Origin of the sequence: Desulfotruncus arcticus DSM 17038, from assembly GCF_900113335.1 — a bacterium.
Classification (GTDB): domain Bacteria; phylum Bacillota; class Desulfotomaculia; order Desulfotomaculales; family Desulfallaceae; genus Desulfotruncus; species Desulfotruncus arcticus.
In genome coordinates this window covers 1-56227 of record NZ_FOOX01000023.1, presented here as the reverse complement: position 1 = coordinate 56227, position 56227 = coordinate 1, and the positions used below count along the sequence as shown (strand labels likewise).

The following is a 56227-nucleotide window of genomic DNA, read 5'->3' as shown; positions in this document are numbered from 1 at the left end:
AAATGCTGGTTTTTTCAGTACATACTGCTGCGGGTTGGCTAAGCGCGGCCTTTAGTAAAAAAGGCCTGGCAGCTTTGACTTTGCCTGCTGAAACAAAGGATGCAAGTATCAAAAATTTAGAAGCAATGGGAATCAGTGCTTACTCCAGCATGGATTCCCTGAAACAGACGAACTATTCCGGGTTTGATCAGCAGCTGCAACGCTATTTTGACGGTGAGCCGGAAAAATTTGAAATTGCTGTTGATTGGTCGGTGTTTACTCCGTTTCGGCAAAAAATTTTAAAGGTGGTCAGGGATATACCATACGGCACAGTGCTTTCGTACGGGCAGGTGGCTAACCTGGCCGGATGTCCCCGCGCCAACAGGGCGGTGGGAGGAGCGCTGGGCTCGAATAAAATTTTGATCATTATCCCCTGTCACAGGGTTATTTACGGTGACGGAACGCCGGGTGGATTCGGCAGCGGTCTGCAGTGGAAATCGCATTTGCTGGCCCTTGAAGGTTTGGCGCCTGGGCCCGGTGGAAAATACCCGCTAGCTGAAATCTAGGCAGGGTCAGTAAAGGAGCAGCAGGCTCATGTCCAAAAATCCTTTAAACAAACAAACGGTGCTGCAGGGCACACTTATACTGACCGTATCCTGGATTATCATCAGAATCCTGGGCGCGATTTACCGTGTGCCGCTGACCCGGATGATCGGTGATGTTGGAATGGGTATTTACGCTGTACCCAATCAATTTTACTTGTTGTTTTTTACAATTTCCTCCGCCGGGATACCGGTTGCGGTGGCGACCATTGTGTCGGAAAAAATGGCTATGGGCCATTACCGGGATGCCCTGCGGGCATTTCGTATGGCCAGAACAGCGATGCTCATTATGGGGTTATTCTTCTCAATATTGTTATTTACCGGTGCGGGGTGGTTGATTAGAAGCGGTCTGGTCCCCAATCCCGATGCCTTCCTGGGAATGCGGGCCATTGCCCCCGTTATTTTTTTTGCCGCTGTTACGGCGGCCTACCGGGGACTGTTTCAAGGCTTGCAAAACATGCGGGCGGTGGCCTACTCCCAATTAGTCGATCAAACGATGCTGGTGGCGGCAACTTTGCTGTTCAGTTATTTGCTATTGCCCAAGGGGTTGGCCATAGCGGCAGCCGGTGCCAACCTGGGCGCTGTGCCGGGCGCCATTGCGGCCACACTGATGCTGGTAATCCTTTATCGCAGTCAAAGGCGGGAACTGCTTGAATTAGTAAAAAAAGATTTTTCGGGTGCCAGGGAAAGCACGCTATCCTTGCTGAAAAGAGTTTTTAGCACTGCACTGCCGATTTCTTTTGCCAGCGTAGCCATGTCCATAACCGCAATTATTGATCACAAATTAATTGTTGACCGGCTGCAGTTGGTGGGCTATACCCACGAGCAGGCCATAGCCCAGTACGGCCAGTTTAACCAAATGGCCATGTCTTTTATCAATATTTCCATTGCTCTTGCTCTTTCTATGGGAGCAAGTATCGTTCCGGCAATTGCGGAAAACTTTGCCGTAAAAAATTTGGAACGAATTAAAAACCAGGTATCCCAGGCTGTTAGAATAGCAGTTGTCTTTGCGCTTCCGGCGGCAGCGGGCTTATACCTGCTGGCCGGCCAACTAACCCTTTTGGTGTTTGCCGAAAAATCTGCCGGTGTGCCACTGGCGGCTTTAGCCGGCGTGGTTGTTTTCTGGTCGGTGCACCTGGTTACTGCGGGAGCGCTCCAGGGCATGGGTAAGGCTATAATCCCGGTGCAAAATTTAATCATTGGTATTATCATTAAACTTGCCATAACTTATTACTTCACCCCAACCCCGCTGGGCATACGGGCTGCAGCATTTGGAACAGTGGTCATATTTATCGTGTCTTCTATTCTTAATGTCGTTGCTATAGCCAGGCTGGTAGGCTTTAGTTTCAATTTCAGCAGAACGGTTTTTCTCCCCGGTCTGGCTACGATTGCTATGTCTGCTGCTGTTCTGGCAGTTTACCAGTCAGCGCTAATACATGTTGGCGGCAACACCTGGCCCACTTTATTTGCAGTCATAACCGGAGCAGTGGTGTATCCGGTAGCGCTTATAGCGCTGGGGGGCGTTATGGCTGACGATGTGCGAAGACTACCGGTTATTGGATCAAAGGTTGCTTCCCTGCTTGAAAAAATGGGAAAAAGTTAAAATTAAATTTACCAAACTTTAGCTATTATATTTGTCATATCTAACGGCAATAATAGAATCAACGGGTTCGTAATAGTCGAACCAAGTTCGCTGCAGGGTCTCAAGTGAGGCTCTGCAGTGGACGGCCAAAGGTCGATATCGGGTTAAAAGCTCGGTATTGGCCGGCGGTAAGATCGATATGTGATCCGGCAGGCTATATTGCAGTCTATTGCGGATTGTAATATGGTCTTAAGGGTTGCTTACCGGTCGAGTTCAGGTCATTTGGGGTATTATAATTGCAATTGTTTGACTGCGCTGGTTCGCGGCAGTCGAGAGATTGTCGCGGGCTTAAAAGATATCCCAAATGGCCGAGCAAAGGTTATTATGGGTTTTCATACTCCGGTCTGCGGTAGCCGAAAGGTTATCTCAGGCTGTGAAGATACTCATAATAGCCGGCGCGAAGATTATTACGGGCTCATTAAAATAAGGAACCTCCTTTCCTAACAGAAGGGAGGTTCTTTATGTGTTTTCATAAAACAATCAGCGGCGGGCGGTTTCCGGTTGATTTATATTGATTCATTGGTGAATATTTTGGCTCGGCGGATCCGCTATCCAGCTTATAAAGCTCTATAAGCAGAAATAATAGCTTGTCCATTTGGCTGATTATTTCATTAAAATAATGAATTACCTTTTCAGGATAATCAACCCGGGAAGCGAGCTGTGCGCATCCGCTGATTACAGTAAGCGAGTTGATTATTTTGTTGAAAAGCATGTCCCTTGAATTGTCATACATTTACATCCTTCCCCCTTCAAACTCTGGTTGCTGTTATTTAATGGCAACTTTTTACACATTATAACAATTAATTAATTATAGATCAAGATATATTTTCAAAAAAATACAAAATATAGCATGATAATTTTGTCACATTAATTTGAGTTAGGTCAGTTAAAATTGGTAGAGGAATTATGGGATGGTAAGACTAATTTTTCTTGATTTGGTGAAAATATATGGCGGAGGTGTCAATTTTAATGGATGACCATAAAAATTATGGAGAGCGGAAAATTTCAGTAGACCGTTATAAACTGTACAATCCACCCTTAGATCCTTCTATTCAACATTTTCCAACAGGTGAAAAAGACAAGCAAAAGAAATAGTTTTTTGCCAATAATTGATGCCTAAGGCCTTCGGAAAAAACTCCGAAGGCCTTTTTAAGGACAGCAAAATTTTAAAATATTGCCGTTACATTTTATCATTTTGGTGGTCTGAACCCGGCAGCCCGGGCTTGCTCCTCGGTTTTAAACCATATTTCAGCTTTAGTGTGATCGTAATACCTTCCTCCGGGCAGATGATAAATTTTTTCACCCTTGGAGTTGATATTCCCTTTTATTAGACCTTTACCATTGGAATCTACATAGATTTTGGGGGAAGGCCGGGTGGCATCACCTGTACTTGATGCGCTAATACTATTATCCGGTGGATTTTTTTCTGTTGCAACATTAATTTTTTCGCCATCGGTGGTAAATGTAATTGTCCCGTTTAAATCAGTTCGAAAAACTTTTATCCCATGTAACTTTTCCAGAGTTTCCTTGTGGGGATGGCCATAATCATTGCCCGCACCGGCGCTGATTACCGCATACCGGGGGGCAACTGCTTTGAGAAAGCCCTCTGATGTCGAATACCGGCTGCCATGGTGACCAACCTTTAAAACGTCGGCTTGGGTACTTATAGCGCTGCTAAGCAGCATTTCAGCTTCTGATTGTTCACCGGCATCTCCTGTTAAAAGGAAACTGATTTGGTTGAATGTTACTTTAATAACAGCGGAGTAGTTGTTCAAGTCTTCGTATTCTGCTTTGTTGGGAGCCAGCATTGTAACATTTAACTTGCCGGAATTTATAATTTGCACCCCGGCCCTGGCAGGGGTTATTTTTAACCCCTTGGCCTGGACCGCCTTTAGTACGTCTTCAAAAGTTTTTGTTGTTGAGGTGACCTGGGGCATGTATAATTTACCTATTTTGAAGCTCTTGATAACTGTATCGAGACCGCCAATGTGGTCTTCATGCGGGTGGGTGCCAATAAGATAATCAATTTGTTTGACCCCGTATTGCCTGAGGTAGTTGACTACAGCAGCCCCGTCATCATTATTGCCGGCGTCTACCAGCATGTTCCGGCCGTTGGGCATCTGGACTAAAATGCTGTCGGCTTGGCCTACATCGAGAAAACAAACCCTCATTTGTCCTGGCTGAAGGGAGGGGGTTTTAGATGTTGTCGTAGTTGAGCTGGAACAGCCGGCAGCAAACAAAAGGAAAATAATCAGGGCTAGCGCCCAAAAGTGTTTTCGTTTAGGCATAAGTAATTACCCTCCCCATTAATTACCCTGGACTAGCTTTCAAACAGCTTATCGGCCTGTTCATTGATTATTCTTTTCCTGGTTTCTGTAGCTTCCCGGTCTACCGTGATTTGTACTTTTATGACATCACCCGGCCTAGCTTCTTTGGGTAACAGAGTTTTGGGAATGTGAAACGTTCTGCGGTTAATTTCAATTATGGCGTACTGGCCTTCAAAACGGTCGATGATTAGCATCTTATAGCCTCCTTGTTACACAGTGCATTTATTATATTACATTGCTGATTTTATTGAAAATAGCTTTTTCTTTTTTTAGTGGACGTTTTCCTGTGATATATATACCCGCTTGGTCTTTTTTTCTAAAAAATTATCTTTTGCTGTAACAAGTGCACTCAGCTAGATACAAGGTATTATAAAAAGCAAAAAAGAAACCGCTGCTTGATACGGATGGGAAACTCCATGTCTATGTAGTATAGAAAACCACATAATGACTGATTGTAATACGTGTGGTGTCTTAAGTATAACCGTGAAAAGTCTTGAAAATAGTTAAAACATTATCATAACCCAGGTAATTTCTATTACTTTACTCAATTTAGCCTTAAAGGGTCTTATTTGGCTGTTGTTAAAATGTCATACTTTACTGTAAAATAATTTCAAGGCAGGATATAGTAATAAAAACTATATAATAAGTTAGTAGACAAAACATAACACAGTATTGCTAATTAGCTTACTAACTAATGCCTGACACCAAAAATAAAAGGAGGCGGTTTTGTGGGTTTATTTAAAAGAATCGGCGATAATTTGAGGGCTAATTTGAACAGTCTGCTGGACAAAGCTGAAGATCCGGTAAAAATGCTGGAACAATACTTGCGGGATATGGAGGACGACATAGCCGACGCGGAAGCGGCGGTGGCCAAACAAATCGCAGTGGTTAAACGGCTGGAAGCATCATGTAAAGATGCCGGTTTGATGGTGGAAAAAAGGGTTGATCAGGCTAAGCAAGCCCTGGCACAAAACCGGGAAGACCTGGCCAGAAAGGCGCTGGAGGACAAGAAAATTCATGCAGCCAAAGCGGAGGATTACCGGGGACAGTGGGAGCGGGCCCGTGCCGTAGCAGATAGCCTGAAAAAACAGCTTCTGGATATGAAAGACGAATTCGAAAAAATGCAGGCCAAAAAAGCTACACTGATTGCCAGGGCCAACGCTGCCCGGGCGCAAATGGAAATTAACAAAACCATGAGCGGGTTTGGCAAAGATACTGCACTAAAAGGGTTCCAGCGCATGGAAGACAAGGTGCTGCAATACGAAGCCGAGTCGGCAGCGGGCCTGGAGCTTCGTAATTACAGCAAGGGTATTGATGAAGAACTGGCCGAATTGGGTAATAACCAGTCTGAAATTGATGAGGAACTGGCCCGGTTAAAAGAGTCATTAAAAGATCAGCAATAACGAAAGGATCAGGATTGCGCGGGGGGTGTTAAAAGGTTAAAAGCATAACAGGGCGAGGGTGATAACCAATGTTGATGAAAATCTTCCAATTGTGTTTCGGCGTGGGAGCCATATTTGCTGCAGCATCATTTGTTCTGGGTCAGTTGCTGGATTTTGCCGATATAGACGGTGATTTTGATACGGCTCCGGAAACGGATGCCGATGGGCCGGGAACGGAGGCTCCCATATCCCCTTTCAAACCCGTAATCATGGCAGCTTTTCTAACAGTTTTCGGGGGGGTAGGAATAATTGGGGCAGGCTACCTGAAAATGCATCTAGCTATCGCCTTGCCCCTGGCGTTGGCCTGCGGACTGCTGATCAGCACTTTAATGTATAAGTTTCTGCTTGTGCCACTTTATAAAGCTCAAACCGGCGCGGTGTCGCAGCGGGATTTAATCGGTCAAATTGCTACGGTTACAATGGGTATTTACGAGGGCAGGTTCGGTAAAATCACTTATGTTGTCAACGGCAATACATATACCGCACCGGCCAGAACTGTGGATGGAGAGGAGATACCAGGCGGGACCAAAGTGGCTATTGTTGACATTAAGAAAAACGTTTATATGGTTACTAAAATCTAAAGGAGGTTATGCGTGTGTATCTAACAGCATTTGTTATTGTTGCAGTAATAATCCTGCTTTCTCTAAGTGTGGCAACTATGTGGAAGAAGGTTCCCCAGGATAAGGCCCTGGTGGTAACCGGTTTGAAAAAAAGGGTGATTTCCGGCGGTGGCGGGTTTGTCATCCCGCTGTTGGAGCGATCTGACAGGATATCACTGGAGAATATGAAAATCAGCGTCGAAACCAGGGGCGCGCTGACTGAGCAGGGTGTCGATATCAAGGCCGACGGTGTGGCAGTGATTAAGGTTAAGTCCGACAAGGAATCCATCCTTTCAGCGCTGGAACAGTTTAATACGGGTAAAGAGGCGGATACCATTGCCGTAATTAAAGATACTGCCAAAGACGTGCTGGAAGGCAAATTGAGGGAGATTATTTCCAAGCTTACTGTTGAAGAAATATACAAAGACCGGGAAAAATTCGCCTCCCAGGTGCAGGAAGTGGCCGCTGTGGACCTGGCTGAAATGGGTTTGGAGATTAAGGCTTTTACTATCCGGGATATTTCAGATGACAATGGTTACCTGGAGGCACTGGGCAAGAAAAGAATCGCAGAAGTAAAACGGGATGCGGACATAGCCGAAGCGGAAGCGATGAAAGAAACCCATATTAAAACTGCTGAAGCCAACAGGTTGGGTGAGGAAGCAAGGCTGATTGCCGAAACGCAAATAGCTGAAGCCACCAAGGAAAAAGAGCTGAAAGTTCACCAGTACAGACAGGAGCAGGAAACTAAAAAGGCCGGTGCAGACCTGGCCTACGATACAGAGGCCAGCAAGGTGCAGCAAAGTGTGGAGCAGGAAAAGATGCAGATCGAGATTGTTAGAAAGAAAAAGGAAATTGAGTTAGCCGAACAAGAGTCACTGCGCAGGGAGAGGGAGCTTCAGGCGACAATGAAATTACAGGCAGATGCTGAAAAGTATAGCCAGGAAAAACAGGCGGAGGCTGTTAAATTCAAGAACATTCAGGATGCGCAGGCAAAGGCGGAAAGTATTAGGCTGCTTGGTGAGGCCAATGCCCAGGCCAAAAAGATTGAAGGTGAGGCAGAGGTTGAAGTAATTCGCAAAAAAGGTGAAGCAGAGGCTCAAATCCTGCTTAAAAAAGCAGAAGCGTTCAAGCAGTACAACGATGCGGCTGTAGCGCAAATGATAATTGACAAACTGCCCGAAATCGCAAAGAGTATTGCCGAACCGCTTTCCAAAGTTGAGAAAATAGTTATCGTTGATTCGGGCAGCGGCCAGGGGCACGGGGCTGCCAAGGTTTCAGGCTATGTAACGGATATTTTATCAACCTTGCCTGAAACTGTAAAGGGTCTTACCGGATATGATTTAATGGACCTCTTTAAAAAAGGTATGTCGGGCCAAACGGTAGAAGGTCAGGCAGTGAAACAAGAAGGAGGCCTGGCACAGGAAACTATGTAATAATAACTAATCAGTTGAACAAAGTTTATAGCTGCGGTGGGAATATTAAACTTCTTTAACCGGTACTTGAAACAAAAAAGCCGCTCCACTTGTGGGCGGCTTAACTATGAGCGCTTATAAATAAAAGGCCTGAACCCTAAAAAAGGGGCAGGTCTGTCGGGAATTATTCGTAAATTTTCTCATCCGCGGCTTCGGCTTCCGCGGCATCTAACTCGTAGTTCCTGGCCTGGCGGGCTTTTAAATTTTGATGGTACTCGCGGTACCACTCGTGGGCGGTGATTAATGACATCACCTCGTTGGTGCCGGTCCAGATTGAGGCCAGACCCAGGTCACGCACAATGCGCTCTACCGGGAACACGTTGGTATAACCGATTCCGCCCATCACCTGCATGGCGTTTTTGGCAACCTTTTGGCAGGATTCGGTTACAAACTTTTTGGTTTCGCTGACCATGCGCCGGATCAGGTTCATCTCCTCTTTGGCATCGACGGCCCGGCTGGTGGTATAAATTATCGAACGGGCGGCGTCCAGCAGTATGGCCGCCTCGGCCACCTGGAAGCTGACTCCCTGGAACTGGTTGATGACCTGGCCAAAGGCCTTGCGCCGGGAAGTGTACTGGGTTGCGATTTCCAGAGCGGGGCGAGCGGCGCCGATGGTCATGGCAGCAGTGCCGAGACGCTCAGGGATCATCATCGTATTAAATACGGCATAGGCGCCGTTAAACCTGCCGACAATATTTTCTTTGGGCACTTTCACATCCTTAAAGACAATACGCCCGGCACCGCCGCCGCGGCACCCCATTAACCCGTAAAGGTATTCCACTTCAACGCCCGGCCCGCGGTCAACGATAAAGCAAGTCAGCGCTTTATGCGGGTGGGCTTTGGGGTCAAAATCCGTGCGGGCGTAAACCAGGAAGAAGTCGGCGCCCTCTGCGCCAACGATGAAACGCTTCTGCCCGTTCAGCACAAAGTAGTCTCCTTTGTCTTCCGCAATAGAGGATGTGCCGAAGAAGTCGGAACCGGCTCGCGGCTCGGTGAGACATTCGGCGGCAAATAAATCACCGGCCAGCAGTGGTTGGACGTACTTTTCTTTTTGCTCGTCGGTTCCGTGCAGGATGATGGCGTCACAAACAAGTTCCGCGCCTACGCCAAAGACGCAGGCAAAGATGTAGCCCAGGGTCCCCACCTCTTCCATTATCATGCAGGTGGTTACCCAGTCCATATCCCGGCCGCCCCACTGTTTGGGGTAGCGACAGCCCAGCAGGTTGCGCCTACCGGCTTCCTGTAAAAACTCCTTGGGAAAACGGATCTTGTCCTGATCCATGTCCATAATCATTTGGCGGGGCACCCATTTAACCAGTTCCCTGACTTCTTCGCGAATTTTTTTCTGTTCTTCAGTAAGTATAAAGTCAAACACAATTATTCTCCTCTCTTAATCCCGGTAAACAAAACAATAATATTTGGTTAAAACTGTTGGCCAAGCTTGCCGGCAGCAGTATTGCCCAGGAAGCTGCCGCCGCGGCTATGGATATTTGTGGTGGGCGGGGCTATCTTAAAGGGTGTCCGGTCGAAAAATACTTGCGAGATGCCAGGGTGATGTCCTTAATCGAAGGTACAAACAATATCCAAAAAACTGTCATGGCCTCCCAGATGTGAAAAAGGACTCATATAGTTGTCTTATCCCGCCGGGAACCGTACGATAAAGGTAGTGCCGCCGGTTCCGGAGGTAACACCTATCCTGGCATTGTGGCGGGCTGCTATCCCGTAGCACACTGCCATCCCCAGTCCCGTACCCTGGTCTTTAGTGGTAAAAAAAGGTGTACCTAACTTCTCGATAACTTCTGGTGACATCCCTTTCCCCTGATCTTGCACCTCCAGGCATACACCTTGTCCGGTTGTGTAGGTGCTTATGGTAACCACTCCGCTTTGGGGCATGGCTTCCAGCCCGTTGCGGGTGAGGTTAAGAATTAACTGCCGGAGCTCTTTGTCATTAAGCATTAAATCGGGTACGGCATTCAATTGGGTTTCAATATACTTGTCCATTCGCATGGCGTCGGCCTGGATTAACGGCAGCAGAGTAGTAATTATGTCATTTAAATTTTGCATTTTCAGCTTTGTTTCTTTATTTCTACCCAGGGAGAGAAATTCGGTGATAATGGAGTTGGCCCGGTCCAATTCTTCAATCATCAGGTTATAATAGCCTTTATAATGAGCACATTCCTCTTTGCCGGACAATAATTGCAAAAAGCCCCGGATGGTGGTCATGGGGTTTCTGACCTCGTGGCTGATGCCCGCGGCCATTTCTCCCACCAGATTGAGACGTTCCAACCTGAGCATTTCCTTTTCCAACTGCTTTCGCTCGGTAACATCGCGGGCCACGGCATATATTAATTCTTGTGTCGGGTCATAAACAGCCACCCATTCCAGCCATTTTGTAGAGCCGTCTCTACAGAAATAACGGTTATTGAGTTTTATGACCGGCTTTCCGGCATTAAGATGCTGGTATAAACCTTTTGTCTTTTCCAGATCCTCCGGATGTACAAAATCTGTTATTTGTCTGGCTATCAAATCGTCTTTGGTGTACCCGAGTATCTTTTCAATTGCGGAATTAATGCGGTGTACATAACCTTTCGTATCAAAAATACAAAGCATGTCCAGCGACAGGTCAAAAAAATTGTCCAGTTCCTTTTCCGCATGTTTTCTTTCGGTAATATTTTCCACCATGCGAATAATAAAAACAGGATCGCCCAGTGAACTGCGTACAACAGAAGCTGATAGTTTCGCCCAGAGCATTTTGCCGTCCTTTCGAATGTATCGCTTTTCCAACTGGTACTGGTCCCATTTACCAGCTATCAGTTTGCTGTAAAGATCCAGGTCTTTTTTTATGTCATCCGGGTGAGTTAACTCCGTAAAAGCGATTCCCCTAAGCTCTTGTTCACTGTAACCCAGTAAACTTTGCAAAGCCGGGTTGCTTTCCAGAATTAGACCTTCTGCATTCAGCACGGCCATTCCGATAATAGCGTGATTAAAAACAGTACTGTAGCGAATCCGGCTGTTTTGTACTTCCTCTTCCATCTGTTTGTACTTGGTAATTTCTTTGGCCAATATTAAAACGCACTTTCTGTCATCCAAATCAATTATGTTAGCCGACACCAGAAGGATGCCCGTTTTAGCAATGTTATTGTATAGGGGCATTTCAAGGTTATGAACTTCTCCCTGTTCCAGGAGCAAATGCCACAGCTTTTGTAGGTCTTCTAATAATGTAGGCATGTTGAATTCATTCCGGGTACGGCCAATAACGCTTTCCCTGCGCAGGCCGGTAACTTTAAGCCAGCTTTCGTTAACCTCAATGATCTTTTGTGTCTCTAAATCAATAATAATCATTAAATCCGGGCTGGCATTAAATATTTTATAAAAACGTTCTTCCGAAGCCTGCAGTTTTTTCCCAACTAACCTGTTTTCCCTGCGGACTTCGGCTTCGCGCAGTTCCCGGTCGATGGCCGGGATGAGCCTGCCCATATTCCCCTTGAAGATGTAATCATGTGCACCTGCCTTCATTGTTTCTACGGCAATTTCTTCGGAAATCTGACCGGATAAAATAATAAAAGGCACTTCATAGCCATGTTCTTTCATCAGCTTTAAAGCAGTCAGCCCGTTAAAGGACGGCATAACATAATCGCTGATGATTAAATCCCATTCGCGCGTTTCCAGTGCCTTTGACATCGCAGGCCCCGTCCATACCTGCTCATAAGCGGGATCATAACCACCACGCCGCAGTTCCCGCAGCAGCAACAGCATGTCGTCTTCTGAATCCTCCACAATTAAGACGCGTAAAAGTTTTTCGGCCATAAAACTTACCTCCGCGGAATCTCATTAAGAACCATCCAGTAGAGTCCCAACTGCCGCACCGCCTCGGTGAATTGATTGAAATCAACCGGCTTGCGGACATAGCTGTTGGCTCCTAAATCATAACTGCTGATAATATCTTGTTCTTCGCTGGAGGAAGTGAGAATTACGACCGAAAGGTATTTGGTCCGCTCGTCGGCGCGAATTCTCCTTAATACTTCCAGACCGTCAATTTTGGGCAGCTTTAGGTCAAGTAAAACCAGTGTCGGCGTAGTATTAATGTCCCGGTCTGTATATGCGCCGGTACCGAACAGATAATCCAGCGCTTCCGCTCCATTCTGAGCTACGATAATTTCATTAATTAAATTGTTTTTCCTGAGCGCCCGCCTGGTCAATTCCACATCATCGGGGTTGTCCTCAACTAATAAGATAATGTTTTTGTCCATGATAGATTACCTCCTGTTGCATATTTTGATTAAGGCGGTTTATTGGCGTTAGACTTTTAACGTAAAGTAAAAAATTGCCCCTTGGTTAACTGTGCCCTTAGCCCAAACCTGTCCCCCGTGGCGGTGGATGATGCGCTGGACGGTGGCCAGCCCAATGCCGTTGCCCGGAAATTCATTCATGTTGTGGAGACGCTGGAAGGCTCCGAACATCTTGCTTGAGTATTCCATTTCAAAGCCTGCGCCGTTATCACTTATGTAATAAACAGTTTTGCCTTTTTGTTCCAGGACGCCGAATTCAATTTTTGAGTTAAGGACCTTGTCGGTAAACTTCCAGGCATTACCCAGCAGGTTTTCCAGTGCAATCTTGATCAGCCTTGCATCGCCTTGAACAGTCATGCCCGGGGTAATAACGCATTCCACTGAGCGCTCGGGCTGTTTATCATGCAAATTGGCGATGATCTGCCAGGCCAGTGCAGTCAGGTCCACGTTACTCAAAGTTAACTCCTGTCTGGTGACCCGCGAAAGTTTTAATAAATCGTCAATCAGTTGTCCCATGCGTTGACTGGCTTGCCGCACACGCCGTAAATAATCCCGGCCCTGGCTATCTAATTTATCGGCATAATCCTCTAATAATACCTGGCTGAAGCCGTCAATGCTCCGCAAAGGGCTTCGTAAATCATGAGAGACGGAATAGCTAAAAGATGCCAGTTCTTTATTGATAACCTCCAATTCCATGGCCCGCCGCTGTAAATTTTGGTTCAGTTGCCATATTTTCTGTTCATCCTGTTTGCGCTGGGTAATGTCACGTATGACCATTGTTGCCCGGGGATAGCCATTTTTATCTATAAATAAAGCAGCTGTTACTTCACCGGGGAAAATTGTACCGTTTTTGCGTTTGTAATCTAATTCTCCTTTAGCGGAACCCTTACATGCCTTTTCTGCCCGGAAAAGCGGCAATCTGGGGTCTGCCAGATCAACAATGCTATCTCTGTTGATTTCGAGCAACTCCTTCTCTGTATAACCAAAAATTTGACAGGCCCCGTGATTGGCGGCATAAATTCTACCGTCATCCGGGTCGGTAAGCAGTATCGCTTCCGGGCAATTATTAAATAACGAGCGGTAGATTTCCCTGCTTTCCCGCAGTTCTGCCTCAATTACTTTGCGCTCGGCGATTTCCTGCACTAATTTTTGGTTAACCCTTTTAAACTCATCTTCCATTTCTTTGCGTTCAACAATGGTGCTAATGAGTATAGCCGAAGTATGTAGTCGCTGCTTGGCAATATCTATAATATAAGGCGGCCGGTGCAGGTACGTAACGGCCAATTGCATCAGTTTATCGGTTGGCACGCGATAAAGCTCTGCAATCTCCTGCAATCTGTTATGATCTGTGGGCGGGCTGCCGTAGGCAAAGTTGATGGCACCGATTGCTTCACCCTTTGCCACTAATGGAACCGCATAAATGCGAATCCCTCCGCGGCACTCAATGTCAACAGGCTTAGCTGTTTCAATAGCAACCTTGGCGGATTCTGTCCAACATGATTCATGGCAGTGCCATTTGCCAGAAGTCAGTGCTTTCTTATTATCAGTCGTGTGGCAAAGATTAAACGAGGCCTGGTTAAGGAAGCGGCACCAACCGGAAGTGAAAGTGTCCATGGCATAGTCCCCGTTTTTTTCGTAAATGGCCGATGCGGTCTCCATTAAGTCCAAATAATCGTGGGCAACCCTGTGTAAGATTTCCTCTCCCACTGCGTTCAAAATACGGCGGCAGGTATTAAGCTCGGCTAGGCTGCCGTAGGGTTGTCCCAAAACTTTAGCCCCATTGTTTTGCCGGGTGTTTGAACGGGTTAACAGCCATTCGATATTTTTTAAATTCTTTTCCGCCTGGGTGAGGCGCAGGGTAACTTGTTTTAACTGCATGCTTCTTTTTATGTGAATTCGCTTTTTAAAAAAGCCGCAATCCAATGCTCTTCCCCCGATCCATTTTTACAAGCAAAAAAAATTCATATTCACCAAATTATCTATTATTTTTGACACCTAACTTGTTAATTCCTTTTTTTGCATATAAAAATACTAGAATACTACTTAAACAGGAATTGGGATTCCTCAGCCTTAATTGGGCCGATGGATATCAGAAATTTAATTAAGGGGATATACAAAGCCTGACGTTTTTATATCGTCAGGCTTTGTAAACTTGTTTAAAAAATCTTTTTCTGGCGGCAATACTCCTCAACTTCCATTAAAGTTTCACCAAACCGCTGGTAGTGTACAATTTCTCTCTCCCTTAAGAATCGCAAAACATCAGTAACCAGGGGGTCGTCAGATAATTTAATCAGGTTTTCATAAACCGCCCTGGCTTTCTGTTCCGCGGCCAGGTTTTCATGCAGGTCGGCAACCGGATCATCCGTAGCTGAAACATACGCTGCAATCCAGGGCACCCCGGCAGCGTTTTCCCAGTATAATGACTTGCCGTGGTCTGCGTAATGGGCGCCTAAATCCGCAGCTTTAATGGCTTCTACCGGGGCACCTTCCAGCAGTTTATAGACAAGCGTTGCTATGATTTCCATATGGGCCATTTCTTCTGTTCCAATGTCGGTTAAAACACCCTTTGCTTTACCTGTTGGCATTGTATAACGCATATTTAAATAGCGAAGTGCAGCCGATGACTCCCCTTCCGGCCCGCCATACTGGGTGATGACATATTTAGCCAGACGCGGGTTAGGAGCACTAACCTTTACTGGATATTGCAGTTTTTTTTCATATAGCCACATTTTTACAATTCCTTTCTTCTTTTTATAACATTAATATTTAATTTCCCAGGGCCACGGGCTATCCACCCATTTCCAATAATTTTGCATGGCGGGGGAGTAACCAAAATTAACTAAAGGGCCATAAATACTTTCATATTTTCTTACACATTGCATCAAGCTCTGGTGTGTACTGTTATATAATGCCAGTGCTTGCTGGTCTTCGGGGTGAGTATCCAAATATAAATTCAATTCAACTGCAACGAATGATAATTGCTGTATTTCCAGTAGCATTTTGGCTTGATTGTAATCGGCCATAAAATCACCTCCCAACCTTAGCAGGCCATGGCCTATACAATTCAGGGAATAATGTTCCTTTTTCTAAAGCCACAGCCGGTGGATATAGTTGCCCACCAAGCCTTTGAATAGGGATATAAGCCCTGGCAAGCTCTAAACCAGGTATATTCGGGCTGCCAGGGTAATAGCCGGCATATTGACTGGTATTTGGGGCATTGGCCGTTTTGGGATTGGTGTCTGGTTGTTGTTTTTCCTTGCTCAAAAGACATACCTCCAAAATATTACATTATGTTTAACAATATATTCAGTTATAGGTGCTTTGTTCCAATATGAAGTAAAAAACATGTTTAATTCATCAAAAAGATGCATGTTTACGGAGTGTGGGTGTGAGGCGGAAAATAAGAGAGTGTGAAATGGTAAAGCAAAAAGGGCCTATAAAAGACCCTTTTTGCTTTTGCACCTATTTAAGAAATATCGAAGCCAAAGTGGGAGCAAAACAAGTTGCTCAGAGTGGGGTCAAACTGTAATCCGCTTTGACTGCGGATTTCCGCCAGAGCCTCATCTTGGCTGATGGCACTGCGATATACACGGTCACTTGTCATCAGATCAAAAGCATCTATAATAGCAAAAATCCTGGAAAGATAAGGTATTTGTTCTCCCTTTAAGCCGTTTGGATAGCCGGTACCGTCCCAACTTTCCCGCAAAGACAGTATCGTTTCGGCCACGCCCGGCTCACCAATTGACTGCGCCATTCTATACCCAATTTCACTGCAATTCTTAACAATTTCCCATTCTCTGGGAGTCAGTGGCCCTGGTTTTTTTAGAATATCTTCAGGGATTGCCAATTTGCCGACATCGTGTAATGTGGCCACCAGCATAAGATTGTTCTTTTCGATGGATTCAGCACCATAGCCTAAAAGGTCAGCAAACTTGCCGGCTATTTCTTTTGCTCTGATAATATGACCTGACGGTATAATAGACCTTGTTTCCAGAACAGTTGCCATTTTTTTGACAATGTTCATTCTTACTGTTTTTTGGCTCAATAGTTTATTTTTATACATTCTGCTCTCTGCTACAGCGAATAAATCAGTAATATTCTGGTTTAAGCCGGCCATCGTAGCGGTTCCAATGGAAAAGCTAATATCTACAACATCACGGCAGGCTTCACGGCATGCGGCATTAATATCTTCCACTATTTTCTGGCAGTCAGATGGCCCGGTAGCAGGAAGGATAATTAAAAATTCATCACCGCCCCAGCGGGCAATAATATCTTTTGCACGGCAGCACGTTCTAAAAATTTTTGCTACACTAACAATTAACTCGTCACCCTTTTGATGCCCAAAAACATCATTAGTTAATTTTAGTCCGTTCATATCAGCTAAAATAATACTTATTGGTAAGTTAGCGGTGGTAATAATCTGGGGAATTTGTTTATCTATATAAAATCTATTATATAAAGAAGTTAAACTGTCGTGTTCGCTTAAATATTTAACCTTAGCTTCAGTTTTAATTTTTTCAGTAATATCCGTTAGAATAATAAGAATTGCATAGTCTTCTTCGAGCCAATCAATTAACTTATATCTAACATCAATATGCCTGTTGTTGATGTTAATTCTGGTTGGCAATAGTTTTAATCGCTCTTCACTTTTCTCCCGGAAAGCAGAGCTAAAAGCATTGGTGTAGTATTGCTGCTGTTCATAGTTATCGCTCAGCAATAATGCTATGTTATCTTTTTTTATTTTTTTATCAAAAATTCTAATGCATTCAACGCTGTACTCCTCGTCAACAAGGAGGTCTTTTCCAAAGGATAAAAAACCCTGGTTTGAATTATCCAGTAAACTTTTTATTTTATATTCCCTATCTTTTAATGTTTTTCCCTGGGCATCGCTTATTTTTACTACTTTCTTGGTAAATTTTAATAATTTTTTATAATTATCAACTAGCTTTTTGTATTTGGGCAGTAATTCACTATTTGAATAATTATTGCTTGCTATATCGTCGGTGCAGGATTCCAAAATGCTCATTTCTTCATTAAACAGCGATCTATCTTGCTGGCTACCCAAAGATGCAACCCGCCTTTCCAGGATATTATATAACCTTAAAAGCCAGTAAGGTTATATCATCTCTTTGAGATTCATCCCCCATATATTCTGAAAGCTCTTTTAAAAATATTTCGCGCTGTTTAAATAGGGGTTCCTGGTAGTGCTTATTAATTAATCCTATAAAGTTCCTTTTGCCAAAACAATAATTTTTTGCACCACCATTTTGATCGATATAACCATCTGAAGTAATATAAAAAAGGTCGTTGTTGTTAAATTTAACAACACTTTCTGTAAAATTATATTCCTCGCTTGTCATAATGTAACCGGCGCTTTTTCTATTTCCTTTCAGCACTTTTAATTCCTGGCCGCTCTTAATATAAAGTGAAAATTTAGCCCCGGCGAAAGTAAGGTTATTATCAATACCAATAAAACAAATTCCGATATCCAACCCATCATCGGTTAATGAGTTCCTGTCCTGTTGTTTTAACGTCTGTTTGATCAAGTAATTTAATTTTTGAATAATCTCAGAAGGCTTTTCTTCTGCGCCGGTTACAATTTGATTCAATAGCGTAATTGACAGCATACTCATAAGAGCTCCCGGAACACCATGCCCGGTGCAGTCTCCAATGGCCACAAAGAAACCTGAACTGAACTTTTTGATCCAGTAAAAATCTCCGCCCACCATATCCCTGGGCTGCCAGATTAAAAAATAATCTTGAAATACTTCAGTTAAAGTTTCACTTGAAGGCAAAACTGATTTTTGGATTCTCCGGGCATAATCAATACTATCAGTTAATTTTTCATTTTTTTCCTTTAGCTCCAGTGTTCTAGCCAAAACCTTTTGCTCGAGTTCCAGGTTTAATTCTACGGCTTTTTTGTAAGGGTTGACCAGTTTATTTGTTACAAAGTAGAAAAAGAAAGTGATAGAAATCAATACAATTAAAGAGGCCAGAAAGGTATTTAGCTTAATGGTATCCAGAAAAGTAATGGATGCGCTCCTTGGTATTTGTGACAGCAGGTACCACTGTGTAGAGTTTAAGGGATAAACGATTAAGTCTGTTAAACCAAATTTACTGTTTTGGTATTCAAAGGTGTAATGGACTGATTGGTTGTCACTCAAACTATGTAATATTTTCTCTTTTACCTCTCGCGGTATAAAATTTTGTATATTTTTCCCGCTATGTTCCACGTTATCAGATAGATAGATATCACCTTGCCGGTCAATTAACCAAACATTGCTATTTTTACTATGTTTGTATTGCTGAAGCTCTTGGGCCATATCTTTAAGCCCTAATCCCACTCCGGTAATGGCGATGGGCTGGTCAGTACCGCCCATTAAAGCGTCTACAAAAACAAAGGTATCTTTTCTTTCCTGGTTGTAATCGTACTGTATGGTGATTGATTCCGGGGAAGCAAGCGTTTTGAAGAACCAATCGTCATCAGGGTCGCTCTGGCTCATCGTATCAATTATTTTGCCGTTTTCGTCCCAGTAGTGGTTTGTTATCGCGCTAACTATAAAAGAATTGGTATAACCAAAATCAGCTACCAGGGTATTTATTTTTTTTAAAGCATAGTCTGTTTGTAGTTTATTTGCCTCACCATTCTTGACCCAATCAATTATTTGTGGATCTTTGGCCAGCAGCAGAGAGATTTCCTTGGCCCGTTCTATACGACTGTCGATTTTATAAGATATAGATTCAGAGATATTTACAAGGTCCTGGTTTTTTAGTTTATGAACAACTTCATTTTTAGTAATGCGATATGTAATCAAGCCAGTTAAGCAGATAGAAAAAATAATAATAATGCTGGCAAATGAAATTATTTTTATAATATCCGAGTCGGGTGCAATTTTACTTTGATTTTTTAGTTCCATCCATCTAAACCTCGTTACTAGCTTTGTTAATTTACTATGTGTTAACCCTCACGCGGTACGATGTTGAATGACAGTTTCGTATCTTCTTTGAATTCTTCGGCACATTCTAATTCACTTTCATTATCAACATCATAATACCAGTTTAGTGCTATATTTTTACCTGATAAAAAGGCGGCATCAAATTTTTCCAGCAGCATCATAATGCATTTTGAACTGCTGGTATTGATATAAGGCAGTTTGAAATCAATCTTAACAGTGGCCTTCGTGTGCAATTCCGCTAGATACCCATCAATCCATTGAAAAACCGGCTCATAAAATTTAAATGCATTTTCAGGATATGACTGCCCGCTTATGGAAAGTATATTGTTATCCGGGTTAAAATTTATTTCCGGTGTGCTTTTGGTTTCACTAATAATTAATTTTTTCAAGGTATATCCCCCCAATGACTCTCTAGACTATTGCTTTTAAGGTAAAAAAAGAAAACTGTTCATCTATATCAACTATGGAGTATTGTAGTGGCTGACTGGCCTTTCTGGCGATGTCAATAAGGCCTATCCCGGCACTTGTGCTGTCAGGGGGAAGCTCCTGCTTTAATTTTTGTTTATATAATTTTTTCAGTTCTTCTTTATTCAGGCTGGTTACTGCGCTTATAGTACTTTGGAGTTTTTCTAAGTCACTATTTACTATTATATTGCCGGAGCAAATATATTTTCCGTTATTAGCTGTATTGCCAATAATAACAATACAGGAGTTGGCAATTTGCTCATAGGCGTCTATAAAATTTCCACTGGCGCAATAATTCTTTATATTTTGTGTTTGCTCAATAAAGATAGAAAAAATATTGAAAATATCAGTTTTAGGTTGATCTTCTGTTTCCAAATATTTTTTAAGTGCTTCGCCCAATTCTTCTATTATTTCCTGCGAAAATTTACCTGAAAAACTAATGAGAACACCGTCTTCTCTCAACTGTTTTTGCAACGCGAGTAACTTGGGATTCATTTACAAACCTCCCTCTGTGCAAACTCCTTTTTATGTACAAATTAGTTGTTATCATTAAAATTTCCTGTTTATTTGATAAAATTTTGAGGTTTATTTGAAAAAATGCCAAAATAACTATGGAAATATAGGTGTGGTATTCGATAAGTAGGGCATGTAAAAAAGCTGAGGTTTTTAGTTTTTTTTGTTTAAAAAAAATAATCGGGGAAATGATAAATGCAAAAGGGGGGTGTTGTAATGAGCAAAACATCTACGGCATTAATAATTAAATTCATTATGACTTTTGTCATGGCGGCCATTGTTTTCGAGTTATTAAACATGGGTAACGCTACTTGGTTTTGGGTATTTGTAGTTAGCCTTGTAGGTACTGCTTTAAATTATCTGTTGGGGGATCTTTATGTTCTTCCCAAATTCGGAAACATAGTGGCTTCTATTGGTGATGGTGTTCTAGCTGCCCTGGTGGCCTTTATAATTGATGCTTTGACCAGATTTTTTGATACAACTTTTGCTTCCCTGGTTTTATTTGCTTTGCTAATTGCCGTAGGAGAATATTTCTTCCACCAGTATCTTAAAGCATCGCCAGAGGTTGAACCGTAAGCTGTAAGAATCAATCTTCGTGCGGGCGGGGATTGGTTCTTTTTTTAGAAAACGGACATAATACACGCAATCCAAAAAGGAGGTTTTAAACGTGGCCAAGTCCAAAAAGAAATACAATAAAGAAAAGAAAACTATTAAAGTCCCAGGTGAAGATATCACATTAGAAAGCAGTAATAAGCAAACTACCGCTTTTAACGATCAGGGTACTAAAAATATTTAAAAGCACTGACACAAGCGCGCTAAAGGAACTGATTTAGCGCGCTTGTCATGTTAGGTAACAGATTATCGTTTAGCCTAATTCTTTGAAAACAATACCGGGGTTTTTTTCCTGGCAGTAGTTTAAGTTCCATTCAGACTGGAACAGCACCACCAGTCTTTCGTCCCGGTCCTGGGCCAGTTTGCTGCTCATGGGCCAGATTATACCGTTTTCTTCCCCGGGGCCACATTCGACCCAGCGGGCACACGAAAAGGGCAGTCTTTCTACCGAGGTATCAACGCCATACTCTGCCTTCAATCGTGCCACCACCACGTCAAATTGAAGTTCTCCCACCGCCGCCAGAATAGGTTCTTTGCGCAAACTGTCACGTAAGAACAGTACCTGGATGGCCCCTTCCTCTTCCAACTGTTCAAGCCCCTTGTTAAATTGCTTATACTTGGCAATCTGCTGATTGTGGAGAATGCAAAAATGTTCAGGCTGAAAACGCGGTATGGAGTCAAATTTGATGAGTTTACCTGAACATAACGTGTCACCTATGTTAAAAAGGCCGGGGTTGGCCAATCCTACCACATCACCCGGGTAAGCCTCCTCAACTATTTCTCGTTCCCGGGCAAAGAAGCGGTATGCACGGGGCATGCGCACTTTGCGCCCCAGCCGGGAATGATGCAGCAGCATATCCTTTTCGAAACGGCCGGAGCACACCCGCAGAAAAGCAACCCGGTCTCTGTGCATCGGGTCCATGTTAGCCTGGATTTTAAAAATTTGTCCGGAAAAATCCTGGTGGTCTGGTTCAATCATACCCTGGTCGCTGGCACGCGGCCCTGGTGCCGGCGCAAAATCAATGAGTGCCCGCAAAAAAGATTCCAGTCCGAAATTATTAATGGCACTGCCGAAAAACACCGGTGTAACCTCACCGGCCAAAAACATTTCCCGGCTGAAAGACGCGCCTGCCGCGTCCAGAAGCTCTGTTTCCTCTACCAGCTGCCTGTATTCAATTTCTCCGAGCAAACCGGCCAGCGCCGAGTCATGGATGTCGTGAACCTGAACGGGCGCTCTGCGCTGGCCGTGTTCGGTCCGCTCAAAAAGCAGCACCTGTTTGTTGATAAGATCATAAACACCCTTAAAAGTAGGCCCGTTGCCGATGGGCCAGTTCATTGGAACCGCTCCGATTCCCAGTGTTTGTTCAATTTCGTCCAGTAGGCCCAGTGGATCCTGTCCCGGGCGGTCCAGCTTATTTATAAAGGTAAGAATTGGTGTGTGGCGCAGCCGGCATACCTGGAACAATTTTTTAGTCTGTGGTTCAATTCCCTTGGCGCTGTCCAGCACCATCACCGCACTGTCCGTAACCATTAGTGTCCGGTAAGTATCCTCGCTGAAGTCCTGGTGTCCAGGGGTGTCCAGCAGGTTGATCCGGTATCCCATATAATCAAACTGCAGGGCGGCGGTAGTTATTGAGATGCCCCGCTGTTGCTCCAATTCCATCCAGTCGGAGGTGGCATGGTGCTGATTTTTACGGGCGCGTACAGCGCCGGCCAGGTCTACGGCGCCTGCATAAAGCAGCAGTTTTTCGGTTAAAGTGGTTTTGCCCGCGTCCGGGTGTGAGATTATCGCAAAGGTACGACGCCGGGATACTTCAAACACAAGTTCGTTTAGGTTTTTTGGGGCAGGTTGCTGTAGCATTAATACCTCCTGATGAAAGTTGTATTTTAACATTTATGAGGCAACTTGATAAAGATATGGCATATTGTGCATTACAACTATACACTATTTGCCCGATTATGATCAAGAATTTGAACTGCGTGACAGGTTCTAATGCTGACAAACACATCCAAGTTATTAACAGAATTTTCTGTTTTGTGGACAAATCTGTTAATAAACCTGAATAATTTAGAACCAGTTGCTGGAATTCATCATATCTTAACACATGAATAAGGAAAATGAATTTATTGGAGGACGTTTAAATGGCAAATCAGGACGAATTATATATAATCCAATCAAAAATCGATCAAGCTTTGAATTTGCTAAAAGATGCAGTAGATATCAGCATACCGCTTCTTGACAATGAGCAAAGAGGAGCAGTTATCGGTCTTTGGGAAGAATTTTTTGCCGAATTTTTAAGTCATATTAATAAAAAGGGGCAAAAAACGGGTTATAACCTAATTTCTTTAATTTCACTAATGCGGTTAATGCAAGGTTAACTGCATAACCATGCTGATTTTGCTCTGTTAGAATCAAATTTTTATTATTGTTTGCTTGAAAATGCACGAAAATCATGCAATATCAAGTGATGTCCAAGCATATAGCGCCGTGAAGGGAATGTTTACATCCGGCTTTATTATGTATAATGGAGTAAAACGGAGTTAATATTTATGACACTTTTACAAGCGGATAGTAGTATGAAGTCGAAGCCGGAATATTTTTTGCCCGGTAGCGCCATATTTTGGCGAGCTACTCTGGCTCTGTTTATCGCATCTTTTTTAACCTTTGCCAATGTTTATATAACACAGCCACTGCTGCCCCTACTGGTTGAAGAGTTTAAAGTGTCACCTGCTGCGTCCAGTCTTACCATTTCCCTAACAATATTCGCACTGGGTTTAACCATGCTTATTTTAGGTCCGGTATCAGACGCCTTGGGACGCCGTCCGGTAATGTTGTGGACTATGGCCCTTGCGGCTGTGCCTGCCCTGCTGGCTCCCCTGGTTACGTCATTTAATATGCTGTTGCTTATTCGAATTGCCCAGGGAATTTTTTTGGCTGGCTTGCCCTCAGTGGCTATGGCTTACCTGGGTGAAGAGTTTTCACCCAGGGCGCTGGGGCTGGCAGTAGGCTTATATATCAGCGGCAATTCAATTGGCGGCATGAGCGGGCGGATAATCAGCGGCATGATGGCGGATGCCTACTCCTGGCGGATGTCCTTCGTGGTTATGGGGGCTATAGGGGTGCTGGGGGTGATTTTTTTTTACTATTTACTACCACCTTCCAAACACTTTTCGCCCCGGCCGGCCGGTCTTAAAAAAAGCGCGGCAGACCTTTTAGGGCATTTAAAAAATCCGGCTCTGTTAAAGGCTTACGGTATAGCTTTTGTGATTATGTTTTCCTTTGTGGGCATCTACAATTACATTACCTTCCGGCTGAGCGGGCCGTTATACAACCTCTCACCGACTGCTTTAGGGTGGATTTTCCTAACTTACCTGTCCGGTACAGTTAGTTCCACCGTCGCGGGGAGGTTTATCGACGTAGTCGGAAACAGGGCGGCGGTTATTCTGGGGGTAAGCATTGCCCTCGCCGGGTTGCTTATCTTGGCTATGCCTTCGTTGTGGGTGATTATTGGGGGGCTTCTGGTTTTTAGCTTTGGATTTTTTGCCACTCATGCTGCGGCCAGTGCCTGGGTTAATGCCAAAGCAGTGGAGGCTAGGGCGGGTGCAATGGGATTATACCTTGTTTTTTATTATACAGGCGGCAGTTTTGGCAGTACCGGGCTGGGTTTTTTATGGCATTACCGGGGGTGGCCGGGTGTTACCGCCGGAGTTGCAGCGGTATTGGCAGTTGGTCTTTTTCTGGGCTTTTGCTTGCGTGAAAACAATAATAAACATACAAATGGAGGCTAATATGTTTTTCAGGTCAATAATTCTTTTTATTCTGGCCGGTTTGGCCGAAATCGCAGGTGGCTATTTAATTTGGATCTGGCTGCGGGAAGGGGCAGGTGTAATCTGGGGCCTAACCGGCGGTGTGGTATTGATAGTCTACGGGGTGATACCCACACTGCAGAATTTTCCCGATTTTGGGCGTATATACGCAGCGTACGGGGGCGTGTTTATAATCATGTCCATTTTATGGGGCTGGTGGGTTGACGGGGTAACTCCCGATTATTATGATTGGCTTGGCACATTTGTGGCTTTAATTGGAACGGCAATAATCTTGTGGTCCCCTCGCAGGGGACAGGAAAGGGAGGCTGCCGGCCAATGATTAAATCAGCGGTGCTCTTTGTCCTGGCCGGTTTGGCCGAAATAGGCGGTGGGTATTTGGTTTGGTTGTGGCTGCGCGAGCAAAAGGGGCTATGGCTGGGTATTATCGGGGCTGTGATCCTGGTAGTATATGGTGTTATACCAACCTTACAGGAATACCCTCATTTCGGCAGGGTATATGCGGCCTACGGCGGCGTTTTTATTGTTTTGTCCTTGTTATGGGGATGGTTCATTGACAAAAAAAAGCCCGACAAATATGACTGGGCCGGTTCTTGCGTTGCTCTTATCGGCGCTGCAATAATTATCTGGACTCCAAGGTAATATAAAAACCCTACGTCATGTTTAATGGCACCTGTGCCTGCATTGCCCATAACAATCTCTTTTCTACCTCATACCAGTTAACTAACTGCCACCAGGCTTTTACATAGTCCCCGCGCCGGTACTGATAATCGAGGTAATAGGCATGCTCCCATACATCCAACACCAGAATGGGTATGCCACCCCACTGGGTCAGATTCTGATGCTTTTCGGCAGTGAGAATCTCCATGTGTCTCCAGGCCGGCTGCCAAATTAGCACCGCCCAGCCGGATGCTTCCACCTGTTCAGCAGCCTTTGTGAACTGCTCCCTGAAATTTAAAAAATTACCGAAATAATAATTTATATTAGCCTGTGTCTGGGAGCCAGGCTGCCCGCCCTGACCGATGGCGGCCATTATCGTCCAGTAGATACTGTGCAGTATATGGCCCGAACCATTGAAAGCCAGCTCTCGTGCCCAATGTTTTACCAGAGAAAAATCCTTGTTCTGCCGTGCTTCTACTAACTTTAATTCAGCCTTATTTAATCCTTCAACGTAAGCTTTATGGTGACGGTTGTGGTGGTAGGTCAATGTTTTGGAACTGATCACCGGCTCAAGAGCGTTATAGGCATACGGTAGTGGCGGTAACTGGTGGCCGCCGGGTGGTACAGCATAATAATTCATAATCAATAACCCCCTCTTGTTATAATAGCTATGTTTCCCAATATTATATTCATCTCTAAAAAATTTGTTGCGTTTATCCCGGCGTTAGATGGCATGCAGTCTAACTGGCAGTGGGAATGCGAAGTGAGCAGGCAGAGTCGGTTTATAGCGTGGGTCGTAATAAAATGCCAAGGCCTCCGGGGAAAACCCCGGAGGCCTTGGCATTAGTGGAGCCGACGGTCGGATTTGAACCGACGACCTGCGCATTACGAGTGCGCTGCTCTACCCCTGAGCCACGCCGGCAATATAAAATTGCGCAATGTATATGATAATATTTTTACTTGTTTCTGTCAAGAAACTAGTTATGGTAATAAAGAGATTTATTAATTTTACCACAAAAGCTGGTAAAATTTCCTGTATTGTAATACAGGTACCTTATTAACAATTGAAGAAATTATTAATATATAAAAGAGAATCATATAATTTTGGCGGTGATATAATGATATTCTCATTTGGCATGCAAAATAAAACGGTCAGGCAACTGAGAAAGAACCAGAACCTGACGGCAAAAGAGGTAGCCTGGAAATTAAAATTGGATACTATAGACATATTAAAAGTAGACGATATGAAATTAAAGGATGTGCCTGAGCCTTTGAAAACCAAAATTACACCTGTTTTAAGAGGGGATAGTTTGAATAAAGTCCCCTGGTAGTGGAATCATTATGCATTATTGGGTTTTTAGCACTTTTAGGGATGGTTCCTTGATCCCAATATTATAATGTTTAATATGGTATTTATTATAGAGTTCCTCCATGTCACCAAGGGCCAGTAAAACAATCTCCAGACCGATAACGATCTCTTGCAGGTTGTTTTTTGCCCATCTGGGGTGGTCAATTTCTATAGTTAATTCGGTGTTATCCCTAATTATTGAAACAAGGTTTTTTATCGCAAGGATCAAGCTTAATTCTTTGCTATATGACATCTTAGTTCCCTCCTTAGGCTTTTAAAAAATATATGGAAGAGATATTAATTATCTATTAACAAAATATGTAAAATTTTTTAAATTTAGCTTATAGATAAAAATTCTTTTTTAAGCACAAAGTTTTATTATGATAGGTTATTTCTTTTGATTTGTTGAATTTGGTCCCGACTTCATTGCGAACAAAAAAAACCCCCTTTCGGGGATCTGGGAGAGGGGGAAATGATTATGCTATTAAAAATTTAATGCAAAATTACATTCCTTATTACCTTACAATAAGAACCGGGCAGGATGCGTGACGAACGACACGCCTGCTAACACTTCCCATAATAAAACCGCTTAATGCCCCAAGACCGCGGTTGCCGATTACAACCAGATCGTATTGCCCTTTCTTGGCCTTGGTGATTATTTCAGTTGACGGATCTCCAACTATCATGTCGGTATCAACCTGAACATTAAATGAGATCAGATCATTTTTGGCTTCATCCAGTGTATGGTTGCCTTCTTCTATAATTCCATCAATTAATTGTTGTTCGTAAATGCTGGTCCTTATTGTTGAGGGTAGTGGTGCTACCACATGAAACAAGGTAATCGTGGCTTCAAACTTTAAAGCCAATTCTGCTGCTTGTTTAATGGCTTTTTGTGATATGTCTGAGCCGTCTACTGCGACTAGAATTTTTTTATACACAACCTCCAACTCCTTTGTGTTATATTTCACTATTGTTAATTGATTAAATTATAATAGTCTGTGAAAGTGATGTCAATCACAATTATTAAAAATTGCACTGTATTTTTTTAAAAATTACCGGCATTACATCAACACAAAATTAAGCCCCTAAAGAAAGGGGTTTTAGCTAAAGTTTGATGAAAATTACAGGCTATAATAGGCCAAACCGATCACATTGGGGCCGACATGCGTTCCTATGACAGAGACGAATTCAGAATTAATTATATTATCATTGTCAATCTTTTGATTAATTTTTTGTTCAAGAAGAGAAAGAGATGCGCTGTCGTTGCCGTGGATTAATAGTAATAAAAAATTGAATTAAGGGTATTAATAACATTGGTTTAGTTAAAATTTATTGGGGGGATTAATGTTGACAGTTTCCACTCAGGTTAAGCAAACCCTGGCTGCTTTAAAGAGTGCACAGGCAAATATGGAAAGTTTCGCTATGCAAACGCAGAACCAGCAGGCCAAGAACTTATATTCCAATGCGGCCCAACAAACTCAAACCATTATTGACAGTCTGGAGCCAAGGGTCACTGCAATGGAAAGCGAGGAGCCCCAATATAAGGGGTTTTAGCTGAAACAGCCGGATCTTATGGATCCGGTTTTTTCTGTATATAATTATTAATTCATATGCAAAATAAAAACTGAGGCAGGTGATTTCGTATGACCATAAGCGGGCAGGTTAAACAAACAGCAGCCAGTCTAAAAGGAATTGAAGCAACTTTAGATGCAATTATAGCTATTGAACATAACCAAAAAGAAAGGCAGCTGCTGAAACAAAATAGAGCCAAAATCCAAAGTGTGGCCAAGAATTTAGAAAAGAGGATCAGTGCATTAGAATTTGAAGAGCCACAATATAAAGGTTTTTAGATTATTATAGGGGATGCAAATAAATGCCAGAATGGTTGATAATATTATTTCGATCCGCCGGCTTATTCATTATTGCCTTAGTTCTGATCCGCCTGATCGGCAAAAGGCAAACAGCCCGTTTAACATTTTTTGATTTAATAACCGGTATTGTTATCGGGGTTATTGTAGCCGCAATTTCATTGGGTTTGGTAAATCTAACATATGGGTTGGTTGCCCTGGTGATTTGGACGGCGTTTCCGGCATTAATCTATCTATTATCAATTAAATCTAAAATAGTCAGGGATATTATCCAAGGAAAGGAAACCGTCCTGATAAATCATGGAAAAGTTCTGGAGGATAAATTAATGGAAGCCCGGTATACACCGGAAGATTTACTGAGCCAATTGCGCAAGAAAGATGTATTTAATTTTGCCGATGTGGAGTTTGCGGTTCTGGAACCAACCGGGGATGTAAGTGTTTTGTTGAAGAAAGATAACCAACCTCTTACACCAAAAACAATTGATTTAAAAGTTGGTCAGGAGAGTGTGCCGCAAACGGTAATGATGGATGGAGTGATCATGGACGAGCCATTGACTGCAATGGGGCTGAACAGGGGATGGCTGCACACTGAGCTGGAGAAAGCCGGTGTGGCACCGGAAAATGTTTTTATAGCTCAGGTTGATTCCGCCGGACAATTGTATTTAGATCTTTTTGATGATGCCATCCAGGTGCCTAAACCTAAGATAAAAGACTTGCTTTTTACCACTCTAAAGAAATGCCAGGCTGATTGCGAGTTATACGCGCTGGGTACTAAAAGCCCGGAAGCAAAAAAAATGTACGGGCGGTCATCTCAAACACTGGCGGAAGTTATCGGCGATTTGGAGCCTTATATGAAAAGATAGGGGTTGAAAGTATGTCCGATAAAAAAAAGAAGAAATTAACTCCGGTGCAGCAGCAGTACCAGTCCTTTTCCAAAGCCAGGGAGCCACAGAGACCGGTACTGTTAAACTGCGTAAAGGCTTTTTTAGTGGGCGGAGTTATCTGCGCTCTGGGGCAGGGGGTTTCGGATTTCTTTATTTGGAACTTTGATTTTACGGAAAAAACTGTCGGTAACCCCACTGTGGCTGTGATGATATTAATCTCGGTTATTTTAACGTCATTAGGCGTATATGATCATATAGCCCAGTTTGCCGGTGCGGGCACAGCGATACCCGTAACCGGATTTGCCAATTCCATGGCATCGGCGGCAATCGAGCACAGGAGTGAGGGGTTTGTGCTGGGAGTAGGTGGAAACATGTTTAAACTGGCGGGATCGGTAATCGTTTTTGGCGTTTTTGCCGCGTTTATAGTTGCTTTAATCAAAACAACACTGGCTTTATTAGGGGGATCATAAAGGTGCTTCAAGGTCACCAAACCTGGGTGTTTAATAACAAGCCCACCATTTTAGCAACAGCTGCCGTGGGCGGCCCTTATGAGGCCGAGGGGCCTTTGGCGGAGGATTTTGACACTCTCCACGGCGATCTGTGGATGGGGCAGGACAGTTATGAAAAAGCAGAAAGAAAAATGGTGGAAGAAGCTTGTGAGATAGCAATCCGCAAAGCCGGGAAACAAAAACAGGATGTTCAGTTTTTTTTATGTGGGGACCTGTTGAACCAGATTATTTCCAGCAGTTTTGCCGCCAGGACACTGGCTGTTCCTTTTCTTGGCCTGTACGGAGCTTGTTCCAGTTCTATGGAAAGCCTTGCCCTGGGTTCTTTGATTGTCGATAGCAAATCAGGCAACAATGTTATTTGCGGTGCCGTCAGCCACAATGCAGCGGTTGAGAAACAATTCCGGTATCCCACTGAATATGGCGCTCAAAAGCCGCCAACGGCCCAATGGACCGTTACCGGTGCAGGTATGGCTCTGCTCGGTGATAAAGGGGACGGGCCCAGGGTTACTTCCGCCACCATAGGCAAAATAGTGGATATGGGGATTAGCGACCCCTATAACATGGGTGGAGCTATGGCCCCGGCTGCGGTGGATACAATTACAGCCCATTTTAGAGATTTAGGCATTTCAGCCCAAAATTATGATCTTATTGCAACGGGGGATTTAGGCCGCGTCGGCCATAATATTGCCGCTGATTTATTTAAAAAACATGGTCTGGTTGTACCGGCCGAAATTTTTACGGATTGCGGGCTGATGATTTATAAAAAAGACCAGCCTAATGTTTTTGCCGGGGGCAGCGGGTGCGGCTGCTCTGCTACGGTTACATTTGGACATATTATCAACAGGATGAAAAAAGGTGAACTACATAAGGTTTTAATCGTTGCCACCGGGGCGCTGTTATCCCCACTGTCTTACCAGCAAAAGGAAAGTATACCCTGCATTGCGCATGCAGTAGCTATTGAGTATAACTAAAAACAACTGATTACATCCTCTGGGGAGTGGTTTTGTGGAAGCTTATTTTTGGGCTTTTGTTGTTGGAGGGCTTATTTGTGTGGTTGGACAGCTTTTGCTGGATGTGGGCAAATTAACTCCTGCCCATACAGTAAGCACTCTGGTTGTTGCGGGGGCCGTACTTGCCGGATTTGATTTATATGAGCCCCTGATAGATTTTGCCGGTGCCGGGGCGACAGTTCCTATTACCAGTTTTGGGAATTCTCTTGTGCATGGCGCTATGGCTGAAGCAGAAAGAACAGGCATAGTTGGCATCCTTACCGGGATATTTGAAGTAACCAGTGCGGGTATTTCTGCGGCAATTATTTTTAGTTTTTTAGCTGCGTTGTTATTTAAGTCTAAAGGTTAAGCCAAGGTTTGAGCAAAGGGTGATATGATGAAAAAAAATACAAGCGCCATAATAATAGCAGCACTTACAATATTATTACTTACGCTGAATATAGGCTGTTCTGCACTAACCGGGCCCGAAAAGAAGCCCCGGGCAGAAAAAACAAAAAGCGGCTCAGCAGAAAAAGTTCAAGTTGATCATGAAACAGCCGAGCAAATCAAGCAGATTTCCCAAAAGGTAAAAGGCGTGGATGAAGTAACTGCTGTTGTTGTTAATAAGGATGTATCAGTTGCTTTAAAGGTTAGCGGGGTTGACAGATTGCGTTTAAAACAAATTAAAAAAGAAGTACAGGATAAGATAATGGCAACTGTGGGAAAAGACGATGAGATTCATGTAACTACCGATAAAAAGCTATTTTCAGAAATTCAAAAGTTGGAACAACAGATAAAAACAAGTGCTGGGGATAAAGCATTTGATAAAAAATTGACAGATATAAAAAATAAGGTAAGCAAGATAAACGAGGACATGCAGGGATAAAATTTTACGGAGGCGTAAGCTATTTTACGCCTCCGTATCCTGTCCTGAAGAAAAATCATCGGCAAATTTGTAATAAGGAATAAAACCGGAATTAATTGTTACTTCATTTAAATAAAAAGTTGGGTCGTCGGTATGCTCTTTATCGTAATCTTGCACAGTTTATCACCTCGATTATAGGTATGCCTTTATTCCTGCTATTTTATTCGGCTTTTTGTTCACCGGTGAATAGTTAATCAAAATAAGGACGGAACAAATCCGTCCTTATTTTGATAAAAATATTTATTTTTAATGCAATTTATCTTCTAAAGCATTCCCTGCAATAAACCGGTTTATCACCACTTGGTTTAAATGGAACTTCAGTTTCTTTGCCGCAATTGGAACAAACTGCGGGGAACATCTGACGCTGTTGACGATAGTTGCCGCCACCGCCGAAACCGCCTTGACGGTTGGCTTTTCTGGCTGCACGGCACTGTGGGCAACGGCTGGGATCGTTGGTAAAGCCTTTTTCTGCAAAAAATTCTTGTTCAGACGCTGAAAAAACAAAATCAACACCACAGTCACGGCAAGTTAAAGTACGGTCTTGAAACATTCAAAATCTCCTCCTAAAGTGTTTTATCCATTGGCTGAAGGAAACGCCGACCCGCCCTAAACCAATGAAAAACCACAAGGGGAGAATGCATTAACCTAACCATGGAATTTAATTAACTTTACCACGTAAAGCGCGCGCTGTCAAAGTTATAACCAATAAATGTTTGCCAGCAAGGTTGCCATGTCGCTTCGCTATTCCTCACCTCGATTAGAGCAATTATTACTGGCTGTTAGGAACTAATACCTGGTTTTTAGTGTCCTAATATAAGCAAGAATTTTATCTGCTTGACTGGATAGCACATATCAGAAATATTTGCAAGAGTGTCATATTTTTTTGTTTTGATGTGTTTTAATTTAAGGTGTATTTTGTATTTTTTAAAGGGGGTGCGTATGGCAAGCTAAAAGTTTTGAAACAAAACTATCTAAGCGTACATGCGCAGTTTTTAAAAAGAGGATTTTTTGGGAACAAAATAATTTTAAAGATGAGGTGTTCTTTTGAAGAAAAAATTTTTTGTTATCATTTCGCTGGTATTAGTGATGTTGTCAGCATCCCTGCCTGCTTTTGCCGCAAATGATATGAAGCTGCAGGTAAACGATGATCTGGTGCCGTCACCCGGTATATCCATGATTAATGGTTCCAGCATGATCCCCGTGGATATATATGCCGCTTTTTCGGGTGCTGATGTTCAGTGGGAATCTGAAAATGACTTTGTTATTAAAGAGAACGACACGACCATGAAGCTTACAGTTGGGAAAAAGGAAGCAATGCTGGCTGACAAATCGTTGATGCTGACCGCTGAACCAACGAAAGCGGGGGATAAAGTTTTAATTCCCCTCCGTTCTGTGAGTAATGCCTTTGGTTTTGAAGTTGGCTTGGTAAATGATCAAGGGATGACTACATTAAAACGCAGTGAGACCAGGGATGGCATGACAGTATCTGACGTTCTGGCAAAATCTACAGCTGCGGTACAGGAATTTAATACGTATTCCATGGACGGACAGTTTAACATTAACATGAATATAGCGGCGGACGGGAAGATTGATGAAACGGCTCCCCAAAACATTACCTCTAAATTAACCGGCCAAATGCAAAACGATCCGTTTCAGATTTATATGAAACAGACGCTAGCTCCTGTGGATGGAGAAACTGTCCAGCCAATGGATGTTGAAACCTACATGACCCAGGAAAAAATGTACATTAAAGCCCCCGGTCAGGATTGGCTCGTCCAGGATATGCCGTTTTCTCCGGAATTTTGGAAACAGCAGCAGGACATTCAGTCCGACCCGTTGAAGGCTGCCGAGCAGATGAAAGAAATGGGGATACTGTTGAACTTTGGTAACGATGTAACAGTAAACGATCAAGAATATTATGTAGTAAACGCCACTTTAGACATGGAAAAGTTTAAGGAAGGTTATCAAAAAATTATTCAGCAGGCGACCCAGGCTTTGCCGCAAGAATCAAACGATACTGCTGATTTGCAGCAGCAAATGCAGAAACTCTTTGAGACTGCCAAATTGGATTATAACTATTCGGTGCTGATCAATAAGGAAACTTTTATCACTGATATAATTAATTTTGATGCACGGTTAGAAATGTTATTAGACAATCCGGCACCTGCAAAAGCCGAAGGGGAACAAAATGATAGCCAGCCACAACAGGTTAAAATCGACATGAAATATAGTGGCAACATTAACATTACCGAACCTGGTGGTTCATTCACTGCCCCTGATGTTAGTACCGCTGTTGAGATGAAAATGCCTCAACAGCTAACGCCAAATGATTAACAGGTTAGTATAAAATATAAAATTTAAAAAATTATCAAAAGCAAGGGTGTTGTTTAATGAACACTCCCTTGCTTTTGTTATTATTTTAAGGTGATAATCTCTATCTAATACTGGTTTATGGTATAATACTCCATAAAAAATATTCAGGAGTATTCTATATGAATTTTTTTAGTTTGATGAAGTTTAATAAGCTAGAGGGTAAAACTATCAGGGAAATAGAAGAAGAACATTTAAACGGTGGAGAGAGTTATGGGGTTTTGTTTACTTTTGGTGCTGGAGCAATATTATTGTTGCTGGTATTTTTTATCGGGTGGCAAATCAACTCAAAAATAGCTAATTTAAGGGTTGAAAATAAAAACCTTGTTGTAGAAAATACTGTACTTAAAGAAGAAGTTAACCAACTTAATAATCAGTTGGCCAGTATAAGAATGACGGAAAATTTACCTGAACCGGAAATAAAACCAGAAGTATCAGCCCAAAATGAGTATTTTTTTTATGAAATAAAGCCTAGAGATACCCTGGGGGATATTTCAAATGAGTATTACGGAGTGCCTACTTATGCTCCTGAATTGGCTAAACTAAACGGGCTAAGTGTCAATTCCACACTGCGAGTCGGCCAAATTATCAAGGTGCCAATAAAGCCGGATAAATTAAAAAGTTAGCTGTTGTACCCGACAGCCGTTTGGAAACCCGGGTAACAATACTCAGGTTTTAATATTTGAATCGCACCAAAAAAGTTGTTCCGCTACTACCTGTTTCCACTTCAATACTTGCTTTGTGTCTTGCGGCTATGCTGTAACAAACCGCTAACCCCAAGCCTGTCCCGTTGTCCTTGGTTGTGAAAAAAGGGGTGCCCAGCTTATCAAGCAGGCTGGTTTCAATTCCTTTGCCTTCATCTTTGACAGAAAGAATAACATCTTGTTTATCAGCAAAAGTTTTAATAGTAATCTTACCACTGGAATCCATAGATTCTATACCGTTTTTTACGAGGTTGAGCAGAAGTTGCCGTATTTCTTTTTCATTCAGAGGGATATCCCGGATATCGTGCAATTCTAGTTCAATATACTTATCAAGCAGCATGGCATCTGCTTGAATTAAAGGGAAAATAGACTTGATAATATGATTAAGATTAGATACCTGTAAGTCAATTGGCTTGTTTTTAGTGAGGGAAAGAAATTCTGTAATTATCGAATTGGCACGATCTAATTCGTCAATCATTATGTCAAAGTAATCTTCGTATTGTACACATCCGTTTTTATTTTTTAAAATTTGTAAGAATCCCCTTATAGTGGTCATAGGGTTTCTAATTTCATGACCTATGCCGGCAGCCATCTCTCCAATTAGGTTTAATCTATCGAGGCTGGCCATTTCCTTTTCAAATTGCTTGCGTTGGTTAATATTACGGGTACAAAAGATAATTCCGGCAATTTCACCCTTTTCAGTATCAACGTTGATGTTAGATTCCATCCACATATGATCGCCGTTTATATGCCTTAGGCGGAATTCAATTTTGCCCGGTATTGATGTTTGAATCACTCCTTGGATGGCATTCTTCATTGTATTAATATCATCGGGATGCAGAAAATCGATAATTGATTTTCCTATTAAATCTTTTGGTTGGTAGCCTAAATTGCTTTGGTGGGATGGGCTGGCATATTCAAATACCCCATTAACGTTTAATTGGCTAATCATATCCAGCATATTCTCCGTTATGCGGCGAAAACGTTTTTCACTTTTCCTTAGTGCTTGATATGCTTTTTTATGTTCTAGGGCGTTTGCAAATATGTCCCCAACAATTCTTAGTAAGCCTATGATTTCTTTTGACAGTAAAGATTTTTCAGAACGGACAAAATCAAACCCAAGAAAACCTATTAGAGATTTTCCGTAAACCATTGGAACAACTACTAAAGATTTTATATTTTGCGCCTGCAGAATTCTTTTTTCAGCATAATTATTAGCTTTAAGATTGTCTACAGAAGGTATGTAAATGTATTCAAAACGTCTAAGTTTATCGATCCACCATGGAGTTACCAGATCTGGTTTAAGGTCTTTTAAATTATCAATTTGCGGGTCAATTCCATCAACGCACCATTCATGGGTGTTATCCATACGGGTGCCGTTTTTTTCATAAAATAGAAATACATAACTGCGATCCGCTTCTGCAAATCCCCCGATTTTTTTTAAAGCCATGTTGATCCCTTGATCAATCTTTTCCTGTGGAAGATTAATAAATTGGGTTGAAATACTGGTAATAAGTGTTTCAAATTGGATACGGTGTAAAAGTTTTTTTTCTGTCTCTTTAACATCATTGATATCTATAAACATTTCACAACGAACTATGCGCCCGTCTATCCATGGGATTGCTTTGTCAACACAGCGGTACCACCTCTGGTCAATCAAGTTTTTATATTCCCTGGTGTGGGGTTTCCCTTGATTTTCACCCATAATAAAATTATTGGTGCAGAAGGGGCAGGGAGCGTCCAGCCCCTGTAACGCTTTGTGGCACTTCTGTCCTATTAAATTACCGTACTTTTTGATAAATGTGTTATTAGCGTATAAAATATCATATGTATGAGGATCTGATATATATATACATTCAGCAAGATTATTGCACACGGTCAAATCAAGTATTTTTTGGTGTTCTAAATCATGATTTTCCTGATCTTTGATATGATTGAAGAAGGTTTCGTTTTTCATTACTTATTCCCCCTGAATGTAAAGCAATAAATACTAGTTTTTTTGATTAATTTCAAGCAATTACCTTCCGATTATATGTCGAAATGTGACATTTTAAAAATATTTACCTCATTTCTGGGAATTACCTATTGGTATATTGACCTGTATGAAAGGGACAGCACCTTGCAACCCGCCGGAGGGATTACCGAGGAAAGCAAATTCGCGGGCATACGGACGGCTTTTCCTATCTCAAAAAAATCGGCGCAATATAGCCGCAGTGCAAAAATTCAAAAATGATTGCTTTTAGCTGTTTACAAAAAGTACAAATTCCTTGATTTATGTTATCGTATATGATAACATAATGGTGAGGTGGAGCATATACTAAGGTTAGAGGTGTACCATGGATTGGCAGGTGGAATACTATAAAAAGGAAAACGGAGATATTCCCGTGCTGGATTTTCTGCTATCGTTGGAAGCAAAAATACGGGCAAAAGCCTTTAGCGAAATAGAACTACTTGAAAAGCATGGCCATGAATTAAGGGAACCTTACGTAAAGCCCATAAAAGGCAAAGATCTTTTTGAACTAGAATCAAATTCGCGTCGGATATCAGCCGGATATTCTATTTCAAAAACCGCCAGAAGACTTTTGTGCTGCTTCATGGTTTCACCAAAAAAACTCAAAAAACTCCGCCAAGAGAGATTGAACGGGCACTGCGTTATAAAGAAGATTATGAAAGAAGGTGCGACAATGAGTAAGGCGGGAGCAAAGTTTTTCGAAGTGAAAGAGCTTTTGATGAAGGACGAAGAATTCAAAGCTGAATACGAAAAGCTGAAACCGCGCTATGATGTGATTTCGCAAATCATTGAAGCGCGAACTAGCCAAAATATTACCCAAGAAGAATTGGCGCTTCGGGTTGGGACCCAGAAATCCAATATCAGCCGCCTGGAAAGCGGAAAGTACAATCCATCCCTGGATTTTCTGTCAAAGGTTGCCCGCTCCCTTGGCAAAGAGGTGCAGATTACTCTGAAATAATAAATGTGAGAAATCATAAAACACGAGTGATAGCGGCAGATGATTAATAAAAAAGGCACTGAGAGATCAGCGCCTTTTTTATAGTGCTGAAACGAATAAACGTGCTTTGCCGCTGCTTTATTCAGTGATTCGAGCAAAGAAGTATAATATGATTAGATTGTCATTATAAGGAAAATAACAGATTATAAACCTATATGAGTATTTTGGCAATTGCGATGGATTTGCGACTTTGCGTAAGCCCACCGAAGAGCCAGAGAATTTTATAAAAATGGTAAGGGAGATCTTGAGGTTATGGATATAGAAGCGTTTACCCGTCGCGAAAAAATGCTGAAGCTACGAGAAGAGCTGCTGGCCGTCGAGGAAGACCGTCTGGCAGGGCGCGCGGGAGTTAGCCCCGATGAACTGGACAAATACCTGGACGGTATTATTGATGAGGTGGAGCATGGGAAAAGAAGCCTCAGCATAAGGTGATTGTTTCCGACCGCGTCCGTTAGATGCTGGCGGGTCATGTTTGTTTTCTGGAGCAAAAAAGCCCCCTCTGCCGCTTTACACAGAACAAAGAATGAGTTGATGGATGCTATCCCCTCCCTTCCACCATGCCTGAGCGATTGCCGTTTTTGAATGCGGAGTTTATACTACCGAATAAGTACCACAGAATGTTCGTGGAGAAATGGTATTTGATTCTGTATCAGATGAAGAATCAGATGGTGAACGTCGACTATATCGTGGATTGTAGGCAGGATTATGGCTTATTGGTGCGATAGAATTGATGAACAGGAGGTACTTATGATTTATTCAGTGCATTTTTATTATCGTAAGGTAGGTAGCAGAAAAGCTGCTGGCAAGTTTGAAGGTATCGTGTTTGCAAAGGACCAGAACCATGCGGAGGAATTGGTTAGAAAAATGATTTCTGATTATCCAATTAAACCAGAAGAGCACTTTAGTATTATCGGAGGTTCGGACAAAACTTTAGAAGAAATATATAATGAACGTCCGGAGCTTAACGGAATAACGCCGGAGCGAGGATATATTTATAATGAATTCATGCACAGAAATTATATAAGCAGGACGAGTCATCGCAGTGGTAATTTGAAAAGACCGGTATGAAATAGTGAGGCCTTTATCCAAAAAGATTCTCATTGCCGGGAATTTGTGATTGTGGATGTTGGGTACTGACTGAAACAAAGCTATATTCGGATGGGGAAAGCCGATGAATGCGTATGGGATCAATCTTTGTATATAAGAATGAAAGGTTGTATCAAGATGGAACATACTTATTTATACAGAATATCCTCTTGGAACGCAACCGGCACCTATTACGATGCCGAGGGGAAACAATTTAAACTGCATGGTGAGACCGCTGTTGTCCGCAGTGAACGTGAATGGACATTAGGCGGCACAATGACGGTCATGTGTGAACCCCCTGTAACATTTGAAAACAGCTATACGATTCACGCAACGGATGACAAAACAACGCTTATCTGGGAATCATACAATCCTGCCTTAGGGGTGCTAAAAGGAAAATTTGAAATTGTCGGAGACAGCATCGTTTCCATTTATACTTCTGACAGCGGTGTTTTCAAAGGATCAGAAACATTAATCAAAGTGGACGATGATACGTATACCAATGTCGGAGTTGCCTTTAAACACGGAGAAAAAATGTCCTCCTGGAGAGCATTGCTGAAAGCCGTAAGATAAGGCTTATCAGCATTAAATGCCGGACGAAAGCAGTCTAAAAAGGAATCCAACGCGGCAGGCCTCTCATATCGGTGCAGGAAAAGAGAGGACGGACAATACAGTTTTCATATACTTTGATTGTTGGGAGGTGATGGTATGGAATGGCTCAGTTGCCTGAATGAAGCGGTAAACTACATGGAGGAACACCTGGAGGACGAAATCGACCTGGAGCGCGTCTCGCAGATCGCCCGCTGTTCGTCGTTTCATTTTCAGCGCATGTTTTCCTATCTCGCGGACATACCTCTTTCAGAGTATATCCGCAGGAGGAAGATGACCAGAGCGGTATTCGATTTGCAAAACAGCGATGAAAAAATTATCGACATTGCGCTCAAATATGGATATGAATCGCCGACGGCTTTTAACCGCGCTTTTCAGAGCGTTCACGGCATGGCCCCGTCCGCCGCAAGAGCGGAAGGCGTTACGCTGAAAGCCTACCCGCCCATCAGCTTCAAAATAACGATCAAAGGAGAGGCTGAGATGAACTACAGAATTGAGAAAAAGGGCGCTTTCAAAATTGCAGGTGTCAGGGAGCATTACTCCATGAACATTGAAGAAAGCTTTGTCAATGTGCCGCTGTTTTGGCAAAAGACAGCGCAAAGCGGCGTTATCCCGAAACTCTGCACCCTGATGAACCGGGAGCCGAAGGGCGTCCTTGGGGTAAGCACGTGCATGAACGGTAAGGATTTCGATTATTACATTGCTGTGGCTACCGATCAGGAAACGCCCGAAGATATGGCGGAGTATCATGTCCCGGAATGCACATGGGCTATCTTTGAATGCATCGGGGCCATGCCCGACGCTATACAAAATCTGCAAAAGCGTATTGTGAGCGAATGGCTGCCCAATTCCGGTTACGAGTACGCCAATGCTCCCGATATCGAAGTCTATTTTGAAGGGAACCAGCAGGCGGAGGACTACAGATGTGAAGTCTGGCTGCCCGTTGAAAAGAAATAATAACGGTATCTAACAACATGCGCCTCTATTGAGTATAATAGGCGGCCTCCGATTGGCATCTATATTTGGGGGTGCCTACAGTAAATTAGACAGTCATTTTGGGAAATGACCTGATGGACGCCATCCGCTCCCTTTCCACCATGCCTGAGCGATTTCCGTTTTTGAATGCGGAGTTTATACCACTGAATAAATACAAAGATCTGATAAATTACTGGGTAGCCGTGCCCAAAGCTGCCTTGTGCTTTATTACAAAAACCTTGACACACCATGTCAAGGTTTTTGTGTTATTATATAGCAAAGGGGTGGTGCGCCTTTGTCAGAAAGTCGTTTATTCAAGATCATATATCACCTGTTAGATAAGGGGCGGGCATCTGCGCCGGAATTAGCAGAGGTCTGCGAGGTATCGGTTCGGACAATCTATCGGGACATTGATATGCTTAGCGGCGCTGGAATCCCTATTTATGCGAATACAGGAAGAAACGGCGGTATCCGTCTACAAGACCATTTTATGCTTCGGAACGCTATCCTGTCAGAAAAAGAGAAACAAGAAATTCTAATGGGGGTTCAAAGCCTTTCCGCCATTCAATATCCGGCCGCAGACGACATTTTAATGAAACTGGGAGCAGTCTTTCAAACAGCTCAGGCAAACTGGATTGAAGTGGATTTTTCCCGCTGGGGCAGCATAAAAGAAAAAGAGCAAAAGGTCTTCGACATTTTGAAGCAGGCCATATTAGAGAGGAAGGTAATCCGGTTTACCTATTATTCCTCTTCCGGCAATACTCTCCGCCGGGATGCGGAACCGGTAAAGCTGTTATACAAAGATAAATCCTGGTATGTTTTCGCTTTCTGCCCTGAAAAATCGGATTACAGGCTTTTCAGGGTTTCACGAATGAAGGAAATCGTCCTGACCGGAAAGACTTTCGAAATGAAGGCTGAAAGCTCAAATCTTGTTTTACCCATACCGGAGGATTTAGGAGCATTACTCCAACTGGAACTCAGCTTTCCTGACGAATGTGGCTACAGGCTATATGACACATTCGATGAATCCGCCATATCAAAAACAGAATCAGGATACAAGGTGCAGGCTGCATTGCCGGAAAATGAATGGCTGTATGACTTCATTATGTCCTTTGGAGATAAAGTCACGGTGATCTGGCCTGAACGTTTAAAAGATAACATAATCCAGCGATATGAAAACGCCTTGCGGCATTACAGGAAGGAGCAATAGGTTATGAACATAAAAAACGAACTGGAAAGCTTGCCATTTGAAAAGAGCAACATGCAATTTTGCAATGTGGATGTTGATCCGGAAAAGATTCTGGCAATTATGATTAACGAGGTGGTTCCCGCAGATCCAAAGCAGGATTTCTACGGTGCCGATGACGCGGCATATTTGGAAACCGCCATCCCCCTGTTTCAGAAAGCGGGTATTCATGTAAATTCCATATCTGATATTCTGAATTTAGGAGTCTATATCACCAATGCCGTCAAGGCTCCCAAGGCGGGATATACAATCAGCAGAGAGCAAATTGAAGAAAGCCTGCCGTTTCTTGAAAAAGAGCTGTCGCTGTTTCCTAATATTAAGGTTGTCATGCTCATGGGAGATGTGGCTAAAAAAGCATTTAACATGATTAGTAAAAAGACAACAGGGAAGAATGCCGTTCCCGGGGTGTCCACATACAAGCTGCGTAACAGTGAAATCTACCATGAAGGTATCCGTATCATGCCGTCCTACATTATGACGGGACAAAACATTTTGATTGAGAAGTCAAAATTTGAAATGGCCGCCGAAGATATTTCTGTTATGGTAAAAATGATTCAGCAATAGTGAAGCAAACTCCCTGGAGAGCCTGACATATGTTGTCAGGCTTTCTATTTTATAGTGGATATATACGATGAAATAGGTGGATTAGCAAAGTAACCCGCCCCTTCCCGAACCGTACAAGCGACTTTTTTTACCGCATACGGCTCTCCATATTCCAAATGAGTTATCGTCGTATCAACTGGTTAAGCTGAAACCTGTTAGCCTCAACATTGGCAAAGCAATGTTCGCATAGCGGTATCGGACGCCGGTTGATGGCCAGCATGACAGTGACAATCGGGTCGAGTTTCTTCTTCGCTTTCCTGTGATACATGCTGACATGAAAATGCGGATTGCCGCAGATGTAGCAGACACGGGCAAGCGGGTCCTGCAAGTTGTAATTAGGCAGGGAAAATGATTTAACTGCCGACGTGATTTTAACGAAGAAATTCTTTTGCCTCGCGAGGGATTTGTACAGTGCTAGACTGACTGAGCAGGCTTTACCTTTGACATTTTTGTAATTGACCAAGAGAGATCTGCCGTAACGGGCGAACACTTTCTTCATGCTGATATCGAATTTGCGCGCCAGGGTTTTAGCTATCGAGAATTGCACGATGTATTGGATGCGCGAACCCATATAGAAGTTGGCGCAGCCGCGTTGCTGAGTCAGGAGTCCACGGAGTACCTGGTTGCCGTACTTAATGATTTCTTCCGGAGATTCTCTAAGGAAGCGAGTGATACCAATGGGGTAACCATTACCTGTACACATACCGTTTTCACGTAGCTTTTTCAGGATGCCATCCGTATTCATGCAGATACGGATGGCTGGGTCAAAAGGGTGCTTTGAAATTTGCTGTGTTTGCCGGTGCCCTTGCGGATGATAAATCCGAGAAAGGACACATCATTATCTGCGGCATGTGTGATTTTGGTTTTCTCGTCGCTCAACCTCAGGCAGAGCTCGTTTTTCGCAGAACTCCTTGATTTTCTGTTTCAGGTCGACTGCATAGGCCTTGGGAGCAATCAGGCCAATCAGAAAATCGTCGGCGTATCGCACATACTTCACTCTGCGGAAATTGGGGTCGTATCTGTCACAGGACGGGAGGCTTTCCATTTCGCACATAAGGTGCTTAACGGTTTTGGGGTCGCTACCGTTTCTGACCGCCTTCTTGTATTGGTATCTTGCCTTGGCGTAGTCAGGGTTTTGCCTGCGGTAGTCACCTGTAGTGTCCATCTCAATAATGTTTTCCATAAATCTATCCACTTATCGAGATAGATATTGCAGAGTATGGGGCTGCAACAGGAGCCCTGTGCGTTTCCGGTTTTGGTTCCATGGTAAATGTGCTGCATGTCGCCGGAGGTCTCCGCGCCGTCGTTGGACTTTACGGAATTATAGGCTATGATGTACAAGTCTCTGTTGTAGAACAACCGGTAGAGGTCACCGTTGACATAGCAATGGTCAATGGTCGGCATTGTTCCGACGGCGGTAACCTTCCAGTCTTTCGATGAGTTTTTACCATATATGGCCTGACTCGCCAGGCTACTCGACAGCATTTGCTGTCTAATCCTGACTTTACCGACATGCTATTGTCCCCCAGAGGCTTGCGCATAAGGTAAGTCGGTTGTCTTACATCGCAACGCAGGAGCGATGATTTCTGCGAAATATATATGAAGCGCACAACGTGCGCACAAAAAGGATACCGGAAAATGAAAATCCGGTATCCTCACCACATGTCCTTGAACTGAACGCCATCCCCGTAAACAACAGGTTCCCCTGTTCTGGGGTCAAGCAAATCCCCCTGCGCGTTAAATTGAACTTTGTCAAGCGGTACGCCCATTTCTCTGGCCCGCCGGATCTGCCACGCGACGTCACCTTCAAAGTATTTCTCGTCCCGTTTGCGCCGTATCGCCTTTATAAGAGACACAATCCAGCTTAACACGGTCAGGCCGAGCAACGAGAAAAGGATGATATACGCTAAGTCTCATGTTCCACGCCCACTTGTTCAGCACGGTGCTGAAAAGCAGGAAGCAAAGGACGGGAATCATCAGCCGGAGCTTTCCTGCTGCTTTGAATATGAAAGAAAGAATGAGCTATCCCACCGTAAGGCAAAGAGAAATAAAGGCCGCGGCTGGTATAATGGTCACTCCTTTCCACATAGTCCGTATATTTCCATTATATCACGCGGCGCAAATATATAAATAAGAGCGGGGTTTTGTAATTTGGAAGTTAAGATCAGCCGGGAAATCCGGGAGGAGGATGGCCACAAAAAGAGCCTATAACAGCGGTATCCCAAGCAGGAAGATGAATATGGATGCGTACAGCACAAATAAACCCTTTCCCACGCTTATATTATCGCGCATCAAGAAAGAAATGGAAGGCTGTCGGTAGGACGTATGTATGCGTTTTAAATTTGTTTACTGAGTTGCAGTGAGAAATAATTTCAGAAGTGCATAAGCGTCCTTCCGCTGCCTCTCCGTGCATTGGTTCAGGGCTGATAATATTAGCTCCGTTTCATTTGAGCGGTCACAGTTTGATTTTCCAAGCAGCATGTAATCCAGAGATATTTTCAATTGGGAGCAGATTTTCAGCATCGTGCCAATCGACATCCCCGCCTGTCCCCGTTCGATATCGGCATAGAATTTAGGAACACGCCCAATACGCTCGGCCATTTCATCTACTGTAAGCCCTAAAGCCTTTCTTTGCTGTCGAATACGTTCACCTACAAAAATTTTATCATAATCGTCCACAGCTATACCCCCATCATAGTAGAATGTGAGTTTATAGCTACTATTATGCGGAGGTTTTTAATTGACTTTAATGAGCTGTGAACGTATAATTTTTATTAGTTTTTAACTGATATTTAGTAGATAATGTTTGAATTTTGGAAAATGATGGGGTATATTGCCTTAAATCATTCGTACAACAAAACAAACCTTCCTTGTCTAACGCTTATTATGGCGTAACAAGGAAAGCTGCAAACGGATTATTTTGGTGTACTGTACGCTTTTACCGCTTTTTCCCTAACAATTCTTCAACAGAAATATCCAATGCTTTCGCAATCGCAACGATCTCATAATCCTGGACCAGACGGTATTGTCCTTCAAGGCGGGAAAGACTCGTTGGGCTGATATCCAAGCCCACGGTTTGCAGTTTCGCCAGAAAATCCTTCTGCTTTATTTTCCTTGCCTTCCGAAGGGCAACAACCTTGGCTCCGATCATGTTTTTGTTGCCGGGCGGGTTCTTTCGTGGTTTCATAACCTTCGCACCTCACTGTTCTTGCCATCAATTTTAGGTGAGGGCGCGATGGTTTTAATGCGAATATCGCAGTAAAATAAAAAATAAGTCGATATTCGCAGTAAAATTGAAAGGAGTCTGACATAAAGATGAGGCAGAAATTTATTGTTTCACGGAATACAGGCACATCAAGCAGCATTATAGGTGAGGGAAAACACCCCATTTTTATCCGGCTTAAAATCAGGCAAAGGAGATTTCGGCCATGAAAAAGGAGTCTCTCAATGAAAAGCTGGAGAAAGAGCAGGAAATACTGCGCAAACTTGGAGAGGAAGCCTTGAAAAACGGCATCCCCCTCACCCAGGATGAGGCATTTATGACACAGAACCGCAAGGTTGACGAATTGGTAGTCAAGGTAATCAAGGAGGAGAAACGAAACAGGAAAAAACAGCGGGCACGATAAGGCAACCGGTCTGCTGGCGCTTCGTGAAAGAGGCGCTATTTTTTGTGGAGGTGATGATATTTTGGAAGTCAAGATCAACCGGGAAATCCGGGATTATACAGGGAGCTTGTTTTTTGGACTGTCCATGCGGCAGTTCATTTTTTCTGTTCTGGCCGTTGTCGTGGCCATCGGCATCTACTTCGGCCTGCGGAGCTTCTTTGGCACGGAAACCGTAAGCTGGATGTGCATTCTGGGGGCCGCCCCCTTCGCGGCCCTCGGTTTTATTCAATACCACAGCATGACGGCGGAGCAGTTTTTGTGGGCCTACATCAAGTCGGAGTTTTTCCTGCCCAAGCGCCTGACCTTTCAACCTACCCACATCTCTTACGAAGCCCTGAAGCCCGCCCTGGCGAAAAGGAGGCATGGAAGCGCCATGATTAAAACTCTGCAAAAAATCGTGAAGCAGGACAAGGAACGGTTCGTCGTCCCCAAGGGCGTACAGCAGGCCATCCCCATCCGCGCCATCTGGCGGGAGGGGATTTTTCAGGTAGGCAACAAGTTTTCCCGGACTTCCGCTTTGCGGACATCAATTACGCCGTGGCCTCCAAGGAGGACAAGGAAGCCATGTTTCTCTCCTATTCGGAGCTTTTGAATTCCTTTGACAGCGGGGCGACCACCAAGGTCACGATAAACAACCGCTGCCTGAATAAGACGGACTTTGAAAGCTCCATTCTGATTCCTTTCCGGGAGGGCGGGCTGGACGAATACCGCAGGGAATACAACCGGATGCTTTTGGATAAGGCCACCGGCGCGAACAGCATCGTGCAGGACAAATACGTGACCGTGTCGGTAGCGAAAAAGAATATCGAGGAAGCGCGGAGCTACTTTTCCCGCATCGGCACCGACCTGATCACCCACTTTTCCTATCGGTTTCGTGGGCAGCATGTGAATGTCCACGGGTCCGCATTTGCACTTTGAGGTTTATGCCGGAGGCACCAGGGCTGACCCCTTGCTGTACTTCTCCAATTATCCGGCGGCATGGTAAGGATTAACTGAATTGCGCCGCAGACTGAAAATGAAGTTCACAACCAAAATCCCGCATTCAGGGTAACTCAACATAATAGATAATAGGACTGCATGGGGAGCGTGTCCCCCTTCTGCGTTCCCCATGCGGCCTTTCATGCTTGACTGTCTATAAAAGCCCATCAATTGCCGGTGAGCTTTCATAGGCTGACATCAAAGGAAGCAGAAACCTTTATTTTTCCGCTTCCTTTGTTTTACTTATTCCCTTTGATGGTGGCCTATGACAAATAGAAGTTAACATTTGACAGAAATTTGAAGTTGCGTTACAATGACTATAATTAATAATTAGTCATTGACTGGAGCGGTGATATGGCAAGACATTTTTCTGAAACTGAAAAACAGACGATAAAGAAGAAGCTGCTCCATGAAGGCAAGGTATTGCTTGAAAAATACGGAGTCAAGAAAACCAGCGTTGATAAAATTGTAGAAAAAGTCGGGATAGCGAAAGGCTCTTTTTATAATTTTTATCCGTCAAAGGAATCGATGGTATTTGACATCGTCCTGGATATTGAAACAGAAATTCATAAAGAAGAAATGAATAACTTGCATACGTTTCTGGCTGAATACGAATTTCCGGAGGCGATGAAACATACGGTTCTGAAGTCATTGGGCTTTATGCAAAACGAACCCTTACTGTTAATCGTCAACGATCCGCAATTGATTCAGGAAATCTGGTCGAAAAGCAGCGAGCAGCAAAAAGAACGCAGTACCCGGCGAAACCAAAACAGGGTGACGGATTTTATACAGGCGGCCGGACAAAAGGGTTATAGTCTAACGGTGCCTGCAACGGTTTTTGAGGCAAGCTTGATGAGCTTTTTCTTGATATACATCAATCAAAACATGGTTGGCGAGTCAGGTCACGAAGCGCTGGAGTTGATGATGAAGGCCACTTTTGGCAAGATTTTCGTCAAGGGCTGCATTGGGGATATAAAAGGAGAGAAAAGTTTTGATCATTGATGGTCACGCTCATGCCTGCGGCGAATACTTAACCGTCGCCGGTATACTTAAAAAACTTAATGAAAATTCAACGGATGCCGTGGTTCTTTGCCCCGGAGAGCTTAATAAGGATAAAGGCTATAAATTGCCTGATCTTTATCTAAAGTATCCGAATAAAGACTTTATTTATGTTATCAACAGGCTGACCAAAATGATTATCGCCTTGACGAGTGCGGCAAAACAGATTGATGAAGGTAACGGGTATGTTTTCAGCCTGGTCAGGCAAGCTCCGCAGAGAATCTTTCAGTTTTTTTGGGTTAACCCGAATGACAAAAATGTGGTTGATAAAATCGAGGATAAATATGCCTTGTGGAATTTCAAAGGAATAAAGCTTCATCAATGCTGGCACAAATTCAGTCTTCAAAACGAAAACATCGGGCCAATCATCAAGTGGGCGGAAAACAAAGGGCTGCCTGTTTTTATCCACCTTGCGTCCCGGCAAGATGCGCTGGATATGGTGCGGCTGGTTAACCGACACTCGGATGCTTGCTTCATTATTGCTCATATGATTGGGATGGAGGTATTTTCCCAAGCCGAACTGCAGAATAAGAACGTATATTTTGATATGTCCGGAGGGCAGCTCATTCCTCAAAAGAAACTGTTGATTGCCATAGAAAAATTCGGCGCCGAAAAAATCTTGATGGGAACAGATACGCCCTACGGCATAGATAATTTAAAAAACGCCATTGCCAGGGTTCATGATTTGCCGCTTTCCGAAGAGGAAAAACGCAGCATATTGGGTGGGAATTTGCAAAGGATACTGGGTTTGAATACGTTCTTAACCCGTTTGCAAAGGGAGTCTGAGCAATGAACAGGTTTGTCAATATCACGGCTAAACTGAAATGGCTTGGCTTGATAGGACTATTGGGCAGCATAACCGGCAATGCTTACCTTAAACTCTTCTGGCTATTCTTTCTACTCGGGTTTTTAGAGATATTCGGCAATCTGCCGGTATTCTATCAGAGCGTTCAACAGCTTCTTTCCTATCCTTTAATCTTATTCCGCCATCGTTTCCGCCTGCCGTCAAAGGAGAATTACACCGGCATGACGGACTACGCATTGCCCTTTGATGGGCAGTGGTACGTCGTCAACGGCGGTACAGACAAGAAGGCTTCCCATTCCTGGGGGGTGTGGCCGCAGCGCCACGCCTATGATTTTGTTATGGTTGATGAAAACGGAAAAACCCACTCCGGCAGCGGCAAGGAGCTGCAGGATTATTTCTGCTACGGAAAAGACGTTCTCGCACCCGCCGACGGCGAAGTTGTAAGCTTAGCCGACGGGCATCCGGAAAGCAAGGTCTATGGGGACGGCAGCGTGGAATGCAGGGCGAAGGATATGCGCGGAAACTTTATTACGATCAAGCATCAGGAGAAAGAGTTCAGCACCCTCGCCCACCTCATGCCGGGCAGCATCACCGTTGCCTTGGGCCAGAAGGTTGTCCGCGGGCAGGTAATTGCCAGATGCGGCAATTCCGGGAACACCAGCGAACCCCACGTTCATTTTCAACTAAATGACGAGAGAAGCTTTTTCGCTTCCGCGGGGCTGCCAATCAGGTTTAGAAATGTATGTGCAAAAGAAAACGGGAAAACATGTTCCGCAGATTATATTGTCAAAGGCCAATCCGTAGAAAACAGGCTTTCGTGAAAAAGCTTATGAATCCTTTATTGTCATGCAAAGGAGGAAAATAAATCAATGGATACCTACCTGCTGATACCGGCTGTTCTTCTTCTGGAAAGCAGTCTTTTCACTCTTTTGAATCAGCTTTGCCGACCGATTCAAAAGAGTGGGATATTCTTTCAAGCATAAAGGAAGCTCTGTATGAACCAAGCAGGAAAAACCACGACGATGAAGATGCTGCTGGGACTGACGCAGCCGACTTCGGGAGAAGTGATAATTTTCGGCAAAAACATCCGGGGGAAACGAGAAAAAAATTCTGTGACATCCCTCCAAAGCGGGCGGAATGCCAGGTGAAAAGGGAGCTGAGAGCATTGCCAATATGCGCTAAAACGTGTCATATGACGGTATGTCTTGCGGCAAATAAAATGTGCCGCAAGAAAAGAAAAAAGCCCTCAAATCCGCTTGTATCACGGTTTTAAGAGCATTGACTTCTGGTGCCGAAGGCGGGAGTCGAACCCGCATGGGATAACCCGCACGATTTTGAGTCCCTCCACATTACCGGAAGCATCGGGAATGCAACGTACTCTACCGGAATCCTCAGACCTCCAAAAACCTTGTATAATGCGGGTTTGAGGCACTTAAAACCCGGAAACCCACGTCACTCCAAGGCTCTCTCAAAAGAGCGGTTTTGACGTCAATTTTGGACGTTGGAGGGATATTGGAGGGATATTCAGGAGGGATATCCGGACCGTTTGCCGTCAGAACATCGAACGTGTAGCAATCAAAAATCAATATTGTAACAGTCATCCTACCATTGACAAATATTTTCAGGAGTTGATGACTGTGAAAAATCAAGAATACTACGAACAGCTTTTTGAGCCGTATCCCGATGTCGTTACACTGGATGAATTCAGAGCTATGTTGGGCGGCATTGGGGAGACCACGGCACGAAAAATTTTGCATGGGAAACATATAAAATACTTTTTTATCCGCAGTGCCTATAGGATACCTAAAATATGGGTTATCGAGTATGTTTTAAGCGAACATTACGCCCAATACCGGCAAGAGCTGAAAGTACGGGTTTAGCAGTGAATAAAAATGAATGAACAAGAGGACATAGGCTTTTCGCTTATGTTTTCTTTTCATATATAAATATGCAGGACATGTCATTGGTGCCATGTAAATATATGAAACTAACTATGTTATCCCAATTCTAATTGAAACAGCAAAATCTGCTCCAGCGGTATTGGGAATCTGATATAAAACGTGGTTCCTTCTGATCCGGTTTCAAAAGTAATCCTAGAATTATATCGTGCTGCAATGCTATATAGCACACCGCCAGACCCAGACCGGTGCCTTTTTCTTTGGGGGGAGGAAGTTTAAGAGCGAACTTGATTTTCGAGAAAAGGGGAATATGTATGTAAATACTCCTACACTTTTACGAAGATTACATCGAAAGGAGCTTATTAACACCCCAATTTATAATGCATTACGTGAAATTTTTGCAATATGTAATCGGGCAGTGCATGGAAATGATGTACTGTTAGATGATGTACAATTTATAAAAAATACAGCACTTAACTGCCTTGCGATTTTATTAAAGGTTTTAGATTCTTTATAGAATATGACAGTCTGAAGCGCCTCTTGCAGGCGCTTCAGACTGTCGGAAAACCCCCGCCAAATCGAAAGAAATGGAGGGGGTTTAGTTAAATGGAGCATCTGTTGCGATTCGAAACATGATTACGCCTCTCACGCTACAATAAACTTGTAGATATAGGAGAATCCGAAGAGAGCCAAACTTCATGAGGATGCAAGCCGCCTACGTAGCCTGACGTTATCTTTGCAATGATTCAATACCACTTAAAAACATATAAATTCATCGAATTATATTGGAAAAAGGGGTTGTTCACACTTATAATAAATGTATGTTATTGGCAAGAAAAAGGCGATTCCCGTCATAAGGTCGGGAAATTATGGAATTGTCCGAAATCGATGAGTGGATTAAAAGCGGTAAAAGCGCTATGAAATAAAATCAGAGATTGCCCACACAAATGTAAAGAGGAATCCGAGGTGAATAGCGTGGCTTCAAAGACACTCGAACAAATCAGCTACAATATGCGCCAAGTCAGATGCAAAGACTCGGCAATCGAGATTGCTTTACGCAAAGAACTCTGGCACAGAGGATTGCGATACAGAAAAAACGATAAGAATGTTTTAGGAAAGCCCGATATCGTCTTTAAGGGCAAAAAGGTTGCCATATTCTGCGACAGTGAGTTTTGGCACGGATACGATTGGAATAACCGTAAAAACGATTTTAAAAGCAATAAAGACTTTTGGATTCATAAGATCGAACGGAACATGGAGCGGGATGCAGAGGTCACAGCCAAATTACAGTCCGACGGATGGACAGTGCTTCGTTTTTGGGGCAAGGAAATAAAGCGGAATGTTTCGGTTTGCGCTGACATTATAGAAAAAGCGCTGAAGGAGAGTGAACGATGCCATACAGGATGATTGATCTATGTGCCGGAATCGGAGGTATCAGAAAAAGCTTTGAGCTTACGGGCCAATTTGTTAATGTTCTTTCTTCTGAGATCGACCGTTATGCCTGTACGACATACGAACACTTATTCGGAGAGAACCCACGCAACGATTTGACCACAGAGGAATTTAAACGGCAGGCTGAGAAGGTGCAGTTTGAGGTATTGCTTGCCGGGTTCCCTTGCCAAACTTTCAGCCGGGTCGGATTGGGCGAAGGCTTCGAAAACGAAGAAAAAGGAAAAATATTTTTTCATATTGCCGAGATTATAAGGAGAACAAGACCGCAGGCGATTTTCTTAGAAAATGTTGATCATTTGGTGACACGTGATAAAGGAAAAACATTCAAAGCAATCATAGAAAAACTGGAGATAGATTTAAACTATAAGATTATCGGAACCATAAAAAACACCGATGGCAGTTTGTCATATCATCGTAGGAATTTTATTCGGAATTCACGGGATTTCGGCGTGCCGCAAAACCGCCCCAGAACATATATAATCGGATTTGACAGAGGGTTTTTTGACCAAGATGCCGTTTCTCGACTGCCTAATGATTTACCGGAAAGAAGAGCTGAACCGTTATACGGTAACCTTAATACAGTACTGGAACCGAACGTTGAGCTAAAGTATTATATGTCTTCTGGCTATTTTGAAACATTGATTCGACATCGTGAAAGACAAGCAAAAAAAGGATACGGATTCGGCTACAGAATCGTAAATGCTCCCGAAATTGAAAACCCGGTTGCCAATACATTGCTCGCCACCGGCGGTTCCGGCAGAGAACGTAATTTAATTTACGATCCACGCGACGGAATTGCCGGCATGGAAATCAGGGGAAAGAAAACACCTTTGAACGACAAAGGCATTCGCGTTATGACTCCGACGGAATGGGGTAAGTTGCAAGGATTCGTAAATTACGCATTTCTTGACGAAAACGGTATTGACGGATTTTCTTTTCCGGACGGAATCCCGAATATTCAAAGATACAAACAATTCGGCAATTCGGTAACAATACCTGTCGTCGAGCAGATGGCACTTTTTATATTGGATTGCTTTGAGCGGCTCGGAAACTTTCCGCCTGTTGATTGATTTCTGCGAGGGAGGCGAAAACGGTGTTGAGCAGACAGTTGATGAATAATTTTTCGAATAAGTGCGACATATATTTTGAGCATTCTCTTATTTCGAAAGAACTTCTCCTCAAAACATACACCGATTTTATCGCCTCCTCGTTTAGCGGATTTAACCGTACTGTCGGTGTGGTACTGCATACCGGTTCAATATGTTTTGATATTGTTTCGATTCTCGCCGCCGCATTAGGCAGTTTGCTGCTGGATGGTTCTGCCGCGGATGATATCGTTTCTTCGCTTAATGAAGGCGCTATGGTTCAGTATAAGAACAATCGGTATCTTTGGGGCGGACTCGGTAGATTCGGAAAGGACGGAGAGTTTATTCCCGCAGAGAGTGTTGAGAAAGCGTCCCATTTTTTGTTAATCCAACGAAGGTCCGACAAAAACTTAGGCGAAAACATCAGTAAAACCATGTTGCCGCTTGCAAGCAAAAATATGATTATCCCCTATTACGGTAATTCTATAATAACAGACGGCAGAGGATTGCGCCGTGGCAAGACGAATCGGACTGATTTTATAGCCTATTTGTTCGATGTGCCTAAGTCGGAGATTTCGAGTATTGCCGGTGTATCATCCGTCGTTGTTGCGGAACGGGTTACGGTCGACCGTATTGTAAAAGGACTTACGATATCTTACGGCAAGGGGAAGTCGGTAAACCTTTTGGTATTGTGACAACTTCATATTTTACCGACGGTGAAGAATATCCCTATGCCGGAAATCCGGGAAAAAACGACCCCGTTTTGAAAATCACCGGAAAAATATCAACTGCCCGTGAGTTGATTTTGGACAAAAGCGGGAATAAAGCCGTAGGTCTGCTTGTTCTGGGTTCGGAGAGCATTGCAAAAGGCAGAAGCGAGTTGCCTGATTTGTTGAATCGCAAATCATTGCAATATATTTATCTTTCCGCGAATATCGATTCGGAAAATGCCGAGGAAATCCTGAGTGAATGTGAGGATGCATCGATCTTCGCCTGTACCAAAGAATTTCTGCTATCGAATGCCCTTCCGCCAAAAAAAATGAATCGGCATACCGTCGCACTGAATAAGCAGGTAACGAATATCGTGAACAAGAAAATCGAATCCGTCGTCATACCGGGTGATTGTTCCTGGGAGGAATACAGAGCCGTAAAAGAATCGTTGCATTTGCTGAAAAAATACGATTGGAGCGGCGAAGAAAAAGATTTGTTTATAATAAACGCCTACTCGTTGCTGAACCTGTTCACGACGGCGGTTTTTCCGATTAAGATGATAGAAGAGATGACAAACGGAGGTATGTTGGACGGGCGCGTCGCTTCTCCGCGACAACGGATTGACGAGCTCTGGAAACTCGCGGATAAATTGCCGACATCTTTTACCAACCGCGCAATCGATATAATAGGGCTTTTGGAGAGACTCTATACAAAAAACGAGAGCGAATGCCGCAAATATTCCGAATTGAAAAAACGATTGTCTGCCGGAGTCGATGGGCAGATTGCAGTAATAGTACCCAAAGCTTACTATGAAGATGTTTTGGCTGCAGACGGAATCCTGCGGAGCGAAAAGGTAACCGTCGTCACGGCGAACAGATTTGACAACTCGATTGACTATGATGAAATCATAGTCGTAGGCGAAATATCAGGCAAACGGTTTGACACATTCAGATGCCGCGCCGCATCCGTTATTACCGTGTTGCTCTACGATTTTGAATTGCGTTTGTTCAGACACAGAGAAAAAGAGGCGGATCGTTTTGAGCAAGATTTGAACAAAAAAACAGGGCTCATCTCTGAAGATGTTCAACCTTTGGACGTGTGTCCCGGAAAAAGCAACGTCGAGTCCGACAATGACGCCGAAATCTTGAAATTCAAAACCATGACATCGGATTTGGATTGTTACATAGAAAAAATCGTTGCATTCGATATCGGAAATCTTGTCGGACAGGTTCCGACAACGGGCACGGCTGCCACAGCGGACGTTGTGGCGGTGGGAACTTTTACCAACGGGGAACGGATACTGTTTTCCAAGTATTACAAAGCGTTTGTGTTTGATAAATCCAAAGGAACCGTTACGGAAACGGATGTTGAAGAACTTGAGTCGGGCGATATGCTCGTCTTTACACGTCGCGACGATTTCACCAGAAATATGGTTGATAATGTTTTCGATAATTTACTGTCTTCCGGTCTTTTGAACGAATCGGTAAAAGAAGCGGCGTTTAAATCGGCATACTGGAAGCTGGCTTTACGGGAATATATGGACAAACATGGCTGTTCGTACCGAGAAATTTCCCGAAGATTATCCGCTCTCGGATGCAAACGTCACGAAGTGACCATTCGAACGTGGCTGAGTGACGATTATCGGATTATAGGTCCTCTCGACGAAGAGGCGTTTGTTCAAATTGCCGAATTGACTGCCGATCCCGATATGAAGCGCGATCCCAAGAGCTTTTACGAGGCGTGTCGCATCACAAGGCATGAACGCAAAAAGATTCTCAGTTTGATCGGACGTGCCATTATCGATAAATTGCGAGGGCATCTTTCCGAACGGGACGGATTACTTGAAGCGGTATACGATAATATCGATAAGCTGGCTGTGATGTTGGAACTGGAAACCGTTGCGGAATTGAACGAGCCTGTGGCGGTTTCTGTCAATATGATAAATAAGCCTTTGACGTCACAGGAGGGATAGGGATGCGGCGTCCCCCGTTAAATAGACACACAAAACATAAGTATTACTTCATTTTTCATAGAATATCTTGATCTTTTGACAAATCACCAAAAGGT

Annotated in this window: 67 protein-coding genes, 1 tRNA gene and 4 pseudogenes; 43 read left to right on the top strand and 29 right to left on the bottom strand. The window is 43.5% G+C overall.

From position 1 onward, the window contains the following. Positions 1-2 precede the first annotated feature (2 nt). Together BM056_RS22920 and BM056_RS22915 are read left to right on the top strand one after the other, a co-directional pair. The gene (locus BM056_RS22920; RefSeq protein ID WP_092475009.1) at positions 3-545 is read left to right on the top strand and encodes a methylated-DNA--[protein]-cysteine S-methyltransferase; all 543 of its coding nucleotides are present in this window, start codon (positions 3-5) and stop codon (positions 543-545) included. A gap of 28 nt (positions 546-573) precedes the next feature. Further along, positions 574-2184, top strand: a complete 1611-nt coding sequence (locus BM056_RS22915) for a putative polysaccharide biosynthesis protein (protein WP_092475007.1) — start codon at positions 574-576, stop codon at positions 2182-2184. 508 nt (positions 2185-2692) lie between these two features. Here BM056_RS22915 and BM056_RS22910 read toward each other — a convergent pair. Next, positions 2693-2956, bottom strand: a complete 264-nt coding sequence (locus BM056_RS22910) for a hypothetical protein (protein ID WP_092475004.1) — start codon at positions 2954-2956, stop codon at positions 2693-2695. A gap of 236 nt (positions 2957-3192) precedes the next feature. Between BM056_RS22910 and BM056_RS27440 the strand changes: the two genes are divergently transcribed. After that, on the top strand, positions 3193-3318 hold the full coding sequence (locus BM056_RS27440) for a hypothetical protein (protein ID WP_274377585.1): 126 nt from the start codon (positions 3193-3195) through the stop codon (positions 3316-3318). A 95-nt stretch (positions 3319-3413) separates the two neighbouring features. On the opposite strand, the gene BM056_RS22905 is transcribed toward BM056_RS27440, so the two are convergent. Both BM056_RS22905 and BM056_RS22900 read right to left on the bottom strand, forming a co-directional pair. Further along, positions 3414-4511, bottom strand: coding sequence for a ComEC/Rec2 family competence protein (locus BM056_RS22905; protein ID WP_092475001.1), 1098 nt, complete (start codon positions 4509-4511; stop codon positions 3414-3416). A 32-nt stretch (positions 4512-4543) separates the two neighbouring features. Then, entirely contained in the window at positions 4544-4744 is a 201-nt protein-coding gene (locus BM056_RS22900) for a DUF3006 domain-containing protein (RefSeq protein ID WP_092474997.1), read from the bottom strand. Positions 4745-5278: 534 nt separating this feature from the next. Between BM056_RS22900 and BM056_RS22895 the strand changes: the two genes are divergently transcribed. From BM056_RS22895 to BM056_RS22885, 3 genes are all read left to right on the top strand, one after another. Beyond that, on the top strand, positions 5279-5953 hold the full coding sequence (locus BM056_RS22895; RefSeq protein WP_092474993.1) for a PspA/IM30 family protein: 675 nt from the start codon (positions 5279-5281) through the stop codon (positions 5951-5953). 68 nt (positions 5954-6021) lie between these two features. After that, positions 6022-6573: an NfeD family membrane protein gene (locus tag BM056_RS22890; RefSeq protein WP_092474989.1), complete on the top strand. Its 552-nt coding sequence runs from the start codon at positions 6022-6024 to the stop codon at positions 6571-6573. 14 nt (positions 6574-6587) lie between these two features. Continuing rightward, a complete protein-coding gene (locus BM056_RS22885) occupies positions 6588-8024 on the top strand; it encodes a flotillin family protein (RefSeq protein ID WP_238456622.1) in 1437 nt (478 codons plus the stop codon). Between the two features lie 163 nt (positions 8025-8187). Here BM056_RS22885 and BM056_RS22880 read toward each other — a convergent pair whose 3' ends face one another. Further along, on the bottom strand, positions 8188-9438 hold the full coding sequence (locus BM056_RS22880; RefSeq protein WP_092474987.1) for an acyl-CoA dehydrogenase family protein: 1251 nt from the start codon (positions 9436-9438) through the stop codon (positions 8188-8190). 56 nt (positions 9439-9494) lie between these two features. Between BM056_RS22880 and BM056_RS22875 the strand changes: the two genes are divergently transcribed. Beyond that, positions 9495-9677 (top strand): acyl-CoA dehydrogenase family protein, encoded by a 183-nt coding sequence (locus tag BM056_RS22875; RefSeq protein WP_165613679.1) that lies wholly within the window; start codon positions 9495-9497, stop codon positions 9675-9677. 21 nt (positions 9678-9698) lie between these two features. Here the strand turns inward: BM056_RS22875 and BM056_RS22870 are convergent, their stop codons facing one another. The 10 genes from BM056_RS22870 to BM056_RS22825 form a co-directional block, all read right to left on the bottom strand. Continuing rightward, positions 9699-11870, bottom strand: a complete 2172-nt coding sequence (locus BM056_RS22870; protein ID WP_092474981.1) for a PAS domain S-box protein — start codon at positions 11868-11870, stop codon at positions 9699-9701. Positions 11871-11875: 5 nt separating this feature from the next. After that, positions 11876-12313: a response regulator gene (locus BM056_RS22865; protein ID WP_092474978.1), complete on the bottom strand. Its 438-nt coding sequence runs from the start codon at positions 12311-12313 to the stop codon at positions 11876-11878. Positions 12314-12361: 48 nt separating this feature from the next. Continuing rightward, positions 12362-14230 (bottom strand): sensor histidine kinase, encoded by a 1869-nt coding sequence (locus tag BM056_RS22860; RefSeq protein WP_131820824.1) that lies wholly within the window; start codon positions 14228-14230, stop codon positions 12362-12364. A gap of 278 nt (positions 14231-14508) precedes the next feature. After that, a complete protein-coding gene (locus BM056_RS22855) occupies positions 14509-15081 on the bottom strand; it encodes a manganese catalase family protein (protein WP_092474970.1) in 573 nt (190 codons plus the stop codon). 30 nt (positions 15082-15111) lie between these two features. Beyond that, on the bottom strand, positions 15112-15375 hold the full coding sequence (locus BM056_RS22850; RefSeq protein WP_092474967.1) for a spore coat protein CotJB: 264 nt from the start codon (positions 15373-15375) through the stop codon (positions 15112-15114). A gap of 4 nt (positions 15376-15379) precedes the next feature. Then, positions 15380-15616, bottom strand: a complete 237-nt coding sequence (locus tag BM056_RS22845; RefSeq protein ID WP_238456621.1) for a spore coat associated protein CotJA — start codon at positions 15614-15616, stop codon at positions 15380-15382. Positions 15617-15818: 202 nt separating this feature from the next. After that, positions 15819-17417: a sensor domain-containing diguanylate cyclase/phosphohydrolase gene (locus tag BM056_RS22840; protein ID WP_092474959.1), complete on the bottom strand. Its 1599-nt coding sequence runs from the start codon at positions 17415-17417 to the stop codon at positions 15819-15821. Positions 17418-17442: 25 nt separating this feature from the next. Next, on the bottom strand, positions 17443-19167 hold the full coding sequence (locus BM056_RS22835) for a SpoIIE family protein phosphatase (protein ID WP_238456620.1): 1725 nt from the start codon (positions 19165-19167) through the stop codon (positions 17443-17445). Between the two features lie 143 nt (positions 19168-19310). After that, positions 19311-19697, bottom strand: a complete 387-nt coding sequence (locus BM056_RS22830; RefSeq protein WP_092474952.1) for a DUF1987 domain-containing protein — start codon at positions 19695-19697, stop codon at positions 19311-19313. Positions 19698-19719: 22 nt separating this feature from the next. Continuing rightward, positions 19720-20268: a SiaB family protein kinase gene (locus BM056_RS22825; RefSeq protein ID WP_092474949.1), complete on the bottom strand. Its 549-nt coding sequence runs from the start codon at positions 20266-20268 to the stop codon at positions 19720-19722. A 234-nt stretch (positions 20269-20502) separates the two neighbouring features. On the opposite strand from BM056_RS22825, the gene BM056_RS22820 reads away from it, so the two are divergent. Together BM056_RS22820 and BM056_RS27435 are read left to right on the top strand one after the other, a co-directional pair. Then, the gene (locus BM056_RS22820; RefSeq protein WP_092474946.1) at positions 20503-20862 is read left to right on the top strand and encodes a DUF2512 family protein; all 360 of its coding nucleotides are present in this window, start codon (positions 20503-20505) and stop codon (positions 20860-20862) included. 91 nt (positions 20863-20953) lie between these two features. Continuing rightward, positions 20954-21082 (top strand): hypothetical protein, encoded by a 129-nt coding sequence (locus BM056_RS27435; RefSeq protein ID WP_274377584.1) that lies wholly within the window; start codon positions 20954-20956, stop codon positions 21080-21082. Positions 21083-21151: 69 nt separating this feature from the next. Here BM056_RS27435 and BM056_RS22815 read toward each other — a convergent pair whose 3' ends face one another. Then, on the bottom strand, positions 21152-22759 hold the full coding sequence (locus tag BM056_RS22815) for a peptide chain release factor 3 (RefSeq protein WP_092474944.1): 1608 nt from the start codon (positions 22757-22759) through the stop codon (positions 21152-21154). A 281-nt stretch (positions 22760-23040) separates the two neighbouring features. Here BM056_RS22815 and BM056_RS22810 point away from each other — a divergent pair, with 281 nt between their 5' ends. From BM056_RS22810 to BM056_RS22795, 4 genes are all read left to right on the top strand, one after another. After that, positions 23041-23277 (top strand): hypothetical protein, encoded by a 237-nt coding sequence (locus tag BM056_RS22810; protein ID WP_092474941.1) that lies wholly within the window; start codon positions 23041-23043, stop codon positions 23275-23277. A 171-nt stretch (positions 23278-23448) separates the two neighbouring features. Then, positions 23449-24687 carry an MFS transporter gene (locus BM056_RS22805; RefSeq protein ID WP_092474937.1) on the top strand — a complete coding sequence of 413 codons (1239 nt, stop codon included), beginning with the start codon at positions 23449-23451 and terminating at the stop codon, positions 24685-24687. A 1-nt stretch (position 24688) separates the two neighbouring features. After that, a complete protein-coding gene (locus BM056_RS22800) occupies positions 24689-25045 on the top strand; it encodes a YnfA family protein (protein WP_092474934.1) in 357 nt (118 codons plus the stop codon). Beyond that, entirely contained in the window at positions 25042-25365 is a 324-nt protein-coding gene (locus BM056_RS22795; protein ID WP_092474929.1) for a YnfA family protein, read from the top strand. Before BM056_RS22800 ends, BM056_RS22795 begins: the two co-directional genes overlap by 4 nt. Before the next feature lie 10 nt (positions 25366-25375). On the opposite strand, the gene BM056_RS22790 is transcribed toward BM056_RS22795, so the two are convergent. Continuing rightward, positions 25376-26023, bottom strand: coding sequence for a superoxide dismutase (locus BM056_RS22790; RefSeq protein WP_092474924.1), 648 nt, complete (start codon positions 26021-26023; stop codon positions 25376-25378). A 207-nt stretch (positions 26024-26230) separates the two neighbouring features. Continuing rightward, positions 26231-26305: transfer RNA gene (locus tag BM056_RS22785), tRNA-Thr, on the bottom strand. Between the two features lie 196 nt (positions 26306-26501). On the opposite strand from BM056_RS22785, the gene BM056_RS22780 reads away from it, so the two are divergent. Further along, positions 26502-26714: a transcriptional regulator gene (locus BM056_RS22780; protein ID WP_092474921.1), complete on the top strand. Its 213-nt coding sequence runs from the start codon at positions 26502-26504 to the stop codon at positions 26712-26714. Between the two features lie 15 nt (positions 26715-26729). Here BM056_RS22780 and BM056_RS22775 read toward each other — a convergent pair whose 3' ends face one another. From BM056_RS22775 to BM056_RS27730, 3 genes are all read right to left on the bottom strand, one after another. After that, on the bottom strand, positions 26730-26984 hold the full coding sequence (locus BM056_RS22775; RefSeq protein WP_092474918.1) for a hypothetical protein: 255 nt from the start codon (positions 26982-26984) through the stop codon (positions 26730-26732). Between the two features lie 262 nt (positions 26985-27246). After that, positions 27247-27699 (bottom strand): universal stress protein, encoded by a 453-nt coding sequence (locus BM056_RS22770; protein ID WP_238456619.1) that lies wholly within the window; start codon positions 27697-27699, stop codon positions 27247-27249. Between the two features lie 153 nt (positions 27700-27852). Next, the gene (locus BM056_RS27730; protein ID WP_114319312.1) at positions 27853-28005 is read right to left on the bottom strand and encodes a DegV family protein; all 153 of its coding nucleotides are present in this window, start codon (positions 28003-28005) and stop codon (positions 27853-27855) included. 73 nt (positions 28006-28078) lie between these two features. Between BM056_RS27730 and BM056_RS22765 the strand changes: the two genes are divergently transcribed. From BM056_RS22765 to BM056_RS22735, 7 genes are all read left to right on the top strand, one after another. Then, positions 28079-28285: a DUF1657 domain-containing protein gene (locus tag BM056_RS22765; RefSeq protein WP_092474913.1), complete on the top strand. Its 207-nt coding sequence runs from the start codon at positions 28079-28081 to the stop codon at positions 28283-28285. 89 nt (positions 28286-28374) lie between these two features. Then, positions 28375-28581 carry a DUF1657 domain-containing protein gene (locus tag BM056_RS22760; protein WP_092474911.1) on the top strand — a complete coding sequence of 69 codons (207 nt, stop codon included), beginning with the start codon at positions 28375-28377 and terminating at the stop codon, positions 28579-28581. Positions 28582-28604: 23 nt separating this feature from the next. Beyond that, entirely contained in the window at positions 28605-29462 is an 858-nt protein-coding gene (locus BM056_RS22755; protein WP_092474909.1) for a DUF421 domain-containing protein, read from the top strand. An 11-nt stretch (positions 29463-29473) separates the two neighbouring features. Beyond that, positions 29474-29953, top strand: a complete 480-nt coding sequence (gene spoVAC, locus BM056_RS22750; protein ID WP_092474907.1) for a stage V sporulation protein AC — start codon at positions 29474-29476, stop codon at positions 29951-29953. A 2-nt stretch (positions 29954-29955) separates the two neighbouring features. Beyond that, entirely contained in the window at positions 29956-30963 is a 1008-nt protein-coding gene (gene spoVAD, locus BM056_RS22745; protein ID WP_092474904.1) for a stage V sporulation protein AD, read from the top strand. 34 nt (positions 30964-30997) lie between these two features. Then, entirely contained in the window at positions 30998-31351 is a 354-nt protein-coding gene (spoVAE, locus tag BM056_RS22740) for a stage V sporulation protein AE (protein ID WP_092474900.1), read from the top strand. Positions 31352-31378: 27 nt separating this feature from the next. Continuing rightward, complete coding sequence (locus BM056_RS22735; RefSeq protein WP_165613678.1) at positions 31379-31867, top strand: YhcN/YlaJ family sporulation lipoprotein; 489 nt, start codon at positions 31379-31381, stop codon at positions 31865-31867. Positions 31868-31891: 24 nt separating this feature from the next. Here the strand turns inward: BM056_RS22735 and BM056_RS27430 are convergent, their stop codons facing one another. Together BM056_RS27430 and BM056_RS22730 are read right to left on the bottom strand one after the other, a co-directional pair. After that, the gene (locus tag BM056_RS27430) at positions 31892-32023 is read right to left on the bottom strand and encodes a hypothetical protein (protein ID WP_274377583.1); all 132 of its coding nucleotides are present in this window, start codon (positions 32021-32023) and stop codon (positions 31892-31894) included. A gap of 139 nt (positions 32024-32162) precedes the next feature. Next, on the bottom strand, positions 32163-32456 hold the full coding sequence (locus BM056_RS22730; RefSeq protein ID WP_092474894.1) for a zinc-ribbon domain containing protein: 294 nt from the start codon (positions 32454-32456) through the stop codon (positions 32163-32165). A 494-nt stretch (positions 32457-32950) separates the two neighbouring features. Between BM056_RS22730 and BM056_RS22725 the strand changes: the two genes are divergently transcribed. Next, positions 32951-34240 (top strand): copper amine oxidase N-terminal domain-containing protein, encoded by a 1290-nt coding sequence (locus BM056_RS22725; RefSeq protein WP_092474891.1) that lies wholly within the window; start codon positions 32951-32953, stop codon positions 34238-34240. A 158-nt stretch (positions 34241-34398) separates the two neighbouring features. Further along, a complete protein-coding gene (locus BM056_RS22720; RefSeq protein ID WP_092474887.1) occupies positions 34399-34902 on the top strand; it encodes a LysM peptidoglycan-binding domain-containing protein in 504 nt (167 codons plus the stop codon). 49 nt (positions 34903-34951) lie between these two features. On the opposite strand, the gene BM056_RS22715 is transcribed toward BM056_RS22720, so the two are convergent. Next, entirely contained in the window at positions 34952-36937 is a 1986-nt protein-coding gene (locus BM056_RS22715; RefSeq protein WP_092474882.1) for a sensor histidine kinase, read from the bottom strand. A 391-nt stretch (positions 36938-37328) separates the two neighbouring features. Here BM056_RS22715 and BM056_RS27810 point away from each other — a divergent pair, with 391 nt between their 5' ends. The 7 genes and pseudogenes from BM056_RS27810 (at position 37329) to BM056_RS22660 (ending at position 42468) form a co-directional block, all read left to right on the top strand. Next, positions 37329-37949 carry a helix-turn-helix domain-containing protein gene (locus BM056_RS27810; RefSeq protein ID WP_435050980.1) on the top strand — a complete coding sequence of 207 codons (621 nt, stop codon included), beginning with the start codon at positions 37329-37331 and terminating at the stop codon, positions 37947-37949. 264 nt (positions 37950-38213) lie between these two features. Further along, positions 38214-38420 (top strand): annotated as a pseudogene (locus tag BM056_RS22695) (prevent-host-death protein); the annotation flags it as partial. A gap of 315 nt (positions 38421-38735) precedes the next feature. Then, entirely contained in the window at positions 38736-39056 is a 321-nt protein-coding gene (locus tag BM056_RS22685; RefSeq protein WP_092474872.1) for a hypothetical protein, read from the top strand. 138 nt (positions 39057-39194) lie between these two features. Beyond that, positions 39195-39647, top strand: coding sequence for a hypothetical protein (locus BM056_RS22680; protein ID WP_131820823.1), 453 nt, complete (start codon positions 39195-39197; stop codon positions 39645-39647). 135 nt (positions 39648-39782) lie between these two features. After that, entirely contained in the window at positions 39783-40640 is an 858-nt protein-coding gene (locus tag BM056_RS22675) for an AraC family transcriptional regulator (protein WP_092474866.1), read from the top strand. 313 nt (positions 40641-40953) lie between these two features. After that, the gene (locus BM056_RS22665) at positions 40954-41868 is read left to right on the top strand and encodes a helix-turn-helix transcriptional regulator (RefSeq protein ID WP_092474863.1); all 915 of its coding nucleotides are present in this window, start codon (positions 40954-40956) and stop codon (positions 41866-41868) included. A 3-nt stretch (positions 41869-41871) separates the two neighbouring features. Beyond that, the gene (locus BM056_RS22660) at positions 41872-42468 is read left to right on the top strand and encodes a uracil-DNA glycosylase family protein (RefSeq protein WP_092474860.1); all 597 of its coding nucleotides are present in this window, start codon (positions 41872-41874) and stop codon (positions 42466-42468) included. A 160-nt stretch (positions 42469-42628) separates the two neighbouring features. Here the strand turns inward: BM056_RS22660 and BM056_RS27805 are convergent, their stop codons facing one another. The 4 genes from BM056_RS27805 to BM056_RS25920 all read right to left on the bottom strand — a co-directional run bounded on the left by BM056_RS27805 (position 42629) and on the right by BM056_RS25920 (position 44593). Further along, positions 42629-43252 (bottom strand): group II intron reverse transcriptase/maturase, encoded by a 624-nt coding sequence (locus tag BM056_RS27805; RefSeq protein ID WP_238456618.1) that lies wholly within the window; start codon positions 43250-43252, stop codon positions 42629-42631. A gap of 93 nt (positions 43253-43345) precedes the next feature. Further along, positions 43346-43702, bottom strand: coding sequence for a hypothetical protein (locus tag BM056_RS27800; protein WP_238456617.1), 357 nt, complete (start codon positions 43700-43702; stop codon positions 43346-43348). Between the two features lie 460 nt (positions 43703-44162). Then, on the bottom strand, positions 44163-44378 hold the full coding sequence (locus BM056_RS22650) for a hypothetical protein (protein ID WP_131820822.1): 216 nt from the start codon (positions 44376-44378) through the stop codon (positions 44163-44165). A 35-nt stretch (positions 44379-44413) separates the two neighbouring features. Beyond that, complete coding sequence (locus BM056_RS25920; RefSeq protein ID WP_131820821.1) at positions 44414-44593, bottom strand: hypothetical protein; 180 nt, start codon at positions 44591-44593, stop codon at positions 44414-44416. 102 nt (positions 44594-44695) lie between these two features. Here BM056_RS25920 and BM056_RS27425 point away from each other — a divergent pair, with 102 nt between their 5' ends. After that, the gene (locus BM056_RS27425) at positions 44696-44827 is read left to right on the top strand and encodes a hypothetical protein (protein ID WP_274377582.1); all 132 of its coding nucleotides are present in this window, start codon (positions 44696-44698) and stop codon (positions 44825-44827) included. 26 nt (positions 44828-44853) lie between these two features. Here BM056_RS27425 and BM056_RS22640 read toward each other — a convergent pair whose 3' ends face one another. Together BM056_RS22640 and BM056_RS22635 are read right to left on the bottom strand one after the other, a co-directional pair. Beyond that, on the bottom strand, positions 44854-45186 hold the full coding sequence (locus BM056_RS22640) for a helix-turn-helix domain-containing protein (RefSeq protein WP_092474853.1): 333 nt from the start codon (positions 45184-45186) through the stop codon (positions 44854-44856). Positions 45187-45445: 259 nt separating this feature from the next. Beyond that, complete coding sequence (locus tag BM056_RS22635; protein ID WP_092474849.1) at positions 45446-45694, bottom strand: helix-turn-helix domain-containing protein; 249 nt, start codon at positions 45692-45694, stop codon at positions 45446-45448. 241 nt (positions 45695-45935) lie between these two features. Here BM056_RS22635 and BM056_RS22630 point away from each other — a divergent pair, with 241 nt between their 5' ends. The 12 genes and pseudogenes from BM056_RS22630 (at position 45936) to BM056_RS22575 (ending at position 56132) form a co-directional block, all read left to right on the top strand. Continuing rightward, positions 45936-46133 carry a hypothetical protein gene (locus BM056_RS22630; RefSeq protein ID WP_092474846.1) on the top strand — a complete coding sequence of 66 codons (198 nt, stop codon included), beginning with the start codon at positions 45936-45938 and terminating at the stop codon, positions 46131-46133. Positions 46134-46194: 61 nt separating this feature from the next. Next, a pseudogene (locus BM056_RS27875) lies at positions 46195-46530 on the top strand (PrgI family protein); the annotation flags it as partial. Positions 46531-46545: 15 nt separating this feature from the next. Next, positions 46546-47036, top strand: a pseudogene (locus tag BM056_RS27030) (VirB4-like conjugal transfer ATPase, CD1110 family); the annotation flags it as partial. Between the two features lie 468 nt (positions 47037-47504). Beyond that, a complete protein-coding gene (locus tag BM056_RS22615; protein WP_092474844.1) occupies positions 47505-48152 on the top strand; it encodes a TetR/AcrR family transcriptional regulator in 648 nt (215 codons plus the stop codon). Next, positions 48142-49002: an amidohydrolase family protein gene (locus BM056_RS22610; protein WP_092474841.1), complete on the top strand. Its 861-nt coding sequence runs from the start codon at positions 48142-48144 to the stop codon at positions 49000-49002. Before BM056_RS22615 ends, BM056_RS22610 begins: the two co-directional genes overlap by 11 nt. Next, a complete protein-coding gene (locus BM056_RS22605) occupies positions 48999-49835 on the top strand; it encodes a M23 family metallopeptidase (protein ID WP_092474838.1) in 837 nt (278 codons plus the stop codon). The genes BM056_RS22610 and BM056_RS22605 overlap by 4 nt, the downstream gene beginning before the upstream one ends. A gap of 177 nt (positions 49836-50012) precedes the next feature. Continuing rightward, positions 50013-50120 (top strand): annotated as a pseudogene (locus BM056_RS22600) (ATP-binding cassette domain-containing protein); the annotation flags it as partial. 531 nt (positions 50121-50651) lie between these two features. Beyond that, on the top strand, positions 50652-50894 hold the full coding sequence (locus BM056_RS22595) for a DNA-binding protein (RefSeq protein WP_174549997.1): 243 nt from the start codon (positions 50652-50654) through the stop codon (positions 50892-50894). A gap of 984 nt (positions 50895-51878) precedes the next feature. Next, positions 51879-52319, top strand: coding sequence for a very short patch repair endonuclease (locus tag BM056_RS22590; RefSeq protein WP_337833539.1), 441 nt, complete (start codon positions 51879-51881; stop codon positions 52317-52319). After that, on the top strand, positions 52304-53434 hold the full coding sequence (dcm, locus tag BM056_RS22585) for a DNA (cytosine-5-)-methyltransferase (protein WP_092474831.1): 1131 nt from the start codon (positions 52304-52306) through the stop codon (positions 53432-53434). Before BM056_RS22590 ends, dcm begins: the two co-directional genes overlap by 16 nt. A 23-nt stretch (positions 53435-53457) precedes the next feature. Beyond that, positions 53458-54144 carry a DrmE family protein gene (locus BM056_RS27420; RefSeq protein ID WP_092474828.1) on the top strand — a complete coding sequence of 229 codons (687 nt, stop codon included), beginning with the start codon at positions 53458-53460 and terminating at the stop codon, positions 54142-54144. Beyond that, complete coding sequence (locus tag BM056_RS22575) at positions 54141-56132, top strand: DrmE family protein (RefSeq protein WP_092474825.1); 1992 nt, start codon at positions 54141-54143, stop codon at positions 56130-56132. The genes BM056_RS27420 and BM056_RS22575 overlap by 4 nt, the downstream gene beginning before the upstream one ends. The last annotated feature ends 95 nt before the right edge of the window (positions 56133-56227 follow it).

Bases quoted from the DNA above. Each gene is read 5' to 3' on its own strand.
- BM056_RS22795 (WP_092474929.1), top strand. From the start codon at position 25,042: ATGATTAAATCAGCGGTGCTCTTTGTCCTGGCCGGTTTGGCCGAAATA.
- BM056_RS27440 (WP_274377585.1), top strand. From the start codon at position 3,193: ATGGATGACCATAAAAATTATGGAGAGCGGAAAATTTCAGTAGACCGT.
- BM056_RS22855 (WP_092474970.1), bottom strand. From the start codon at position 15,081: ATGTGGCTATATGAAAAAAAACTGCAATATCCAGTAAAGGTTAGTGCT.
- BM056_RS22900 (WP_092474997.1), bottom strand. From the start codon at position 4,744: ATGCTAATCATCGACCGTTTTGAAGGCCAGTACGCCATAATTGAAATT.
- BM056_RS22605 (WP_092474838.1), top strand. From the start codon at position 48,999: ATGAACAGGTTTGTCAATATCACGGCTAAACTGAAATGGCTTGGCTTG.
- BM056_RS22755 (WP_092474909.1), top strand. From the start codon at position 28,605: ATGCCAGAATGGTTGATAATATTATTTCGATCCGCCGGCTTATTCATT.
- BM056_RS22680 (WP_131820823.1), top strand. From the start codon at position 39,195: ATGAAAGGTTGTATCAAGATGGAACATACTTATTTATACAGAATATCC.
- BM056_RS22615 (WP_092474844.1), top strand. From the start codon at position 47,505: ATGGCAAGACATTTTTCTGAAACTGAAAAACAGACGATAAAGAAGAAG.
- BM056_RS22910 (WP_092475004.1), bottom strand. From the start codon at position 2,956: ATGTATGACAATTCAAGGGACATGCTTTTCAACAAAATAATCAACTCG.
- BM056_RS22815 (WP_092474944.1), bottom strand. From the start codon at position 22,759: ATGCTACAGCAACCTGCCCCAAAAAACCTAAACGAACTTGTGTTTGAA.
- BM056_RS22870 (WP_092474981.1), bottom strand. From the start codon at position 11,870: ATGGCCGAAAAACTTTTACGCGTCTTAATTGTGGAGGATTCAGAAGAC.
- BM056_RS22860 (WP_131820824.1), bottom strand. From the start codon at position 14,230: ATGCAGTTAAAACAAGTTACCCTGCGCCTCACCCAGGCGGAAAAGAAT.
- BM056_RS22890 (WP_092474989.1), top strand. From the start codon at position 6,022: ATGTTGATGAAAATCTTCCAATTGTGTTTCGGCGTGGGAGCCATATTT.
- BM056_RS22905 (WP_092475001.1), bottom strand. From the start codon at position 4,511: ATGCCTAAACGAAAACACTTTTGGGCGCTAGCCCTGATTATTTTCCTT.
- BM056_RS22790 (WP_092474924.1), bottom strand. From the start codon at position 26,023: ATGAATTATTATGCTGTACCACCCGGCGGCCACCAGTTACCGCCACTA.
- BM056_RS22800 (WP_092474934.1), top strand. From the start codon at position 24,689: ATGTTTTTCAGGTCAATAATTCTTTTTATTCTGGCCGGTTTGGCCGAA.
- BM056_RS22920 (WP_092475009.1), top strand. From the start codon at position 3: ATGCTGGTTTTTTCAGTACATACTGCTGCGGGTTGGCTAAGCGCGGCC.
- BM056_RS22915 (WP_092475007.1), top strand. From the start codon at position 574: ATGTCCAAAAATCCTTTAAACAAACAAACGGTGCTGCAGGGCACACTT.
- BM056_RS22675 (WP_092474866.1), top strand. From the start codon at position 39,783: ATGGAATGGCTCAGTTGCCTGAATGAAGCGGTAAACTACATGGAGGAA.
- BM056_RS22825 (WP_092474949.1), bottom strand. From the start codon at position 20,268: ATGAATCCCAAGTTACTCGCGTTGCAAAAACAGTTGAGAGAAGACGGT.
- BM056_RS22760 (WP_092474911.1), top strand. From the start codon at position 28,375: ATGACCATAAGCGGGCAGGTTAAACAAACAGCAGCCAGTCTAAAAGGA.
- BM056_RS22865 (WP_092474978.1), bottom strand. From the start codon at position 12,313: ATGGACAAAAACATTATCTTATTAGTTGAGGACAACCCCGATGATGTG.
- BM056_RS27805 (WP_238456618.1), bottom strand. From the start codon at position 43,252: ATGAATACGGATGGCATCCTGAAAAAGCTACGTGAAAACGGTATGTGT.
- BM056_RS22715 (WP_092474882.1), bottom strand. From the start codon at position 36,937: ATGAAAAACGAAACCTTCTTCAATCATATCAAAGATCAGGAAAATCAT.
- BM056_RS22820 (WP_092474946.1), top strand. From the start codon at position 20,503: ATGAGCAAAACATCTACGGCATTAATAATTAAATTCATTATGACTTTT.
- BM056_RS22805 (WP_092474937.1), top strand. From the start codon at position 23,449: ATGACACTTTTACAAGCGGATAGTAGTATGAAGTCGAAGCCGGAATAT.
- BM056_RS22850 (WP_092474967.1), bottom strand. From the start codon at position 15,375: ATGGCCGATTACAATCAAGCCAAAATGCTACTGGAAATACAGCAATTA.
- BM056_RS27425 (WP_274377582.1), top strand. From the start codon at position 44,696: ATGGCCACAAAAAGAGCCTATAACAGCGGTATCCCAAGCAGGAAGATG.
- BM056_RS22660 (WP_092474860.1), top strand. From the start codon at position 41,872: ATGAACATAAAAAACGAACTGGAAAGCTTGCCATTTGAAAAGAGCAAC.
- BM056_RS22635 (WP_092474849.1), bottom strand. From the start codon at position 45,694: ATGAAACCACGAAAGAACCCGCCCGGCAACAAAAACATGATCGGAGCC.
- BM056_RS22685 (WP_092474872.1), top strand. From the start codon at position 38,736: ATGATTTATTCAGTGCATTTTTATTATCGTAAGGTAGGTAGCAGAAAA.
- BM056_RS22775 (WP_092474918.1), bottom strand. From the start codon at position 26,984: ATGTCATATAGCAAAGAATTAAGCTTGATCCTTGCGATAAAAAACCTT.
- BM056_RS22810 (WP_092474941.1), top strand. From the start codon at position 23,041: ATGGCAAATCAGGACGAATTATATATAATCCAATCAAAAATCGATCAA.
- BM056_RS22630 (WP_092474846.1), top strand. From the start codon at position 45,936: ATGAAAAAGGAGTCTCTCAATGAAAAGCTGGAGAAAGAGCAGGAAATA.
- BM056_RS22780 (WP_092474921.1), top strand. From the start codon at position 26,502: ATGATATTCTCATTTGGCATGCAAAATAAAACGGTCAGGCAACTGAGA.
- BM056_RS22735 (WP_165613678.1), top strand. From the start codon at position 31,379: ATGAAAAAAAATACAAGCGCCATAATAATAGCAGCACTTACAATATTA.
- BM056_RS22730 (WP_092474894.1), bottom strand. From the start codon at position 32,456: ATGTTTCAAGACCGTACTTTAACTTGCCGTGACTGTGGTGTTGATTTT.
- dcm (WP_092474831.1), top strand. From the start codon at position 52,304: ATGCCATACAGGATGATTGATCTATGTGCCGGAATCGGAGGTATCAGA.
- spoVAC (WP_092474907.1), top strand. From the start codon at position 29,474: ATGTCCGATAAAAAAAAGAAGAAATTAACTCCGGTGCAGCAGCAGTAC.
- BM056_RS22720 (WP_092474887.1), top strand. From the start codon at position 34,399: ATGAATTTTTTTAGTTTGATGAAGTTTAATAAGCTAGAGGGTAAAACT.